Annotated in this window: 53 protein-coding genes (2 of these 53 running past the window's edge); 39 read left to right on the plus strand and 14 right to left on the minus strand. The window is 64.4% G+C overall.

The genetic code is table 11. The annotated features are described in order from the left end of the window. Positions 1-586: the 5' portion of a CoA ester lyase gene (locus PAN08_RS00780; protein ID WP_269789653.1), read on the minus strand. The gene continues 272 nt to the left of window position 1, outside the view; 586 of the gene's 858 nt are visible here — the first part of the coding sequence; it begins with the start codon at positions 584-586; its stop codon lies off the left edge, out of view. Between the two features lie 260 nt (positions 587-846). On the opposite strand from PAN08_RS00780, the gene xth reads away from it, so the two are divergent. Continuing rightward, positions 847-1,620, plus strand: coding sequence for an exodeoxyribonuclease III (xth, locus tag PAN08_RS00785; RefSeq protein WP_269789654.1), 774 nt, complete (start codon positions 847-849; stop codon positions 1,618-1,620). A gap of 54 nt (positions 1,621-1,674) precedes the next feature. Here xth and PAN08_RS00790 read toward each other — a convergent pair whose 3' ends face one another. After that, positions 1,675-1,929, minus strand: coding sequence for a GlsB/YeaQ/YmgE family stress response membrane protein (locus tag PAN08_RS00790; protein ID WP_269789655.1), 255 nt, complete (start codon positions 1,927-1,929; stop codon positions 1,675-1,677). 99 nt (positions 1,930-2,028) lie between these two features. Between PAN08_RS00790 and PAN08_RS00795 the strand changes: the two genes are divergently transcribed. The 6 genes from PAN08_RS00795 to PAN08_RS00820 all read left to right on the plus strand — a co-directional run bounded on the left by PAN08_RS00795 (position 2,029) and on the right by PAN08_RS00820 (position 7,022). Beyond that, a complete protein-coding gene (locus tag PAN08_RS00795) occupies positions 2,029-2,622 on the plus strand; it encodes a 4'-phosphopantetheinyl transferase superfamily protein (protein WP_269789656.1) in 594 nt (197 codons plus the stop codon). Positions 2,623-2,720: 98 nt separating this feature from the next. Then, entirely contained in the window at positions 2,721-3,362 is a 642-nt protein-coding gene (rsmG, locus tag PAN08_RS00800; protein WP_269789657.1) for a 16S rRNA (guanine(527)-N(7))-methyltransferase RsmG, read from the plus strand. A gap of 324 nt (positions 3,363-3,686) precedes the next feature. Next, a complete protein-coding gene (locus PAN08_RS00805) occupies positions 3,687-4,484 on the plus strand; it encodes a ParA family protein (protein ID WP_269789658.1) in 798 nt (265 codons plus the stop codon). After that, the gene (locus PAN08_RS00810; RefSeq protein WP_269789659.1) at positions 4,484-5,398 is read left to right on the plus strand and encodes a ParB/RepB/Spo0J family partition protein; all 915 of its coding nucleotides are present in this window, start codon (positions 4,484-4,486) and stop codon (positions 5,396-5,398) included. The genes PAN08_RS00805 and PAN08_RS00810 overlap by 1 nt, the downstream gene beginning before the upstream one ends. 32 nt (positions 5,399-5,430) lie before the next feature. After that, complete coding sequence (locus PAN08_RS00815; RefSeq protein ID WP_269789660.1) at positions 5,431-5,739, plus strand: helix-hairpin-helix domain-containing protein; 309 nt, start codon at positions 5,431-5,433, stop codon at positions 5,737-5,739. Positions 5,740-6,056: 317 nt separating this feature from the next. After that, positions 6,057-7,022: an SDR family NAD(P)-dependent oxidoreductase gene (locus tag PAN08_RS00820; RefSeq protein WP_269789661.1), complete on the plus strand. Its 966-nt coding sequence runs from the start codon at positions 6,057-6,059 to the stop codon at positions 7,020-7,022. Between the two features lie 113 nt (positions 7,023-7,135). Here the strand turns inward: PAN08_RS00820 and PAN08_RS00825 are convergent, their stop codons facing one another. Then, positions 7,136-9,079: an LTA synthase family protein gene (locus tag PAN08_RS00825; RefSeq protein WP_269789662.1), complete on the minus strand. Its 1,944-nt coding sequence runs from the start codon at positions 9,077-9,079 to the stop codon at positions 7,136-7,138. Between the two features lie 713 nt (positions 9,080-9,792). On the opposite strand from PAN08_RS00825, the gene PAN08_RS00830 reads away from it, so the two are divergent. The 17 genes from PAN08_RS00830 (at position 9,793) to PAN08_RS00910 (ending at position 27,499) form a co-directional block, all read left to right on the plus strand. Then, complete coding sequence (locus PAN08_RS00830) at positions 9,793-10,515, plus strand: glycosyltransferase family 2 protein (protein WP_269789663.1); 723 nt, start codon at positions 9,793-9,795, stop codon at positions 10,513-10,515. Positions 10,516-10,517: 2 nt separating this feature from the next. Then, complete coding sequence (locus PAN08_RS00835; RefSeq protein ID WP_269789664.1) at positions 10,518-10,853, plus strand: lipid-A-disaccharide synthase N-terminal domain-containing protein; 336 nt, start codon at positions 10,518-10,520, stop codon at positions 10,851-10,853. A 107-nt stretch (positions 10,854-10,960) separates the two neighbouring features. Beyond that, on the plus strand, positions 10,961-12,745 hold the full coding sequence (locus PAN08_RS00840; protein WP_269789665.1) for a DUF885 family protein: 1,785 nt from the start codon (positions 10,961-10,963) through the stop codon (positions 12,743-12,745). 396 nt (positions 12,746-13,141) lie between these two features. Further along, positions 13,142-13,525: a hypothetical protein gene (locus PAN08_RS00845; protein ID WP_269789666.1), complete on the plus strand. Its 384-nt coding sequence runs from the start codon at positions 13,142-13,144 to the stop codon at positions 13,523-13,525. A 55-nt stretch (positions 13,526-13,580) separates the two neighbouring features. Further along, the gene (locus PAN08_RS00850) at positions 13,581-14,861 is read left to right on the plus strand and encodes a TolC family protein (protein ID WP_269789667.1); all 1,281 of its coding nucleotides are present in this window, start codon (positions 13,581-13,583) and stop codon (positions 14,859-14,861) included. Beyond that, positions 14,858-15,832, plus strand: coding sequence for an efflux RND transporter periplasmic adaptor subunit (locus PAN08_RS00855; protein WP_269789668.1), 975 nt, complete (start codon positions 14,858-14,860; stop codon positions 15,830-15,832). Before PAN08_RS00850 ends, PAN08_RS00855 begins: the two co-directional genes overlap by 4 nt. 32 nt (positions 15,833-15,864) lie before the next feature. Further along, entirely contained in the window at positions 15,865-19,029 is a 3,165-nt protein-coding gene (locus tag PAN08_RS00860; RefSeq protein WP_269789669.1) for a CusA/CzcA family heavy metal efflux RND transporter, read from the plus strand. A gap of 157 nt (positions 19,030-19,186) precedes the next feature. Then, on the plus strand, positions 19,187-19,822 hold the full coding sequence (locus PAN08_RS00865; RefSeq protein ID WP_269789670.1) for a cation transporter: 636 nt from the start codon (positions 19,187-19,189) through the stop codon (positions 19,820-19,822). 70 nt (positions 19,823-19,892) lie between these two features. After that, the gene (locus PAN08_RS00870; RefSeq protein ID WP_269789671.1) at positions 19,893-20,585 is read left to right on the plus strand and encodes a hypothetical protein; all 693 of its coding nucleotides are present in this window, start codon (positions 19,893-19,895) and stop codon (positions 20,583-20,585) included. A 212-nt stretch (positions 20,586-20,797) separates the two neighbouring features. Further along, positions 20,798-21,034 (plus strand): 50S ribosomal protein L28, encoded by a 237-nt coding sequence (gene rpmB, locus PAN08_RS00875; RefSeq protein ID WP_057505668.1) that lies wholly within the window; start codon positions 20,798-20,800, stop codon positions 21,032-21,034. Positions 21,035-21,044: 10 nt separating this feature from the next. Further along, positions 21,045-21,212, plus strand: a complete 168-nt coding sequence (gene rpmG / locus PAN08_RS00880) for a 50S ribosomal protein L33 (RefSeq protein ID WP_211261969.1) — start codon at positions 21,045-21,047, stop codon at positions 21,210-21,212. Between the two features lie 155 nt (positions 21,213-21,367). Beyond that, positions 21,368-22,747 carry an FAD/NAD(P)-binding protein gene (locus PAN08_RS00885; RefSeq protein WP_269789672.1) on the plus strand — a complete coding sequence of 460 codons (1,380 nt, stop codon included), beginning with the start codon at positions 21,368-21,370 and terminating at the stop codon, positions 22,745-22,747. Positions 22,748-22,817: 70 nt separating this feature from the next. Beyond that, complete coding sequence (rhlP, locus tag PAN08_RS00890; RefSeq protein WP_269789673.1) at positions 22,818-23,711, plus strand: rhombotarget lipoprotein; 894 nt, start codon at positions 22,818-22,820, stop codon at positions 23,709-23,711. Further along, the gene (gene rrtA / locus PAN08_RS00895; RefSeq protein WP_269789674.1) at positions 23,657-24,253 is read left to right on the plus strand and encodes a rhombosortase; all 597 of its coding nucleotides are present in this window, start codon (positions 23,657-23,659) and stop codon (positions 24,251-24,253) included. The genes rhlP and rrtA overlap by 55 nt, the downstream gene beginning before the upstream one ends. Before the next feature lie 52 nt (positions 24,254-24,305). Then, on the plus strand, positions 24,306-26,498 hold the full coding sequence (gene uvrD / locus PAN08_RS00900) for a DNA helicase II (protein WP_269789675.1): 2,193 nt from the start codon (positions 24,306-24,308) through the stop codon (positions 26,496-26,498). An 8-nt stretch (positions 26,499-26,506) separates the two neighbouring features. Further along, positions 26,507-26,833, plus strand: a complete 327-nt coding sequence (locus PAN08_RS00905; protein WP_269789676.1) for a low molecular weight protein tyrosine phosphatase family protein — start codon at positions 26,507-26,509, stop codon at positions 26,831-26,833. A gap of 216 nt (positions 26,834-27,049) precedes the next feature. After that, positions 27,050-27,499, plus strand: a complete 450-nt coding sequence (locus tag PAN08_RS00910; RefSeq protein ID WP_269789677.1) for a universal stress protein — start codon at positions 27,050-27,052, stop codon at positions 27,497-27,499. Positions 27,500-27,820: 321 nt separating this feature from the next. Here PAN08_RS00910 and PAN08_RS00915 read toward each other — a convergent pair whose 3' ends face one another. Beyond that, positions 27,821-28,102, minus strand: coding sequence for a DUF2782 domain-containing protein (locus PAN08_RS00915; protein WP_057634733.1), 282 nt, complete (start codon positions 28,100-28,102; stop codon positions 27,821-27,823). 78 nt (positions 28,103-28,180) lie between these two features. On the opposite strand from PAN08_RS00915, the gene polA reads away from it, so the two are divergent. Both polA and PAN08_RS00925 read left to right on the plus strand, forming a co-directional pair. After that, positions 28,181-30,949, plus strand: coding sequence for a DNA polymerase I (polA, locus tag PAN08_RS00920; protein WP_269789678.1), 2,769 nt, complete (start codon positions 28,181-28,183; stop codon positions 30,947-30,949). Positions 30,950-31,332: 383 nt separating this feature from the next. After that, entirely contained in the window at positions 31,333-31,815 is a 483-nt protein-coding gene (locus tag PAN08_RS00925) for a YetF domain-containing protein (RefSeq protein ID WP_269789679.1), read from the plus strand. A gap of 192 nt (positions 31,816-32,007) precedes the next feature. On the opposite strand, the gene hemF is transcribed toward PAN08_RS00925, so the two are convergent. From hemF to PAN08_RS00950, 5 genes are all read right to left on the minus strand, one after another. Then, positions 32,008-32,910 carry an oxygen-dependent coproporphyrinogen oxidase gene (gene hemF / locus PAN08_RS00930; protein WP_269789680.1) on the minus strand — a complete coding sequence of 301 codons (903 nt, stop codon included), beginning with the start codon at positions 32,908-32,910 and terminating at the stop codon, positions 32,008-32,010. 30 nt (positions 32,911-32,940) lie between these two features. Beyond that, complete coding sequence (locus PAN08_RS00935; protein WP_269789681.1) at positions 32,941-34,530, minus strand: hypothetical protein; 1,590 nt, start codon at positions 34,528-34,530, stop codon at positions 32,941-32,943. Between the two features lie 25 nt (positions 34,531-34,555). Continuing rightward, positions 34,556-35,134: a hypothetical protein gene (locus PAN08_RS00940; protein WP_269789682.1), complete on the minus strand. Its 579-nt coding sequence runs from the start codon at positions 35,132-35,134 to the stop codon at positions 34,556-34,558. Positions 35,135-35,174: 40 nt separating this feature from the next. Beyond that, positions 35,175-35,579 (minus strand): NUDIX domain-containing protein, encoded by a 405-nt coding sequence (locus PAN08_RS00945; RefSeq protein ID WP_269791135.1) that lies wholly within the window; start codon positions 35,577-35,579, stop codon positions 35,175-35,177. A 108-nt stretch (positions 35,580-35,687) separates the two neighbouring features. Further along, a complete protein-coding gene (locus PAN08_RS00950) occupies positions 35,688-38,057 on the minus strand; it encodes a S9 family peptidase (protein ID WP_269789683.1) in 2,370 nt (789 codons plus the stop codon). 294 nt (positions 38,058-38,351) lie between these two features. On the opposite strand from PAN08_RS00950, the gene PAN08_RS00955 reads away from it, so the two are divergent. The 3 genes from PAN08_RS00955 to PAN08_RS00965 all read left to right on the plus strand — a co-directional run bounded on the left by PAN08_RS00955 (position 38,352) and on the right by PAN08_RS00965 (position 42,324). Then, on the plus strand, positions 38,352-39,743 hold the full coding sequence (locus PAN08_RS00955; RefSeq protein ID WP_269789684.1) for a cytochrome ubiquinol oxidase subunit I: 1,392 nt from the start codon (positions 38,352-38,354) through the stop codon (positions 39,741-39,743). 1 nt (position 39,744) lies between these two features. After that, entirely contained in the window at positions 39,745-40,758 is a 1,014-nt protein-coding gene (gene cydB / locus PAN08_RS00960) for a cytochrome d ubiquinol oxidase subunit II (RefSeq protein WP_269789685.1), read from the plus strand. Between the two features lie 219 nt (positions 40,759-40,977). Beyond that, positions 40,978-42,324 (plus strand): AMP-binding protein, encoded by a 1,347-nt coding sequence (locus tag PAN08_RS00965; protein ID WP_269789686.1) that lies wholly within the window; start codon positions 40,978-40,980, stop codon positions 42,322-42,324. A 75-nt stretch (positions 42,325-42,399) separates the two neighbouring features. Here PAN08_RS00965 and PAN08_RS00970 read toward each other — a convergent pair whose 3' ends face one another. Continuing rightward, on the minus strand, positions 42,400-43,410 hold the full coding sequence (locus tag PAN08_RS00970; RefSeq protein WP_269789687.1) for a pteridine-dependent deoxygenase: 1,011 nt from the start codon (positions 43,408-43,410) through the stop codon (positions 42,400-42,402). A gap of 201 nt (positions 43,411-43,611) precedes the next feature. Here PAN08_RS00970 and PAN08_RS00975 point away from each other — a divergent pair, with 201 nt between their 5' ends. Genes PAN08_RS00975 through fabG form a run of 8 tightly spaced genes read left to right on the plus strand, consistent with a single transcriptional unit; the run spans position 43,612 to position 50,023 of the window. Then, entirely contained in the window at positions 43,612-43,881 is a 270-nt protein-coding gene (locus tag PAN08_RS00975) for a phosphopantetheine-binding protein (protein ID WP_269789688.1), read from the plus strand. A gap of 5 nt (positions 43,882-43,886) precedes the next feature. Continuing rightward, complete coding sequence (locus tag PAN08_RS00980) at positions 43,887-44,609, plus strand: ketosynthase (protein ID WP_269789689.1); 723 nt, start codon at positions 43,887-43,889, stop codon at positions 44,607-44,609. Positions 44,610-44,659: 50 nt separating this feature from the next. Continuing rightward, positions 44,660-44,959 carry a hypothetical protein gene (locus PAN08_RS00985; protein ID WP_269789690.1) on the plus strand — a complete coding sequence of 100 codons (300 nt, stop codon included), beginning with the start codon at positions 44,660-44,662 and terminating at the stop codon, positions 44,957-44,959. After that, a complete protein-coding gene (locus PAN08_RS00990) occupies positions 44,956-45,942 on the plus strand; it encodes an acyltransferase (RefSeq protein ID WP_269789691.1) in 987 nt (328 codons plus the stop codon). The genes PAN08_RS00985 and PAN08_RS00990 overlap by 4 nt, the downstream gene beginning before the upstream one ends. Next, the gene (locus PAN08_RS00995) at positions 45,911-46,507 is read left to right on the plus strand and encodes a LolA-related protein (RefSeq protein WP_269789692.1); all 597 of its coding nucleotides are present in this window, start codon (positions 45,911-45,913) and stop codon (positions 46,505-46,507) included. The genes PAN08_RS00990 and PAN08_RS00995 overlap by 32 nt, the downstream gene beginning before the upstream one ends. Next, on the plus strand, positions 46,483-48,843 hold the full coding sequence (locus PAN08_RS01000; RefSeq protein ID WP_269789693.1) for an MMPL family transporter: 2,361 nt from the start codon (positions 46,483-46,485) through the stop codon (positions 48,841-48,843). The genes PAN08_RS00995 and PAN08_RS01000 overlap by 25 nt, the downstream gene beginning before the upstream one ends. Continuing rightward, the gene (locus PAN08_RS01005) at positions 48,830-49,261 is read left to right on the plus strand and encodes a phosphotransferase (protein ID WP_269789694.1); all 432 of its coding nucleotides are present in this window, start codon (positions 48,830-48,832) and stop codon (positions 49,259-49,261) included. The genes PAN08_RS01000 and PAN08_RS01005 overlap by 14 nt, the downstream gene beginning before the upstream one ends. Before the next feature lie 33 nt (positions 49,262-49,294). Beyond that, the gene (fabG, locus tag PAN08_RS01010; protein ID WP_269789695.1) at positions 49,295-50,023 is read left to right on the plus strand and encodes a 3-oxoacyl-ACP reductase FabG; all 729 of its coding nucleotides are present in this window, start codon (positions 49,295-49,297) and stop codon (positions 50,021-50,023) included. A 15-nt stretch (positions 50,024-50,038) separates the two neighbouring features. Here fabG and PAN08_RS01015 read toward each other — a convergent pair whose 3' ends face one another. The 3 genes from PAN08_RS01015 to PAN08_RS01025 are packed head-to-tail and all read right to left on the minus strand — an operon-like array spanning position 50,039 to position 52,834. Further along, positions 50,039-50,842 carry a glycosyltransferase family 2 protein gene (locus PAN08_RS01015; RefSeq protein WP_269789696.1) on the minus strand — a complete coding sequence of 268 codons (804 nt, stop codon included), beginning with the start codon at positions 50,840-50,842 and terminating at the stop codon, positions 50,039-50,041. Then, the gene (locus PAN08_RS01020) at positions 50,835-51,629 is read right to left on the minus strand and encodes a beta-ketoacyl synthase chain length factor (RefSeq protein WP_269789697.1); all 795 of its coding nucleotides are present in this window, start codon (positions 51,627-51,629) and stop codon (positions 50,835-50,837) included. Before PAN08_RS01020 ends, PAN08_RS01015 begins: the two co-directional genes overlap by 8 nt. A 5-nt stretch (positions 51,630-51,634) precedes the next feature. Continuing rightward, a complete protein-coding gene (locus PAN08_RS01025; protein ID WP_269791136.1) occupies positions 51,635-52,834 on the minus strand; it encodes a beta-ketoacyl-[acyl-carrier-protein] synthase family protein in 1,200 nt (399 codons plus the stop codon). Positions 52,835-53,074: 240 nt separating this feature from the next. Between PAN08_RS01025 and PAN08_RS01030 the strand changes: the two genes are divergently transcribed. Next, entirely contained in the window at positions 53,075-53,350 is a 276-nt protein-coding gene (locus PAN08_RS01030; protein ID WP_269789698.1) for a YcgL domain-containing protein, read from the plus strand. Beyond that, a complete protein-coding gene (locus PAN08_RS01035) occupies positions 53,343-56,681 on the plus strand; it encodes an ankyrin repeat domain-containing protein (RefSeq protein ID WP_269789699.1) in 3,339 nt (1,112 codons plus the stop codon). The genes PAN08_RS01030 and PAN08_RS01035 overlap by 8 nt, the downstream gene beginning before the upstream one ends. A 165-nt stretch (positions 56,682-56,846) precedes the next feature. Here the strand turns inward: PAN08_RS01035 and PAN08_RS01040 are convergent, their stop codons facing one another. Then, positions 56,847-56,999 carry the end of a monovalent cation:proton antiporter-2 (CPA2) family protein gene (locus tag PAN08_RS01040; RefSeq protein ID WP_269789700.1) on the minus strand. Its footprint extends 1,644 nt past the window's final position, so only the last 153 of its 1,797 coding nucleotides appear in the window; its start codon lies beyond the right edge, outside the window; the stop codon is at positions 56,847-56,849.

Raw genomic sequence — 56,999 nt, forward strand, 5'->3', positions numbered from 1 at the left:
TGGCCACATCGGGCCAGGCGCCATCGCAGGCAAACACACCGGCTTCGGCGGCGGCCATTTTCACCGTGAGCAAGGTGGCGTGCACGTTTGCCGGGTCGCGGGCGATGCCATTGGGGGCGAAAAGGTCGCCCAGTCCCAGCTGCAGGCCGGCCACGCGTGGATGCGCGCCGGCCAGTTCGGCCGCCAGGCGCAGCCCACGCGGGGTTTCGATATTGATCAGCAGGCCGATCGGGCGGCTGACGCCATTGGCCGCTTCGGCCTGTTCCAGCGCGGCAACCACGTCGCGCACCTGCGCCACGGATTCGATCTTGGGAATGTTGAGCAGCCACACGCCCGACACGGCCATCGCGGCCAGGTCGGCGCTGAAATGCGGGCTGTCGGTGCCATTGGTGCGCACGATCACCAGCTTGCCGCTGGCGGTGATGTCGGTACGGGCAAGGAAGTCAGCCACCTGTTCGCGTGCGGCCTGCTTGCCGGACTCGGGTACCGAATCTTCCAGATCGAAAGACAAGGCATCAGCCGCACTGGCCATGGCCTTGTCGAACAGTTCCGGACGTGCGCCGGGCACAAACAGCTTGCTACGCATGGGGTTCCCTCTAAACCTTGCGAGGCAGTCTGCGCGGGAATCGGAACACTGTAAAAGTGTATTCCCCGACATTCACTAGATAGTTTTTGTTTCCAGTTCGCGGGTCCGCGTGAATCTCACTTTAATGAATAGGGAGTAGGGCCCGCGTGGCGGCAAATGCCTGCGGAGGTTGCCTCAGGCTCCCTTCCTTGAGCCGAATATGGAAGGAGGGTGGGGGAAGGGAGCGTTCGGCCCTCGTCCATCTCGCTAGAATCCCCTCCATGAAAATCGCATCGTGGAACGTCAATTCGCTCAACGTCCGCTTGCCGCACCTGGAACAGTGGCTGGCCGACTTTGCCCCCGACGTGGTCGGCATCCAGGAAACCAAGCTGGAGGACCACAAGTTCCCGGACACGCGGCTGCTCGAACTGGGCTACCGCAACGTGTTCGCCGGGCAGAAGACCTACAACGGCGTGGCGCTGCTGTCGCGCGACCCGATTGAAGACGTGCAGATCGGCATTCCCGGTTTCGAGGACGAGCAGAAGCGGGTGATCGCCGGCACCGTCAACGGTGTGCGCATCATCAATCTGTATGTGGTCAACGGCCAGGACGTGGGCACCGACAAGTACGCCTACAAGCTGCGCTGGCTGGCGGCGGTGCATGAGTGGATCGCCGCCGAGCTGCAGAAGCACCCGCAGCTGGTGGTGATGGGCGATTTCAACATCGCACCGGATGCGCGTGATGTGTACGACCCGGCGGTCTGGGACGAGAACCACATCCTGACCTCCACCGCTGAACGCGGCGCCTTGCAGAAGCTGCTGGATCTCGGCCTGCACGATGGCTTCCGCCTGCACAACCAGGACGGCGGCATCTTCAGCTGGTGGGATTACCGCGCCGCCGGTTTCCGCCGTGACCTGGGCCTGCGCATTGACCTGACCTTGGTGTCCGACGCGCTCAAGCCGCGCGCAATGGCGTCAGGCATCGACCGGGAGCCACGCACCTGGGAACGCCCCAGTGATCATGCCCCGGCGTGGGTGCAACTGGCCCAAGTCTGAAACGAACGTGCCCGGCCATTGCTGGCCGGGCACGGGTGTTCACCGCAATCACTATCAGCGAATGCTTTTACGGGTGAACAGATTGACGATGGCGAGCAGGATCACCGCGCCCAGCAGCGACAGCAGGAACGAGCGCAGGGTGATGGCGCCATTGATGCTGCCGCCACCGAAAATGAAGCCGGCAAGCATGGCACCCACGATGCCGACGACGACGTTCAGGATGATGCCCTGCTGCGCATCGCGGCGCATGATGAGGCTGGCCAGCCAGCCTACGACGCCCCCGACGATCAACCAGATGATGATGCCCATGCGTAAATCTCCCTGCCTGAAAGCACCTCGGGCGGTGCGGTGGCTACAGTCAACGCGCTTGGCTGTGAAAGTAGTGTTGATCCCGCAGCAGGTCTGCGCATGACGGAGGCCGAGCAGCCCCGCTGGTGGTTCGATCCGGTGCGGGTCTGGCTGTTGCCGCATACCCCGGGCACTCGCGGCGAGCCACAAGCCCGCGAGCTGCTGGCCCGGCAACTGGGCCATGCCCCGCAGTCGCTGCCGCTGACCCGCGATGAACGCAGCCGGCCGTGGCTGATTGGCGAGCTGTCCCATTACGGCACCGGCTGGAGTCATAGCGGTGGTCATCTGTTGGTCGCATTGGGCGAGGGTGCCCGCCTGGGCGTGGACCTGGAGCGGCAGCGCCCGCGCAAGCAGATGCGGGAAGTGATCCGCCGCTTCTTTCATCCCGAGGAAATCGCGTGGCTGGATGGCCTGGACGAAGCGGGCTGCGAGCATTGGTTCTTCCGGGTGTGGTGTGCCAAGGAAGCGTTGCTGAAGGCACACGGGCACGGGATTTCATTCGGTCTGGAAAAACTGCGTTTCGCACCAGACGACGCCGGTGCATTGCGCCTGGTGTGGTGCGACCCGGGCTTGGGCGACGCGACACGTTGGCATCTACATGAGTGGCAGGCCACACCGGAGTTCCGCGCGGCACTGGCGTGGTACCCGTTGTGAAGGGTTGACCGCGAGGCGGCCGGCGGGAAAGGGCAACGGCACGAACCAGCCCAGCCTTTAGCGCAGAGCAATCGCCGACTCCTGCGATAATCCCCGCCATGAACGACACCACCCTTCCGCCTGAAGTCGCCACCGACCTGCACAACGGCCTGCAGGCCATGGGCCTGGACACCGCGCTGGCCAAGCCACTGCTGGCCTACCTCACGCTGCTGGCGCGCTGGAACCGCACCTACAACCTCACCGCCATCCGCGACCCGCGCGAAATGGTCACCCGCCACCTGCTCGACTCGCTGGCGATGGTCCCGCACGTCGAATCCGGCACGCTGGCCGACCTCGGTACCGGCCCCGGATTGCCCGGCATTCCGCTGGCTATTGCCCATCCCCAGCTGCACGTCACGCTGGTGGAAAGCAACGGCAAGAAAGCCCGTTTCCTGCGTGAAGCGGTGCGCCATCTCGGCCTGGGCAATGCCCGCGTGGCCGAATCGCGCGCCGAAGCGTTGGACGAACCCGGTGCTTTCGACAATCTCACCGCCCGCGCCATGGACACCCTGGCTGGCATCATCGAAGTCGGTGGTCACCTGCTGCGCCCTGGCGGCCAGCTACTGGCGATGAAGGGCGTCTACCCGCACGAGGAGATCGCCCAGCTGCCGGCCGACTGGCAGGTGCTGGACGTGCGCCCGCTGCAGGTACCCGGCCTGGTTGGTGACCGTCATCTGGTCGTGGTCGAGCGCAAAGCCTGACCCCAGGTGGGCCTCAAGCCAGCGTTCAAACTCAGCAGTAGTGCCGAGCCACGTTCGGCAAGGGCTTTCCCGGCCAATCCCGGCGGAAGGCTCCCCAGCGCTGCTCCCTCTCTTTGGCGGCAGGCCAGGAGAGGCTGGGGAAGCGTGCTTTCCCGCACGCAAACAGCACGCAACCGGGCAAACACCCCACGACGGGGCCACACGACCGGCCAGCAATAAGGGTTTTCCCGACCGCCGGGCGGCACCCGCGCGGACGCCGATTTCCGCCTTGGCGCTGGTACCCGCATAATGAACAGTCCAACTCCGCCTACGAGGCTCTCCTGCATGGCTCGCATCATCGCCATCGCCAACCAGAAAGGCGGCGTCGGCAAGACCACCACGGCCGTCAATCTGGCTGCTTCCCTTGCCGCCGCACCCAAGCGTGTGCTGCTGGTCGACCTGGATTCGCAGGGCAACGCGACCATGGGCAGTGGCGTGGACAAGCGTGAAGTCGCTGCCTCCACCTGCGACCTTCTGCTGGGCGAGAACACCGCCGTCGAAGTGCGTGTGCAGACCGCCGAGGGCTACGACCTGTTGCCCGGCAATATCGACCTGACCGCCGCCGAGATCCAGCTCATGGACCAGGGCGAGCGCGAGCAGCGGCTCAAGCGCGCGCTGGCGCCCATCCGCGACGAATACGACTACATCCTCATCGACTGCCCGCCGGCGCTGTCGCTGCTGACGCTCAATGCGCTGGCCGCCGCCGACTCGGTGATCGTGCCAATGCAGTGCGAGTACTACGCGCTGGAAGGCCTGAGCGCGCTGGTACAGACCATCGATGCGCTGAAGATCAACCTGAACCCGGCGTTGGAAATCGAAGGCGTGCTGCGCACCATGTTCGACGTGCGCAACAACCTGGCCAACGCCGTGTCGGCGCAGCTCACCGAGTACTTCGGTGACCGCGTGTTCCGCACCATCGTGCCGCGCAACGTGCGCCTGGCCGAGGCGCCCAGCCATGGCCAGAGCATCGTCGGTTATGACCGCACCTCGCGTGGCGGCGTGGCCTACCTGGGCCTGGCCGGCGAGATCATCCGCCGTCACAACGAACGCAATCAGCCCTCCCGGGCCGTGGAGGCTGTCTGATGAGTAGCGCCAAGAAGCGCGGCCTGGGCCGTGGCCTGGATGCCTTGCTGGGCCCGAAGGGCTCGATGACACAGGTGTCGGTGGCCGCTGTGGCAGAGCCGCAGCCGGGCGAGGTGCTACGCAAGCTGCCCGTGGACCAGCTGCAGCCGGGCAAGTACCAGCCGCGTCGCGACATGGACGAAGGCAAGCTGGCTGAGCTGGCCGAGTCGATCAAGGCGCAGGGCATCATCCAGCCGATCCTGGTGCGCCAGATCGAGGGTGGCAAATACGAAATCATTGCCGGCGAACGCCGCTGGCGCGCTTCGCGCCTGGCCGGGCTGGACGTCGTTCCGGCCGTGGTGCGCGAGCTGGAAGACCGCACCGTCATCGCGATGGCGCTGATCGAAAACATCCAGCGTGAAGACCTCAACCCGCTGGAAGAAGCCGAAGCGCTGGCGCGGCTGGTCAGCGAGTTCACCCTGACCCACGCCGAAGCGGCGCAGGCCGTGGGCCGTTCGCGCGCATCGGTGTCCAACCTGCTGCGTTTGATCGACCTGCCCATCGGCGTGCGCGTGCTGCTGGAAACCCGGCGCCTGGAAATGGGCCACGCCCGCGCGCTGCTGACATTGGCGCCGGAGTTGGCCACCAAGCTGGCCGAAGAGGCCGCCGACGAGGGTTGGTCGGTGCGTGAAGTCGAACACCGCGCCCAGCAGTTTGCTGCCGGCAAGGTGCCCGGCGCACGCAAGGCCAAGCCGTCGCCGACCGCGCCGCAGGCCGATATCGCCTCGCTGGAAACCGAACTGTCCGAATCGCTGGGTACCAAGGTGGCCATCAGCCACGGCCGTGGCGGCAAGGGCAAGCTGGTCATTCACTACACCGATCTGGACACGCTGGAAGGCGTGCTGGAGCGGCTCCGCACTCGTCAGCAAGGCTGACGTTTCATTCCCCCTGAGGTGCCTGCAAGTCAATGAACCCCACCAAGGTCGACCGCAACCATCTGTTGCGTCTGACCGACCTGCCGAATGTCGGGCCGGCCTGTGAGAAAGATCTCCGTCTGATTGGAATCCGTGTCCCGGCGCATCTGCGTGGGCGCGATCCATACGACATGTACGCCCAGCTGTGTCTGAAGACCGGCGTGGTGCACGACCTCTGCGTGATCGATGTGTTTCTGTCCATCGTCCGCTTCATGGGTGGCGAGGCGCCGCAGCCGTGGTGGGCGTTCAGCAAGGAACGCAAAGACACCTTGGCCAAGGAAAAGCCGCTCACCATGTGGTGAGGCATCGAGGTAGGTATTGGGCGGTCGCGCGTTGTGGGTGCGGCCGTTCAATCAAGGCGCCTGCGGACAGCCCGCTTTTGGCTTGAATCAGCGAGTGATCGGCACGCGGTGGCCCCGTGTTGCCGCGGCATCTGCGGCTAGGCGTATGGAACGGCACTGGGCAAGGTTGAAGTCCCTTGCCATGCTGGTCGCCGTGGCGTTGTATCGGTGGTGGATGAAGCAGAAGCTTGGCATCGGAACACACCGCCGCCCGCATTTTGGCAACATCTCCAGCCCGGCGCAGAATCCGGGCGAGGCGCACGACAGGAAATGTTTAGATGACCCTTCTCGTCACCGGCGCCGCCGGTTTCATTGGCGCCTACACCTGCAAAGCGCTGGCCGCACGCGGTGAGCATGTGGTCGGGCTGGACAACTACAACGATTATTACGACCCACAGCTCAAGCGCGACCGCGTGGCTGCGCTGTGCCCGCAGGTGGATATCCGCGCGCTGGACCTCACCGACCGCGACGGCCTGGCCGCGTTGTTCGACGAGGTCCAGCCGACGCGGGTGATCCACCTGGCCGCGCAGGCAGGCGTGCGGTATTCACTGGAGAATCCGCACGCTTACGTCGAAAGCAATCTGGTCGGCTTCGTCAACATGCTGGAGTTGTGTCGCCACCGAGGGGTGCAGCACCTGGTGTATGCCTCCAGCAGTTCGGTCTATGGCGATTCGGCCACACCACCATTTTCCGAAGACCAGCGTGTGGACCAGCCGCGCTCGTTGTATGCCGCCACCAAGGCCGCCAATGAGTTGATGGCTCACACCTACGCGCAGTTGTACGGCTTGCGTGCCACTGGCCTGCGCTTCTTCACCGTGTACGGCCCGTGGGGTCGGCCGGATATGGCGCCGTTGCTGTTCTCGCGTGCGGTGCTGGCCGGGCGCAGCATTGATGTGTTCAATGACGGCCACATGCGCCGCGATTTCACGCATGTTTCTGACATCGTGGCCGGCATTCTCGGCGCGCTGTCGCATCCCAGCACCGAGGCCACGCCGCATCAGCTGTTCAACCTCGGCAATCACACGCCGGTGGAGCTGGAGCACTTCATCGACGTCATCGCCACGGCGGCTGGGCGCCCTGCGCAGAAGGTCTACAAGCCGATGCAGCCGGGCGACATGGTGCAGACCATGGCTGATACCGCCCGCGCCAAGGCCGCGTTCGGCTACGAACCGCTTACGCCCATCGAGGCCGGCCTGCCACCGGTGGTGGCGTGGTGCCGTGAATACTTTGGCGCGGATGCCTGATCGGTTTAGGTTTGGCTTTATTCGTTCATCATTCCCGCCAGCGCGGGAGTGATGAGCAAACCGGCGCCAGCTCATCCGTCTGAGCCACGCATTTGCTTTTGACGTTGTGCCGACTAGTTCCCCGCCGGTGCTGTGTCCCCAGGAACGACCGCCGCTGCTGGCTGCAGACTGCGGGACGGCAGCGTATAGCGCTGTTGGGTGTAAGCCCAACTGGGCCATAACGCATGGGCCAAGGCCAGTTTGGCCAGTGTCGGGTCCACGCTGGTTGACGTCAGCGTCTCGCTGTCACGCTGATAGCGGAATTGTTCGGCGGGCTGTTGTGGCTGCAGCACCAGCAACTGATCACCCTGCAGATAACCGTGGTTGTCGCCGTACTGCATGACCGCGCGGTCGGGGTGGCGCTGGGTGAGGTCAACGCCCAGCATCGGGTGCGCGCTGCTGATACCGATCAACGACAGCAGCGTGGGCGGCAGGTCGATCTGGCTCACGATGTGCTCGTCGCGTTGTACCGGCACGCCCGGCCCAAGAATCAGGGCAGGAATATGGAAGTGCCTCACGGGAACGAGGCTGGCACCGAACACGCGCGAATCATGGTCGGCCACGACCAGGAAAATGGTGTTTTCCCAATAGGGGGATTGTTTGGCGCGGGCGAAGAACTGCCCAAGCGACCAATCCGCATAGCGCGCGGTGTTTTCGACGCTGGCGGCCGGCTGGCTGGGCTGGATGCGTCCAGCCGGGTACTCCCACGGCGAATGATTGGAGACGCTGAAAGCCATGGTGAAGCGAGGTTTGCCATCGTCCTGCATCAAACGGTGATGCAGCTCGTTGAACATGTCTTCGTCTGACGCACCCCACGAGCCGACGAAGCCCGGCTTCACTTCAAAGCGGGGCCGGTCGATCACTTCGTCAAAACCATTGCCGAGGAAGAACGACTTCATGTTGTCGAAGTGCGCCTCGCCACCGTAGAGAAAGCGGGAGCGGTAACCAAACTCACCGAGCAGGTCGGCAAGCGTGAAAAAGCCGCTCTGGCTGCGCGGAAGTTTCAGTACCGCCTCTGCCGGCGTGGGCAGAAAGCCCGTGCTCAATGCTTCCAACCCGCGCACCGAACGGGTGCCGGTGGCATAGGCGCGGGCCAGCAGCCAGCCATCCTTGGCAAGCGCATCAAATTGCGGTGACAGCGGCTGCCCGCCCAAGGTGCCGATGTACTGCGCGCCCAGGCTTTCCTCCACGATGACCACCAGGTTCAGCGGTTTGGTCGGCGTTGCCGTGGCCTGTTGCAGGTGCACGCTGGGATGCGTGGGGTCCAGCATTGGACCTTCCATTCCGGCAGCGCTGCGCACGAGCTGATGCATGTCCGCTTCCGGCATCGTGCCGTAGACATCGGTGGCTGAGCGCTCGTTGGTCATGCCACGGATGGCGTGGATGACGTTGTAGAGAGAGTTCAGTGGCAGCGCGTTGACCATCGCATCGTCGCTGAACGCCACTTTCGAGGCATTCAATGGACGGTGCTCCAGCGTGCCGCGCGCGGCCAGGAACAACACCACGAATGCCACCGCCGTGACGACCACACGGAGCCAGGGCTTCAGCGAGATGGCATCGCGTTGCGCACGCAGCCAGCGGAACCCGGCCCAGCCCAACAATGCCATCGCCAGCGTGGCCAGCAGTAGCACGCCCTTGTAGCCGTGCCACAGCATCGCCGAGACCTCCTGCGGACTGTTGAGGTACTCCACATAAAGCCGGTTCGGGCGGGTGTCGTATTCCAGAAGAAACTGCGGCGTGGACACTTCCAGCAGCACGAACAGCAACCACCACAGCCGGTACCACCATCCGGTGATGCGCGTGGGCCAGTGCCGATGGCCCAGCCACGGCGACAGCAGCGCCGGCACGGCGCAGACCATGGCCAACAGGCTCAGGTCGATGCGCCATCCGCCAAGCAGAATCGGCCACAGCCCGCCGGCCGGTTGCACCCGCGACCATAACCACAGGGACAGCGCCACGCGGCACACGGTCAGGAAAATCAGGGTGAGCAACAGGAAACGCCAGGTGAGCTTGCGCAAGGTTGAAAGTCCGTTTTGGGTGGCAGAGCACGCCGGGTGGCCTGCCATCGTCCCTGCGAGTGAAACAGCGGGGGAGACCGTCATGGGCGTCACATGACGCGAAAATCTTATCCTGAATGCTTGCCTCGATGGCAAGGTCTACGACGAAGTGGCGGAGAAAGCTCCTCTCCTGCCTGCGGGAGAGGGGTTGGGGTGAGGGCGTCCAGATCAGAAGAAGTGGATAAGCCATCGGCTGATCCGAAGCAGAGCGCCAAGCTTAAAAAAGCAAAAGCGCCGCTCATCCGCCCCCACGGGGCACCTTCTCCCGCATACGGGAGAAGGGATGAAATCAGGCATCTCTGTTTCTCCCGCATCCGCGTGGATGCATCAACCAAGCCGCTACGCCACCGCTTTTGCACATGTTTCTGACATCGCGGCCGGTAGCCTTGCAGGGCTGTTGTACCCAGCGTCGAGGCCAGCATCTGCCCCGATCTCCATACCCCCCGTGGAGCTGGACACTTCATCGACGCGATCACCGCCGCTGCGGAGTGACATGGCGCAAGCCATCATTGCTTTCAGCGCGGCACTGGCCCCGTCGATCGAAGCGAACCTGTCACCGGGGATATGGCATGGCGCCGCAGCTTTTTTTGATCACGCGCCTGAAATCACGTTCCGCTACGTTGTGCCCAGGAATTGCGTGGTTCTTTTTCCCTGCACTGCAAACGGATCCAGCGATGAACCAACCCCTCCTTTCGGTGGTTGTCCCCGTCTTCAACGAGCGCGATAACGTCGCGCCCCTGGTCAATGAAATCACCGCCGTGCTGCGTGGGCGGCTGCCGTTCGAGATCGTCTATGTGGACGACAATTCCCGCGACGACACCCTGCAGGTGCTGCAGGCGCTGAAGCTGGCCAATCCCGAGCTGCGGGTGCTGCACCATGTGCAGCAGAGCGGCCAGAGCACGGCAGTGCGTACGGGTGTGAAAGCCGCGCGTGCAGCGTGGATCGCCACGCTCGACGGCGATGGGCAGAACGACCCGGCCGACCTTCCCAAGCTGCTGGCCGCGCGTGATGCCGCCGAAGATCAGGTCAAGCTGTTTGCTGGCTGGCGCGTCAACCGCCAGGACAGTGGCTCCAAGCGCTGGGCCAGCAAATGGGCCAACGCCATCCGCGCGCGCATGCTGCGCGATGACACGCCGGACACCGGTTGCGGCATCAAGCTGTTCGAGCGCGAGGCGTTCGTCGACCTGCCGTACTTCGACCATATGCACCGCTATCTGCCAGCGCTGATGCAGCGTGCCGGCTGGAAAACAGTGAGCGTGCCGGTCAACCATCGTCATCGCACTGCGGGCGTGTCCAAGTACAACAACCTGGGCCGCGCACTGGTCGGTATTCGCGATCTGCGTGGTGTGGCGTGGCTGATCGTCCGCAGCAAGCGCACGGCGGTGGAGGAAATCTGAGCATGGATTTCATGAACCAACCCTTGGCGTGGCTGGAGTGGACCGGCGTGCACATGTCGCCGTGGAAGCTGATTGGCCTGACCGGTGCGCTGATGTTTGGCGGCCGCTGGCTGGTGCAATTCGTTGCCTCGCGCCGCGCCGGCAAGCCAGTGATCCCTCGGCTGTTCTGGTACATGAGCGTGCTGGGAAGCCTGATGACGCTGAGTTACTTCGTGTTTTCGGCCAAACAGGATGCGGTGGGTGTGATCCAGAACCTGTTCCCGGCGTTCACCGCCTTGTACAGCCTGCGCCTGGACATCAAGCACCGTGGCTGGAAGCGCGACAGGGCCGAGTACTGAAACCGGGCGCGTTTCCGGCAGATTTGCCGCCCGATTCGGTCTAGGTCGGCCAATGGGTTCAATGCGATGATCGGGATGAATCGTTGTTCATCCGGGGAATCCTGATCGTGAAATCGTCGTTGACCGCTGCATTACTGCTCGCCCTTGGCCTGAGTGCCACTCCCGCTTTTGCCGCCAAGCCGGCAGCCCCGGCCACATTGGCCGTGCAGAACACCGATGCGCAGTTCAAGGCGATTTACGAAAAGGAATGGGCCTGGCGCCAGACCGGCGGCGGTGAAGCCAGCGAGGACAGCGACGCCCCGGCCAACGCGAGCACGCTGCCGGATGTGAGTGCACAGGCGCATCAGGCGCGCTTGAAGGTATGGGACGACGTACTCGCGCAGCTCGAGGCCATCGACCCGACGACCTTGTCAGCTGAGAACCAGATCAACTACGCCATCTACCTGTATCAGGTCGAGAACCTGGCTGACGAAGTGCGCCAGCGCACCTACGAAATGCCGTTCAACTCGGATTCCTCGTTCTGGTCGAACTTGAGTTTCATGGCACGGCGCGAGATGAAGACCGCGGGCGACTACCGCAACTACATCGCACGTTTGAATGATGTGCCGCGCTATTTCGACCAGCAGATGGTCAACATGCGCGCGGGCCTTGAGCGTGGTTTCAGCGTGCCGCGCGCGGTGCTGGAAGGCCGCGACGTTTCCATTTCGACCGTGGCCGGACTCAAGGATCCAACCGAATCACCGCTGTACGAGCCGCTGAAGAAGCTGCCGTCCAGCATTCCGGCGGCAGAACAGCAGAAGCTGCAGGCCGACGCCCGTCAGGCCATCAGCGGCAGCGTGGTGCCAGCCTTCGGCAAGCTGCTGACGTTCTACCGCGAAGAATATGTGCCGAAGTCGCGCACTACCCTGGCCGCCGAGAAGATGCCGGGCGGCAAGGAGTTCTACAGCCAGCAGATCCGCGAATACACCACGCTGGATCTGAGCCCGCAGGAGATCCACGCCATTGGCCTGAGTGAGGTCAACCGCATCCAGCGGGAAATGAACACCATCATCGACAAAGTGGGTTTCACCGGGAAAAGCCCGCAGACCCGCTTTGCCGATTTCCTCGAATTCCTGCGCACCGACCCGCAGTTCTACGCCAAGACCCCGGACGAACTGCTGTGGCGCGCTGCGTGGATTTCCAAGCGCGTGGATGGCGTGATCGGCAAGTACATGACGTTGCCGCGCGCCCGCTTCACCATCGTACCGGTGCCGCCGGACATCGCCCCGTTCTGGACCGCGGGCCGTGGTGGCATGGGCACGTATTGGCTCAACACTTACAACCTGCCGGCACGACCGCTGTACAACCTGCCGGCACTCACCCTGCATGAATCCGACCCGGGTCATGCGCTGCAGGGTGCGCTCGCTGCTGAGCAGGGCGAGCAGCCGGAGTTCCGCCGCTACAACTACATTTCCGCCTATGGCGAAGGCTGGGGCCTGTACACCGAAAAGCTGGGCGTGGAGATGGGCATCTACCAGACGCCCTACGAAGACTTCGGCCGGCTGACCTACGAAATGTGGCGTGCCGCGCGTCTGGTCATCGACACCGGCGTGCACCACTACGGCTGGGACCGCGAGCAAGCCATCGCCTATCTGCGTGACCACACCGCGTTGAGCGAACACGAAGTCACCACCGAAGTGGATCGCTACATTTCGTGGCCGGCCCAGGCACTGAGCTACAAGTTGGGCGAGATCACCATCGTCAAACTGCGTGCACAGGCCGAGAAGGAACTGGGTGACAAGTTCGACATCAAGGGTTTCCACGACACCGTGCTCAAGCTCGGCTCGGTACCGCTGCCGGTGCTGGAGCAGCAGGTCAAGGCGTATATCGAACAGCGCAAGCGCGCGAAGTAAACGGGATAGGCAGAAGCGCCCTCATCCGCCCTACGGGCACCTTCTCCCGCACGCGGGAGAAGGGACGGCGCGATCTGCTCGCAGGTGCCAGCGCTGTTGCAGAAGCCAGCGCTGCTACAGAGGTCATTGATGTTGCAGAAGTTAGTGCTGCTATAGAAGCCAGCGCTGTTGCAGAAACCAGTGCTGCTGCAGAAACTAGTGCTGCTGCAGAAATCAGTGCTGCTACAGAAGCCGGCAACTCTCCCTTCTCCCGTGTACGGGAGAAGGTGCCCGCAGGGCGGATGAGGGGAGTCTTTCCTGTGCGCTGGCAATTGCATAGCCAATAAGGCCTCAGCATTCAGCTTTGCCGTTCCTTGCGATTGTGTAACCCCTGCCGCACCCGCTAGTCTGCGCACCATGCCGCGTTCCCTGCGCCACCGCCGTCTATACCTGCTGCGCCTGCTGATGCTGGCGTTGGTTGGCTTGGGCGTGTTCGGTACGTCGCTGGCATCGGCATTGACCGATATCCACATGCTGTCGCACACCGATATCGGTGTTGGCGTGCATGATCACGACGACGCCGCATTGGCGGCCGCTCCAGACGCGGAAGATGCCGCCAACGCGTTGTTGCATGCGTTGGTGCATTGCGTGGATTGCCACGGTCACGGCGGCGTATTGCCGCTGTTCACACCAGCGTGGCAGCTGTCACCACCGCCGGTCCAGCATGCCCGCGTCGCTTTGACGTCGCAGTTGGCTTCGCAGCCCGCCGAGAGTCTGTTCCGCCCCCCGATAGCCGCCTGACGTCCCGGCCACTGGCCGGCTGCCCACGTCTATAACTGTTATCTGGAGATTCCCCATGTGGATGCGTCTGGTGGCGATTGCCGCCTTTGCGCTGGCTCCGCGCGTGTACGCGCAGGAACCTGTGCCCGCTGTACCGTTGACCCTTGATGCGGCCATCGCCCGCGTCGCCCTTGATCATCCCGACCTGCGTCTGGTCGATGCACAGCGCCCGGTGCTGGACGCACGCCGCGACGCGGCTTCGCTGCGGCCGCCGATGGAAGTGGGTGTCGAACTGGAAAATCTGCTCGGTAGCGGTGATGTCCGTGGCGTGCAGGGCGCCGAAGCCACCGTGAGCCTGTCCGGCGTGCTCGAACGCGGCGGCAAGCTGGACGCACGCCGCCTGCTTGCGCAGGCCGGCATTGATGCACTGGCGCCGCAGCGTGCCACGGCGCGACTGGACCTGCTGGCAGAAGCGGCACGACGGTATCTGGACGTTGCTCGCGCGCAGGGCGCACTGGATATCGCCCGGGTCGATATCGAACAACGGCGTCGCGCCGTGGATGCCGCCCGTGTCCGCCTGCAGGCCGGTGCTTCGCCCGAGTCGGTGCTGTTCACTGCACAGGCGATGCTGGCCCAGGCCGAACTGGACCGCGACCGCGCCACTCAGGAAGCTGCTTCGGCACGCTTGTCGCTGGCCGCATTGTGGGGCGCGCGGCAGGCCGGTTTCACCGCTGTCACCGGCAATGCATTGCAACTTCCGGCGCTGCGTCCGTTCGATGTACTGGCTGATGAACTGCAGCGCGCACCGGAGTTGGCCGAACTGCTCGGCGAACAACGCATCCGGCAGGCACAGTTGCAATTGGCGCGTACCGCATCCAAGCCCGATTGGAACTGGCAGGTCGGTATGCGCAACAACCGCGCCGACAGCGCTACATCGATGGTCGCTGGCTTCAGCATTCCGCTGGGCAGTGCCCGCCGCGCCGCGCCGGGAATCCGCGAGGCCGAGGCCAATCTCGCGCTTCTGCCATACGAGCGCCAGGCACGGCAGCAGCAGCTTTACGCCACGTTGGCCGAAGCGCATGGCCGCTATGCCGGCGCGCGACTGGAAGTGGAACGCATGAACCGCGACGTGCTGCCGCAACTGCAGAAGGCTGAGCGTGCCGCCGAACGCGCCTGGCGCGCTGGTGCCGCCAGTTACATGGAATGGGCCCAGTTGCAGGCCATGCGTGTCGAGGCGCGCCAGCGGCAGCTGGATTCGGCCACCGCCGCACACACCGCCCTGATTGAAATCCAGCGTCTCACCGGCCAGTCGATGGTCACCGAAGACGTCACCGTTGCTGTGGAGAACGCACGATGAACCGCACTATTTTCACCGCCACCCTCGCCCTGCTGCTGACCTTGACGCTGAGTGCATGCGGTACCGACAAGCCGGGTGACGCAGCAACACCGCAGAAAGAAGACGCTGGCCACGACGAAACGGGCCACGGCCATGAGGAAGGCGAGAGCGAGACGGACGGGACGACCATCAAGGCAGCGTTGGCCGAGCAATCCGGCATCATCAGCGCGCCCGTACAGGCCGGCACCATCGCCGACGAACACGAAGTACAGGGCTTGCTGACGCCGGTGGATGGCCGCGTGGCCCAGGTGATGGCGCGGTTTCCGGGGCCGATCCGGACGTTGCGCGCCAACGTGGGTGATCGCGTGCGTGCGGGCCAGCCGTTGGCCAGCATCGACAGTAATCTCAGCCTCACTACGTACAGCATCAACGCGCCCATTAGTGGTGTGGTGCTGGCACGGCAGGCTCAGGTTGGCGCGGTGGCAGGCGAAGGCACGCCGCTGTTCGAGATCGGGGATCTGTCCGAGTTATGGGTGGACCTGCATATCTTCGGCGCTGACACGCAGCACATCACTGCCGGCGTGCCGGTCACTGTTACCCGCATGACCGATGGCGTCAGCCAGGGCACCACGTTGGAACGCGTGTTGCCGGGTACCGCCACGGCCAGCCAGAGCACGGTGGCGCGTGCCACCGTGCGCAACGACGACGGTTCGTGGCGGCCGGGTGCAGCGGTCACCGCACGCATCGTGGTGGCAATGCAGCCGGCTGAGAAAGTAGTGCCGTTGTCGGCACTGCAGACCATGGAAGGCCGCGATGTGGTGTTCGTGCGCGACGGCGAAACCTACACCGCGCGCCCGGTGATTCTGGGTGCGCGTGATGCCTCCAAGGTCGAAGTGAAAAGTGGCTTGGAAATTGGCGAGCAGGTTGTGGTCGAGCAGAGCTACGTGGTCAAGGCCGATATCGGCAAGGCGGGGGCCTCGCATGAACATTGATCGCAATGCCGCCATGAAGGGAGGGCCGGGTCATGCTTGAGCGCATCATTCGCGCGGCCATCGCGCATCGTTGGTTGATGATGGTGTTGACACTGGCGCTGGTGGCGTTGGGCAGCTGGAGTTTCACTCGCCTGTCCATCGATGCAACGCCTGACATCACCAACGTACAGGTGCAGATCAACACCGCCGCCGATGGCTACTCGCCGTTGGAAACCGAACAGCGCATCACCTATCCGGTGGAAACGGTGATGGCCGGTTTGCCGAAGCTCGAACAGGTACGTTCGCTGTCGCGCTACGGCTTGTCGCAGGTGACCGTGGTGTTCAAGGACGGCACGGATCTGTACTTCGCCCGTCAGCAGGTGGCCGAACGCCTGCAACAGGTGAAGTCGCAGATGCCGGAAGGGCTCGACCCGCAATTGGGGCCGATCGCCACCGGCCTGGGCGAAATCTTCATGTACACCATCGACGCCGATCCCAAGGCGCGCAAACCCGATGGCACGGCCTATACCGCCACCGATCTGCGCACGCTGCAGGACTGGGTGGTGCGGCCGCAGCTGCGCAACGTGCCCGGTGTCACCGAGGTCAACACCATTGGCGGCTACCAGCGGCAGATCCACATCACCCCGGATCCGGCCAAATTGCGCGCTCTGGGCTTCACCCTGGACGACGTGGCCGAAGCGGTGGAAGGCAACAACCAGAACGTCGGCGCCGGTTATATCGAACGCAATGGACAACAGTTCCTGGTGCGTGTGCCGGGGCAGGTGGCGGGGTTGACGGAAATTGGCAACATCGTCTTGGCGCGGCGCGAAGGTGTGCCGATCCATGTGCATGACGTTGCAGCGGTCGCCGAAGGCCCGGAACTGCGCAGCGGTGCTGCCACCCAGAACGGCCATGAAGTGGTGATGGGCACGGTGGTGATGCTGGTCGGTGCCAACAGCCGCGACGTGGCGCAGGCCGCTGCCGCCAAGCTGGAACAGGCGCAACGCAGCCTGCCTGAAGGCGTCACCGTCACCGCCAGCTATGACCGCACCGCGCTGGTGGACCGCACCATCCAGACCGTTGCCAAGAACCTGCTGGAAGGCGCGTTGCTGGTGATCGTGGTGTTGTTCCTGCTGCTGGGCAACTTCCGCGCGGCCCTGATTACCGCCGCGGTGATTCCGTTGGCCATGTTGTTCACCCTCACCGGTATGGCGCGCGGTGGTGTGTCGGCCAACCTGATGAGCCTGGGCGCGTTGGACTTTGGTCTGATCGTCGATGGCGCGGTGATCATCATCGAAAACTGCCTGCGTCGCTTCGGCGAACGCACACATGCGTTGGGTCGGGCAATGACGCGCGAGGAGCGCTTCACTGAAACCGCCAGCGCCACTGCCGAAGTAATTCGCCCCAGCCTGTTTGGCCTGGGCATCATCACCGCTGTGTACCTGCCGATCTTCGCGCTTACCGGCGTGGAAGGAAAAATGTTCCACCCGATGGCGATCACCGTGGTGCTGGCTTTGACCGGTGCGATGCTGCTTGCGTTGACGTTTGTGCCGGCCGCGATTGCATTGTTCCTCGGTGGCCGGGTGGAGGAGAAAGAGAACCGGCTGATGGCGTGGCTGCGTGCGCGCTACGAGCCATTGTTGGATCGCGTGCTGCGACACGGGCGCTGGGCCGTGGCCGCTGCAGCGCTGCTGGTGGTGGTCTGTGGTGTGCTTGCCACACGGCTGGGCAGCGAGTTCGTGCCCAACCTGGATGAAGGCGACATCGCCATGCACGCGATGCGCATCCCCGGCACCAGTCTGACCCAGTCGGTGGCGATGCAGAAGCAAGTGGAATCACGGCTGCTGCAGTTCGCCGAGGTGGACAAAGTGTTCTCCAAGATCGGCACGCCGGAGGTCGCTTCCGATCCGATGCCGCCGTCGGTGGCTGACACTTTCATCATGACGAAGCCGCGCAAACAGTGGCCTGACCCACGCAAGCCACGCGTGCAGTTGCTGGCCGAACTGGAAGCTGCGGTGGAAGAACTGCCGGGCAACAACTACGAGTTCACCCAGCCAATCCAGATGCGCATGAACGAGTTGATCTCCGGCGTGCGTGCAGACGTGGCGGTAATGCTGTTCGGCGATGACATGGAGACGTTGGCGCAGGTGGGTCAGCGCATTGCGAGCGTTGCATCGGCGGTGCCGGGAGCGGCCGACGTACGGCTGGAGGAAACCAGCGGTTTGCCGCTGTTGACCGTCACGCCGGACCGTGCCGCGCTGGCCGGTTACGGCCTCAACCCGGGGCAATTGCAGTCCACCGTTTCAACCGCCGTGGGTGGGCGTGTGGCGGGACAGCTGTTTGAAGGTGACCGACGCTTCGACATCGTCGTGCGCCTGCCGGAAGCAATCCGCCAGGACCCGGCGGCATTGGCGGACCTGCCGGTGTCGTTGGAGCCTGCATTGGCGCAGGACAGTGCCGATGAATCCAGCCGCGCGGGTGGTTGGCGCAGTGGTGATGCGCGTACCGTGCCATTGCGCGAACTGGCCCGCATCGAAAGCAGTGAAGGGCCGAACCAGATCAACCGCGACAACGGCAAGCGTCGCATCGTGGTCACGGCCAACGTGCGTGATCGTGACCTGGGTGGTTTCGTCGCCGATCTGCAACGCGCGGTGGACGAACAGGTGAAAGTGCCACCGGGTTACTGGGTGGAATATGGCGGCAGCTTCGAGCAGCTCATCTCAGCCAGCCAGCGCTTGGCGGTGGTGGTGCCGGTGACCTTGTTGTTGATCTTCGCGCTGCTGTTCTGGGCGTTTGGCTCGATGCGTGATGCGGCCATCGTGTTCAGCGGCGTGCCGTTGGCGTTGACCGGCGGCGTACTGGCGTTGGCCGCACGTGGCATTCCCTTGTCGATTTCGGCAGGCGTGGGCTTCATTGCGTTGTCCGGTGTGGCAGTGCTCAACGGATTGGTGATGATCAGTTTCGTGCGCCACCTGCGTGAGATCGGGCGGCCGTTGGATGTCGCCGTGCGCGAAGGCGCATTGGGCCGCCTGCGACCGGTGTTGATGACGGCGCTGGTGGCATCGCTGGGCTTTGTACCGATGGCGTTCAATGTCGGTGCCGGTTCGGAAGTGCAGCGGCCACTGGCGACCGTGGTGATTGGCGGCATTGTCTCCTCGACGTTGTTGACCTTGCTGCTGCTGCCGGTGCTGTACCGCTGGCTGCATCGCAAGGCTTAACAGCCAGCGAGGCCGCCGGCTGTTAGCCCCTCTCCCGCATGCGGGAGAGGGGTTGGGGTGAGGGCAAGCTTCAGCTCCGAAAATTTAGTCTTCGCACCTGCTGCACCCCACCCATTCCAGCGCGACAATACCCCGGCCAACAGAGATCGGACCCACCATGAGCGAGTGTTGCGGCTGCGGCAAAACCCTGGAAGTCGAGCGTATGCAGGCGCGGCAACGGCGTGTGCTGTACCAGGTGTTGGCGATTAATCTGGTCACGTTCGTGATGATGATGTTCGCCGCCTGGCACAGTGGCTCGGCCTCGTTGTTGTCCGGCAGCCTGGATAACCTCGGCGACGTGCTGACCTATGCACTCAGCATCGCGGTGGTGGGCGCCAGCCTTGCCGCCAAGGCACGCGTGGCGATGCTCAAAGCCTTGTTCATCCTGTGCGCGGCCATCGCCGTGGCGGTGGGCATCGGCTGGAAGCTGGCTCACCCGCATCTGCCGCTGTTCGAGAGCATGGGCGCTGCCGCGTTGCTGAATCTGGCCGCCAACCTGCTGTGCCTGCGCTTGCTCTGGCCGTACCGGCAGGGTGATATCAATCTCGCCTCGGCGTGGGCGTGCTCACTGAATGACGTATACGAGGGCGGTGCGGTGATCCTCGCCGCAGCGGCGGTCTGGGCATTCGGCGCCGGCTGGCCGGACCTGCTGATCGGCGTGGTCTTGCTGCTGTTGTTCCTGCGCTCGGCCTGGCGCGTGGCCCGTGCTGCATGGCGCGAGCTGCAGCTGAACAAGGTTGCCCACGCCTCGTAGTCGCTCATGACTTGATGCTTGCTGTCCCCAGCTTTTAGAGTTTGGAGCGGCACATTCAGGGAGAGCGGCCATGAAGGCACGGCAGGTTGTTCTGGCAGCGGGGCTGATGGCGGTGTTCAGTGGCAATGTTGCGGCCGAAGACACCGACATCTACATCGAGTTCCTGTGGTCCAAGCCATCGGCTGATTCGCTCGCCCGGCAGCAGACCCGGCAGTTCGTCACCGAGGGCGGACATGACCATCAAATCTGCGTCGCCGCCAATGCCAAACCCACCGAGGTAGGCGGGTTGCAGCTTGAGCTGCTCGACGCGCAGGGCAAGCGTGTATCGCTGCAGCAACATGCCGATTACCAAGGTACCAAGCGCTGCTATCCCGCTGATCTGGGCAAGGATGGCGCGCCGGGTGAATGGACGGTGCGCGCCGTGCTCGGCGATGGCCGTGAACACTCGGCGCAGATCCGGGTCGATCACCGCATCGAGGATTCGCCGCAGTATCGGGAGCTGTCGGCCCCTTATGTGGCCGGGCGCCCCAACTACGACGCCTCGATCCCGGCGGAGCAGTGGGTTGGCCGGTTGGTCTGGGCGATGGACGTGGACCCGCAGGGCAAGGTCACCCATGTGGACGTCGAAGTGGCCGAGGGTGTGGGTGAACGGCTGCGTGAACGGGCCATCGCCGCCGGTTACATGAGCCTGTTCCCGCCCGACCCGGCCCGCGCCACTACCCCGCTGCGCTGGCGCCGGACCCTGTCATTCGCCCCTGAATGAGCCCTCCGAGGGGCGGGATTTGCACTGAGGGCCGCTCGCTTGCATAATTGCCGGCTCGCTGTGTCCGGAAACCTCCGGATCGGTGGCCGGGAACACGTCATTCGGCCCACCCTCGACAGCGTAACCCTTTGATTCCCATGACGCGTGGCGGGTAACCGCCGGGGCCGCCGTCTTCCTGGCTAAGGAAGTCATCAACATTACCGAGGTGCGCAATGTCCCGCGTATGCCAAGTTTCCGGCAAGGGAGTGCAGACGGGTAACAACGTCTCGCACGCCAACAACAAGACCCGTCGTCGTTTCCTGCCCAACCTGCACGAGCGCCGTTTCTGGGTTGCCAGCGAGAACCGCTGGGTCAAGCTTCGTGTTTCCGCGCATGCACTGCGCACCATCGACAAGAACGGCATTGATTCCGTTCTGGCTGAGCTGCGTGCGCGCGGCGAAAAGGTCTGAGGAGTAGACAATCATGGCAGGCAAGCGCGATAAGGTCCGTATGATTTCGACCGCTGGTACCGGTCACTTCTACACGACCGACAAGAACAAGAAGAACACCCCGGGGAAGATGGAATTCTCCAAGTACGATCCGGTTGTGCGTAAGCACGTCCTCTACAAGGAAGGCAAGATCAAGTAATCCGCCTGCGGATTGTTTGGCTTACCGTGTCGCACAAAACCCGCCGAAAGGCGGGTTTTGTGTTTCAGCGGTGTGAAAAAGCAGCGGCGCATCGCCCATGAGCTCATGCGCCAGGGGCATCAGGTAATTACGTGGCATCGCCTACAATCGGGCCAATGAGCGTGATTGATAACTCCGGGCCGTGTGATGTGGCCATCATCGGCGGCGGTGCCGCCGGCGTCCTTACTGCCATTGGCGTGCTGCGCGGTGCGCAACAACCGCTGCGTGTGCTGATCCTGGAGCCGTCGCTGCCACTGGGGCGTGGCGTGGCGTATGCCACCACCTACCCCGAACACCTGCTCAACGTGCCGGCCGGCAAGATGGGCGGCTTCCCTGACAAGGTCGAGGATTTTCTCGATTACCTGCTGGAAGTGCAGGCCTTCCCGGGCGTTGATCGCGACATTCTGGCAACGCACTTCGTGCCGCGCAGTCACTTTGCCGACTACCTGCGCCTTCGTCTGCAGCAGGCGGTGGAGGCCAGCCGCGCACAATTGGAGATCCGTGCCGAGCGTGTGCAGGCATTGGACCGCGACACGGCCGGTTTCCAACTGACGCTGGCCTCTGGCCAGCCGTTGCAGGCGCGCCGCGTGGTGTTGGCCTCGGGCAATGCGCTGCGCCCGCTGCCCGCGCGCGGCGCTGGCACGCTGCCGGACGGCAAGCGTGTGGAAGCCTGGGATTTCGACGCAGTGCATGGCATCGCCGCCAATGCCGATGTGGCCATTGTCGGTTCCGGCCTGAGCATGGCCGACACCGTGGTGTCGCTGGTGGCGACCGGCCATCGCGGGCGTATCCATGTGTTGTCGCGTCATGCGCTGCTGCCGCTGCCGCATGCCAAGGGGCCGGCGGCTGACTACGACACCGAGCCGCTGTTGAAAATGGATCTGCGCCAGCGCCTGCACGCGTTGCGTCAGCACGCGGCACAGGCCGCCGAGCGTGGCATTCCGTGGCAGAACGTGATGGAGCGCATTCGTCCGATGGGGCAGACGCTGTGGCAGACGTTGAGCTTCGATGATCAGCGTCGTTTCCTGCGGCATGTGGTGCGCTATTGGGACGTGCACCGTCACCGGATTGCCGCCTCAGTGCACGCGCAGCTGATGGAACTGCAACAACAAGGGCAACTGCAGCTGCACCGTGGCCGCCTGGAAACCGCTTTTGCTGATGGCGCCTGCGTGCAACTCACCGCGTTCGACAAACGCCGTCATCCATTCCAGTTGGACGTGCAGTACGTCATCAACGCCACCGGCGTGGAGATGCGTGCGCAGGCCATGCGCAATGTGTTGCTGCAGCAGTTGCTGGGCAGTGGTATCGCACGTCCGGGCCCGCACGGCATGGGCATCGACAGCGCCGCCGATGGCAGCCTGCTCGATGCTGATGGCGTCGTTGAGCCGCGCGTGCAGGTGCTTGGCAGCCTGCGTATTGGCCGGTTGTGGGAGAGCCTGGCCATTCCCGAATTGCGTGCGCAGGCCGCGCAGGCGGCAACCGCGCTGCTGGGGTAAGGCACTCCAGCCATTGCGGCAGGGGTATGTATAGTGCCGGCATCGAGCCACACAGGGAGACAGGCGACATATGGAATTGAAGAAGCAGGTGGCGAGCAGCGCAAAACGTGCGCGTCCTGTCAGGCCCGTGGCCTGGATCGTAGCGGCTGCAGTGACGCTGCTGCTGGGCGGTTGCGCCACCTTGTTCGGGGAAGGTAGCCAGCGCCGTGGTGTTTCCAGCAGTGTGGTGGATTACTTGTATCCGACTGGCGAGACGTTCGAACCGGCCACCGAAGGTGGGGTGCCGCAGGTGCGGTTGCCGGCGCGCGTGGGCCTGGTATTCGTGCCTTCGCACAACGACCCGGTAGGCGTCAGCGCCGCTGATCGCAGCGCGTTGCTGGAGAAGGTGCGGCAGGCATTCCGTGCGCAGCCGTTCATTGAACGCATCGAAGTCATCCCGGACGGCTACCTGCGCCCCAAGGGTGGCTTTGACAACCTTGAGCAGGTCGCGCGCATGTATGGCGTGGATCTGGTCGCATTGGTGTCCTACGACCAGATCGTCCGTACCGACCAGAACGCGGCATCGCTGCTGTACTGGACGCTGGTCGGCGCCTATACCATCCACGGCAACAGCAACCAGGTCAGCACCTTTGTGGACACCTCGGTGTTCGACGTGAAGACCCGCACGCTGTTGTTCCGTGCGCCTGGCACCGACCAGCGCGACGCCGGTTCCACCGCCGTGCGCGTGGATCAAATCCAGGCGCGTCTGGCTGGTGAGAGTTTCAGCGTGGCGATGAACGCCATGACCAGTAATCTGGATAAATCCATTGCGGATTTCGCGGTGCGCGCACGCGAGGAAGGCCAAGTGAAGCTGGTGGATCGTCGTTCTGGTGGCGAGTGGCGCCGAGGTGGTGGCGGGAGTACGCAGTGGTGGGAACTGGCCTTGTTGCTGGCCGGCGCCGCGCTGCTGTTGCGTCGTCGCTGATCCTGTTGCCGGCGGTTCTGGCCAGTGCGGTAGCCCTGCGCTGGCCGGCGGCTGCGGCAGCACTTGTGCTAGACCGTGCTGCGCTGGCGCAAGGGCAATGGTGGCGGCTGTGGAGTGGCCACCTGATGCACCTGGACACGACCCATGCAGTGGTGAACCTGGCGGCGCTGGCGGTTACCGTGGCGCTGGCCTGGCGCCAGCGGATGCTCGTCAGCATTGCCGCAGCCGCGCTGATCGGCATGCCGCTGCTGTCGCTGACCTTGCTCCAGCTCGACCTCACCTTGCAGTGGTACGCCGGCCTGTCCGGGCTGCTACATGGCTTGCTGGTCATGGTGCTGCTGCGGCGTGGCGGGGTCATCGCGTGGGCGTTGCTGCTGTTGGTGGCGCTCAAACTGGCCTATGAATGGCGTTACGGCAGCCGCTGGGATGGCTTTGCCGTCGTCACTCTGGCGCACCGCCTGGGTGCTGCGTGGGGGCTGATCGGGGCCGTTGCGGCATGGGCCCCGGGCCGTGTCCGCTACGCGCGTGCGCAGCGGGGCTGAGTCTGCAGCCTGCATTCGGGGAAGGACGCGCGCGGTGTCGTAAAATGCGCGCATGGATGTCTCCCACCTTCTCGACGGGCTGAACGCAGCCCAGCGCGAGGCCGTTTCCGCGCCTCCTGGTCACCACCTGATTCTTGCCGGCGCCGGTTCCGGCAAGACGCGCGTGCTCATTCACCGTATTGCCTGGCTCAACGAAGTCTTCGAGGTGCCGACGCACGGCATTTTCGCGGTGACGTTCACCAACAAGGCGGCGGGTGAGATGCGCCACCGCATCGACGCGCAGTTGCCCAAGGGCAGCCGCGGCATGTGGATCGGCACGTTCCATGGTCTGGCACACCGCCTGCTGCGTTTGCATTGGCCCGAGGCGAAGTTGCCCGAAGCCTTCCAGGTGATGGATTCCGACGACCAGCTGCGCCTGATCAAGCGCGTGGTGCAGCAGCTGGAACTGGACGACGCCAAGTACCCGCCAAAGCAGGTGATGTGGTGGATCAATTCGCAGAAGGATGAGGGCCGCCGGCCACAGCACATCCAGCCCGAGCCGCACGACCAGTGGGGCGAAACCATGCGCCAGGCGTACATCGCCTACCAGGAGCGCTGCGACCGCGCCGGGTTGGTGGATTTCGCCGAGCTGCTGCTGCGTGCGCACGAGCTGTTGCGCGACAACCCCGGCCTGCTCGCACATTACCGTTCGCGTTTCCGCGAGATTCTGGTTGACGAATTCCAGGACACCAATGCCATCCAGTACGCCTTCGTGCGCGTGCTGGCCGGCGACAGTGGCCATGTGTTCGTGGTCGGCGACGATGACCAGGCCATCTATGGCTGGCGCGGTGCGAAGGTCGAGAACGTTCAGCGTTTCCTGAAGGATTTCCCGGGCGCGGAAACCGTGCGCCTGGAGCAGAACTACCGTTCCACCGCCAACATCCTGGGCGCGGCAAATGCGGTCATCGCGCATAACCCGGACCGCATCGGTAAAGAGCTGTGGACCGACAGTGGCGATGGCGACCCCATCGATCTGTACGCGGCCTACAACGAAATGGACGAGGCGCGTTACCTGGTGGAGCGTGCGCGCCAATGGGTGCGCGATGGCGGCAGCTACGGCGACGTCGCGGTGCTTTACCGCAGCAATGCGCAATCGCGCGCGTTCGAAGAAGTGCTACTCAGCGAACAGGTGCCGTACCGCGTATATGGCGGCATGCGCTTCTTCGAGCGTGCCGAAATCAAGGATGCGCTGGCCTACCTGCGTTTGATGACCAACCGCAACGATGACGCAGCGTTCGAGCGCGCGGTGAACACGCCGACGCGCGGCATCGGTGATCGCACGCTGGATGAAGTGCGGCGTATTGCGCGGCAGCAGGCGCTGCCATTGTGGGAGGCCGCAATGCTGGCCACGCAGGGCAACGACCTCACCTCGCGTGCCAAGAATGCGCTGGCCGGCTTCATCAATCTGGTCCAGCAGGCCACTTCCGAGACGGCTGAGATGGACCTGGCCGAGCGCATCGAGCATGTGCTCACGCGTTCGGCATTGCGTGAGCATTGGAGCAAGGAAAGCCGCAACGCGCTGGATTCGGAATCGCGTACCGACAACCTGGACGAACTGATCTCGGTGGCCTCGCGCTTCGTGCGTCGCGATGACGATATCGAAGAAGGCGCCGAGGACATGAGCGAGCTGGTGGCATTCCTGTCCTACGCCTCGCTGGAAGCCGGCGAAGGCCAGGCGCAGGCGGGCGAAGAGGGCGTGCAGTTGATGACGCTGCATTCGGCTAAGGGCCTGGAGTTTCCGCTGGTGTTCCTGGCGGGTATGGAAGAAGGGCTGTTCCCCAGCGCCCGTTCGTTGGAAGAGAGCGGACGCCTGGAAGAAGAGCGTCGCCTCGCCTACGTCGGCATTACCCGTGCGCGGCAGAAGCTGGTGCTGAGTTACGCCGAATCGCGCCGCATTCATGGGCAGGACAACTACAGCCTGCCATCGCGTTTCCTGCGCGAAATTCCGCGTGAACTGCTGCATGAAGTACGGCCCAAGGTGCAGGTCTCGCGCCCGGCATCACTGGGTGCCAGCCGCGTGATGGGCCACGCGTCCATCGAAGCGCCGCCAATCAAGCTGGGCGTGTTGGTGAACCACCCCAAGTTCGGCGAAGGCATGGTCACCGACTACGAAGGCAACGGTACGCATGCGCGCGTGCAGGTCGAGTTCGCCGATGCCGGCAGCAAGTGGCTGGTGATGGCGTATGCCAATTTGACGGTGCTGTAAGGCGCCGCATGGCCCGCAATGTCCTGTTCGTTTGCAGCCAGAACCGGCTACGCAGCCCCACGGCCGAGCAGGTGTTTGCCGATTGGCCCGGCATCGAGACCGCTTCGGCCGGACTGAAGCCGGACGCGGACAACCCAGTGACGCCAGAGCTGCTGCAATGGGCTGATCTGATCGTTGTGATGGAGCCGGTGCACAAGCGCCGGCTCGGCGAACGGTTCCGGCGCTGGCTGTCTGACAAGCGCATCGTTTGCCTGGGCATTCCCGATGACTATGACTTCATGGCGCCGGAGCTGGTGCGTCTTCTGCAGCAGAAGGTGCCGCCGCTGTTGCGGTGAGTGGGCGGATGTAAGCGCCCCTGTTTTGCAGATCAGCGATCAGCTGTGCAGCAATGCGCGGCTGATAGAGATGTTCCTGCCGGTGGAGTTCGAGTGGCAGCAGGGGTTTGGGTGAGCCGTTGAGCCGGATGCCGTTGATTTGATCCGGCTCAATGCATCGCCTCAACATCGGGTGTGCAATGGTTACTGTCACCCCCCGTAGCTAGGAGAACTGCCATGTACACGCGCATCCTGATCGCCACCGACGGTTCCGATCTCTCGGCCAAGGGCCTGCAGAAGGGGCTGGAGCTGGCAGCCCAGCTTGGCGCGCATGTCGACATCGTCACTGTGTCCGAGCCGTGGGCGGTGGGCATGTATGACGCCATGGGCTGGAGCGCCGGCTACGAAGCCAGCCCGGAGTACCAGAAGGACCGCGAGGCGGCCGCACAGAAGATCCTGCAGCCGGCCGCCGAGGCCGCGCGTGCCGCGGGCGTGAGCCAGGTGCTCACGCATCACGTACTGGACCGCTACGCCGCCGACGGCATCATCGATACCGCCACCACCTGTGGCAGCGACCTGGTGGTAATGACCTCGCATGGCCGCCGTGGCGTGACTCGCGTGCTGTTGGGCAGCCAGACCGCTGAAGTGCTGGCCCGCAGCATCGTACCGGTGCTGGTGATCCGCTGAGGCGGGAGGTTCCGGCTCTGCTTGAGCCCTTCTCCCGAGTACGGGGGAAGGGTTGAGAGGCCCTCGGAATCCGTTTAAATGGGTGAACCGCAGGCGAGCCGAATGTACGCACGCCAGGTTCCCAGAAACATCGAAAGCGCGCCCTCATCCGCCCCTTCGGGGCACCTTCTCCCGCGTGCGGGAGAAGGGGTGCGTCTGGGCCTCTTCAGCGCTGCCGAGCTTGTCGCAGCACCACTCACTCGTCGCACCCTTCGCCCTCGGCGCAAGAGAAGGGGCGCGAAGCATCAGCAGTCATCGCGAAGCATCACCCGCCATGAAGCATCACCAGCTGTAAAGCTTCCAATACACGGGCTTGGTGCCGTCGTTGTCGCTGTCCATGCGGCCGTCGCCATCGCGGTCGTACATGTAGAACGGGGCGCCGCGAGCCGGGGTCACCTTGACCATGCGCAGCTGGCCGCCGACACGGAATTCCTCGATGGTGTCGCCGTTGTCCATTGCCTTGCGGGTGACATCGGCGCCCCTGACATCTACCGGCGCTGCACCGTCACCGGTGGTGGCGCAGCCGGCCAGGGCCAGCAACGGAATAAGCAGCAACTGCTTCATGGCGGTTTTCCTTGTATCGACGTGGGTTTGATTATGCCTGTGCAGGTAGGCCGGCGGCCCGCCGCGTAGAATCGGCGCATGAGCAGATTAGTCCTGATTGACGGTTCCAGTTACCTGTACCGCGCATTCCATGCGCTCCCGCCGCTGACCAATGCCGCTGGCGAGCCAACCGGTGCGTTGTTCGGCGTGGTCAACATGCTGCGCGCCACGTTGAAGGAAAAGCCCGAGTACGTCGCCTTTGTGGTCGATGCGCCGGGCAAGACCTTCCGTGATGACCTGTACGCCGAGTACAAGGCCAACCGTCCGCCGATGCCCGATGATCTGCGCTCGCAGGTGCAGCCGATGTGCGACATCGTCCACGCATTGGGCATCGATATCCTGCGTGTGGACGGCGTGGAAGCCGACGACGTGATCGGCACGCTGGCGCTTGCCGCCGCCGCCGATGGGCTGGAAGTGACCATCTCCACCGGCGACAAGGATTTCGCCCAGCTGGTGCGTCCCGGCGTGGTCCTGGTCAATACGATGACCGGCAGCCGCACCGATTCCGATGCCGCCGTGATCGACAAGTTCGGCGTGCGCGCCGACCAGATCGTCGATTACCTGGCGCTGATGGGCGACACCGTGGACAACGTACCCGGGGTGGACAAGTGCGGCCCCAAGACTGCGGCCAAATGGCTGGCCGAATACAACGACCTGGATGGCGTCATCGCCTCCGCGCCGGCCATGAAAGGCAAGATCGGCGAGAACCTGCGCGCCGCCCTGCCGCGTCTGCCGCTCAACCGCGAATTGGTCACTATCCGCACCGACGTGGCGTTGGACCAGGGCCCGCGCGATCTGCAGCTCCGTGAGCAGGACGCTGACGCCCTGCGTGGCCTGTACGCCCGCTATGGTTTCACCCAGGCGCTGCGTGAGCTGGGCGGCGGCGCAGCGCCGACAACGGTGGATGACAGCAAGATCAGCCTGCGCGGTACCGCTGCCGGCTATGCCAAGGCTGCCGACAGCGCGCCCGCCGTCGAGACCGACCCGGCCCTGGCGGCCAAGGGCGAGTACGAAACCGTGCTCACCGACGAACAACTGCAGGCCTGGGTAAAGCGCCTGCACGACGCCGACGAATTCGCCTTCGATACCGAAACCGATGCGCTGGATGCCATGCGCGCCAACCTGGTCGGCGTGAGTTTGTCGGTCGAACCGGGCAAGGCTGCCTATATTCCGGTGGGCCACAATTATCCGGGCGCACCGGCACAGCTGCCGATGGCGCAGGTGCTGGACGCGCTGAAGCCACTGCTGGAAAACGTCGACAAAAAGAAACTCGGTCAACACGGCAAGTACGACATCCATGTGCTGCGCCGCCACGGCATCGACGTGCGTGGTTATCACGACGACACCATGCTTGAGAGCTTCGTGCTCAACTCCACCGCCACTCGCCATGACATGGATTCACTGGCGCAGCGCTACCTGGGCTACACCACGACCAAGTTCGAGGAAGTGGCCGGCAAGGGTGTCAAGCAGATTTCGTTCTCGCAGGTGGGCATCGACGAGGCGAGTGCTTACGCTGCCGAGGACGCCGACATTACCCTGCGCCTGCATCGCGTGTTGTCCGCGCAGCTGGCGGCGGAGCCGTCGCTGGAAAAGGTGTATCGCGAGATCGAAATGCCGCTGGTGCCGGTGTTGGCGCGTATCGAAGCCAATGGCGTGTCCATCGACAGTGTCGAGCTGAGGCGGCAGAGCGGCGATCTATCCGCGCGCATGCTCGCCGCGCAGCAGAAGGCCACCGAAATGGCCGGCCACACCTTCAACCTGGATTCGCCCAAACAGCTGCAAGCGGTGTTGTTCGACGAACTCGGCCTGCCGGCATTGGTGAAGACACCCAAGGGCCAGCCCAGTACCAACGAAGAAGCGCTGGAGGCCATTGCCGAGCAGCACGAGCTGCCGCGCGTGATCCTGGAATACCGCGGCCTGGCCAAGCTGCGCAGCACCTACACCGACAAGCTGCCGGAGATGGTCAACCCGGACACCGGCCGTGTGCACACCAGCTATCACCAGTCCGGTGCCGCTACCGGGCGGTTGTCCTCGTCCGATCCCAACCTGCAGAACATTCCGATCCGCACCGAGGATGGTCGCCGCATCCGCAAGGCCTTCGTGGCACCGCCGGGGCGCAGGCTGATGGCCTGCGACTACTCGCAGATCGAACTGCGGATCATGGCGCATATGTCAGAAGACCCGGGCCTGATCAGCGCCTTCGAGCAGGGCGCCGACGTGCACCGTGCCACTGCGGCGGAGGTGTTCGGGCGCACGCTGGAAGAAGTGACGCCGAACGAGCGCCGCGCTGCGAAGGCGATCAACTTCGGCCTGATGTACGGCATGAGCGCGTTTGGCCTGGCCAAGAACTTGGGCATCGACCGTGGTCAGGCGCAGGACTATGTGGCGCTGTATTTCAGCCGTTACCCGGCCGTGCGCGATTTCATGGAACGCATGCGCGTTCAGGCACGTGAAAACGGCTATGTGGAAACGCTGTTTGGCCGCCGCCTGTATCTGAACGACATTCACGCGCGTAACCAGGGCCTGCGTGCAGGCGCCGAGCGCGCGGCGATCAATGCGCCGATGCAGGGCACGGCGGCCGACATCATCAAGCGTGCAATGGTCAGCGTGGATGGCTGGCTGGCTGGACACGCCGAGCAGGCGAAAATGATCCTGCAGGTGCACGATGAATTGGTGTTTGAAGCCGATGCGGACTTCATCGACACGCTGCGTGGGGAGGTGGAGTCGCGCATGGCCGCTGCGGCGACCCTGCGTGTCCCCTTGGTGGTGGATACAGGCGTGGGTGAAAATTGGGACCAAGCGCACTGAGGAATGTGACCCGATTCACCCTGAATAGGGGTGGTCGCGTATTCATTGCCAGCGATGCTTTGCAGGGATGAATCCCTCCTTAATTCTTGGGGAAAGCAAGCGGATTCTTCACGAACCATCAATGTTGGGGGTGGTGTTATAGACCCCGACAGGCGCAATACCTGTCGCGGATCTCTCCCATCCCCTGGAGCAGATCTCGGAGCGGGGATTCCTCCCCAAAGACCCGCTCCCCGGCCCCGTCGACCCCCCCCTGGTCGGCGGGGCTTTTTATTGGGTCAAATAAAGCCGGCCGGGCCTGCGCGGCTGGTCGCCAAACCGCCGCCCGTCGCGCGGCATTGATGGCGGTTGTTTGAACATGGCCGGGTGAGTAATGGGAGACACCGATGTCGGACCTGTTCGCCCTGTCGATGCCGTGGTGGGAGTTTGTCCTGCGTGCGGTGATTGTTTACGTGGTGGTGTTGGCGATGGTGCGGGTGGCGGGCAAACGCGCGCTGGGCCAGTTCACCGCTTTCGACATGCTGTTGCTGGTGTTGCTGGGCAACGCGGTGCAGAACGCGTTGCTGGGGAGTGATACGTCACTGGGTGGTGGGCTGTTGCTGGCGGCTACGCTGATTGTGCTGAACTACTTCGTCGGCTGGATCACCACACGCAGCCCCATCATCGAACGTGCAATTGAAGGCGAGCCGGTGGTGCTGGCCCGGCACGGCCATGTGCTGCAGAAAGTGCTGCGTCGTGAGTTGGTGAGCAAGGCGGATTTCGCCACGGCGATGCGCGATGCCGGCAGCGATGATGTGGATGATGTGGAGCTGGCGTTGCTGGAGACCAATGGCCACATCACCGTCATCCTCAAGCGGGATGCGAGGTGAGTGTTGCCGAGTCAGAAGCGCTCCGTCCACACGCCTTCTTCTGCTTTTGCAAAAGGGAAGGAATTGCAGTGAACGGAAAGATGGCATGGCCTGCGTCCCCCTTCCGTGCAGCGAAGGAGAGGGGGCGCTTGGCAGCAAGGCGAAACGTGTTGCCGCAGGGATCGCGCTTTGCCCCATCACTGACTACAGCGGTTACTCCGTCAACCAGTCGCGGGGGACCAGATAGGCAGCCAGACGCGCTTCATCACTGCCGGTTTCCGGCTGGAACCCGTACTCCCAGCGCACGCGTGGCGGCAGACTCATCAGGATGCTTTCGCTGCGGCCACCGCTCTGCAGGCCGAACAGCGTGCCGCGGTCATAGACCAGGTTGAACTCGACGTAGCGGCCGCGCCGGTACAGCTGGAATTCGCGCTCGCGCTCGCCATATGGCGTGTCTTTGCGGCGCGCTACCAGCGGCAGATAGGCATCCAGGAAGCCATCGCCCACCGCACGCAGGTAAGCGAAGTCGGTGTCGAAATCGCCATGGAGATCGTCGAAGAACAAACCGCCGACACCGCGCGTTTCGTTGCGGTGCTTGAGGACGAAATAGTCATCGCACCAGCGCTTGTGTTCGGCGTAGCGGTTGTCGCCAAACGGTGCGCACAAGTCGCGCGCCACATTGTGCCAATGCTGCACATCTTCATCGAAGGGATAGAACGGGGTGAGGTCGAAACCGCCGCCGAACCAGGCGGCGACTTTTTCGCCGTCACGCTCGGCCTGGAAGTAGCGCACGTTGGCGTGGGTGGTGGGCAGGTAAGGATTGCGCGGGTGGAACACCAGCGATACGCCGCAGGCGCGCCACGAGGCACCCGCCAGTTCCGGACGGTTGGCCGAGGCCGAAGGTGGCAGACGGGTGCCGGCCACGTCGGAGAAACCGATGCCGGCCTGCTCGAACACAGCACCGTCGCGCAGGATGCGGGTGCGGCCACCACCACCCTCGGCACGCTGCCATTGGTCTTCGATGAAGTGGGCTTGGCCGTCGGCGTGTTCGATGGCGCCGCAGATGCGGTCCTGCAGCCCGGTGAGGTAATCGCGTACGCGGTCGAATTCGTTCATGCGGATACTCTAGCGCAGGCTTTGCCAGCCTTACTTGTGGGTGGATTTGCGGGGGTGGGCGGGCGCCTTCACCGGTGGGGTGTCGGCTGCGTCTCCGGCTTCGATTTCGTCAGATGCTCGCTGCAACTGCATGCCCAGGCCCAGCAGCGCCCAGTTGGTGGTGGCATAGACATCGCAGGCCACATGCGTGCGCTTACCATCGCGGTTGCACAGAGACAGCAGTTTGCCGGGAAGGTCTTCGTCACCGGTGTTTTCATAAACCGAACGCAGGTTCTCGCAACCGGCCCGCACGCCGGCTTGGCACAGTTTCAGGTAATACGGCGCGGCGGCTTGCCAGTCGCCGGCCAACGCGTTGCGGTGGCCCATGGCATTGCAGCCGGCCAGTTTGCCGCTGTCGCAGCAGGCCTGGGCATCACTGCCGATGGGGCAATCCTGCGGCAGCGGTAGTTCCACGTAGACGGTCGGTGCGCTGCAGGTGGCGGCGCCACCGGTGCGCTGGTAGAGGGCGTAGCGGTTCCATTGGTCAACGCCCAACAGGCCGCCGTTGCGCTGGGGCTTCAGCACGAAATCCCCGCCCTTGTCATGGCGGATATGGACGGCGCCATTCTCCAGGCGGGCACGCAACGCGCTGCCCATGCCGATGGAAACCAGGCCCTGGTCGCCGAAGGAGAGTTCGCTCATCAAGCCCATGCTGGCTTGGTAGTCGCCGCAGGGCAGCGTGGTGGCCGCTACGGTGGCAAGGTCGGCTGCGGGTGCTGCGGCCACCCCTTGGGCGCGGCGGCAGGTGTAGTCGTCGCCACCGGCCTTGCAGGCCAGCTGCAGCGCTTCGCCTGCTGACGCGTAGTGGCCGGCGTCCCAATGTGTTTCTGCCACCTTGTTGCAGAAGCTGGCGTCGGGATGTGTGCGGCATAGCTGCAGCAGCTCGCTCAGCGGGGCGCCGGCAAGCGGAACGGCGGCGCCTTCCGTCAGGCCACCCAGCAGGGCCTTGGCCATGGCAATCCCAAGGGCTTCGCGCGCAGCGACGTCGCAGGCGGCTTCATCGAATTGTGGCGAGGCCGGTTTGCAGACGTCTGGTTCTTCCAGTTCCGGATCGGGTGTTGCCGGTTGCTGCGCCCGCGCCTGGCTCTGGTACGCGGAGATCAACCGCTCGCAGGCGAACGGCAGGTCTTCGCGGCACCATTGCGCCAGCTGTTGCGTGGATGCATTGCCGGCCGAGGTGATGCAGTGATCAATATCTGCACGGCAGCTGCCCGCGGCAGGTGTGGGTGCGGTCGTGCAGCGGGCCGGTGTGTCGAGCACGTAATCGGCGAACTTGCTGCCAATGCGCTTGCCGTCGGCGCTGACGGTGTAGTCATCGCTGAAGCCGTTGGACAGATCGGCAACGTGCAGCACCTGCGCTTGCTGGCGGATCTGGTACCGGACCGGTGGCTGGCCTTCATACGTGCGAATTGCGTGGCTGGGGCTTTCAATGACGAAGCGTGCCGAACCATCGACCTCCGTGTAGCTGCCGCAGGCCAGTGGTGTTGCAGCCATCGTCGGCAAGGCGATCAATGGCAATAACGCGATGAAGCTGCACAGCACCAAGCGGCCGCGACGGAGGTTGGAAGCAAGGAAGAACATTGCAGGTACCGGGTAAGTCATGCGTTCAGTGGAACAGGGCGCGGACGTCGGGCCGCTGCAGCTTGATCACCAACCAGCCATGCAGGCCGGCGAAGGCGATAGCGGTGATGGCGCCGGTAAATAGCGACATCCACAAACCGCTGTTGAGTTGTGCGCGCAGCTCCATGCCCTCTGCCGACTGCAGAAATTCGGCCGGGAACATGCTCCGCATGCTGTCGAACAGGGAATGGATAAATGGCAGGCTGGCGAAGTTGAGCAGTGCCACCAGCACCAGGAACACGATAAAGCCAAGACGGCCCCATTCGCGCCGTTTGAACATGGCCCAGGACACGAGAAAGAAGGCTATCGACACCCCCAGCATCAGCGCGGTAAGCGACAACGCATGCCGCCCGATCCATTGGAATGCCTCGGGTAACGGCAGGCCCTGGCTCTGCATGACGTCGAGCATGTCGAGGCGACTCAGTGCGAGGACCAACACCAGTTGGATCAAACCCCAGAGGATGGCCAGCGCCGCCATTACCATCGACAGTTTTGCGGTGACGTCGACAAAGGTTTCGGCCGATGAGCGTTTTGTGTTTGCGGGCGGAAGTTCAGGTGCTTTCACGGAGAGGGCGCTGCGACAAGTGCGCGCACTATCGCCGGATTCAGTCCGCTTTCCCAGTCTTGACCACGACGGCGCATGCTGCCGGCAGCGTGTGCTGTGCGCTGAGCGGGGCCAGCTTCACGCCGTGCGGTGGCTCCAGCGAAATCCACGCCAGCTCGGCAATCTCAGCCTGCACGCGCGCGGTGCCGCTGGCCTGCACCAGAAACGACTCGCCCTGCACGCGGCGGCCGGGTTCGTTGACGGCGACATCCTCGAAGATGCCCAGCGGCACTGCGCTGGTTGGGTCCATCACGATGCCAAGTTCTTCGTGCAGTTCACGGGCCAGTGTCTGCAGCGCATCTTCGCCCGGTTCGCGCTTGCCACCGGGCTGGATGAAGGTGTCCGAGCCATGCTTGCGCACCACCAGCACGCGTTGCTGTGCGTCGAGGATGACGGCGGTGACGATGCGGAGGGGGCGTGTGCGGTCGGCATGCGTGGCTCTTGAGGATGTCTTCCGTGCATGACAGCAAAACAGGAAGGGCGCCTCGCGGCGCCCTTCCTGTTTGCGTCGTGCTTACTTCAGTTCCTGCTCGAACAACCTCAGGATGCGCTTGTACTGGTCCAGCCAGGAATCGGCACGGGTGTAGCCGTGGCGCTCCAGCGGGTACGGGGCGATCGACCAGTTGTCTTTGTGCAGTTCAATCAGCTTCTGGCTCATGTTGACCGAGTCCTGGAAGAACACGTTGTCGTCCATCATGCCGTGCGCGATCAGCAGGGTGTCCTGCAGGCCTTCGGCGTATTCGATGGGCGAGGAGACGCGGTAGGCCTCCGGGTCGATGTCCGGCGTGTTGAGGATGTTGGCGGTATAGGCGTGGTTGTACTGGTGCCAGTCACCCACCGGGCGCAGTGCCGCGCCAGCCTTGAACGTGCCCGGTGAACGGAACAGCGCCATGTAGGTCATGAAGCCGCCGTAGGAACCGCCGTAGATGCCGGCATGCGCGCGGTCACCTTGCTTGGTGGTGACCAGCCAGTCCAGGCCGTCCTTGTAATCCTCCAGCTCCGGGTGGCCCATGTTGCGGTAGATGGCCGTGCGCCAGTCGCGGCCGTAGCCGGCGCTGCCGCGGTAGTCCATGTCCAGCACGATGTAGCCCTTCTGCACCAGCAGGTTGTGGAACATCTGCTCGCGGAAGTAGTTGGAATAGCGTGCATGCACGTTCTGCAGGTAGCCGGCGCCGTGCACGAACATGGCGATCGGGTACTGCTTGCCCGGCTCCAGCGTCTGCGGGCCGTAGTACTTGGCCCAGACCGGCGCTGCACCGTGCTGCGAAGGTACCTGCACCATCTGCGGCTGCACCCACTGGCGTGCCTTGAACTCAGCGCTGCGGGTGTCGGTGAGCGTGCGGGCTTGGCCACCGCTGACCGGCACCACCGCAACCTGCGCGGGCAGGTACGGGGCCGAGTAACGCACCAGCACCTGCTGGCCGTCCGGCGACAGGCTGAAATCTTCCACGCCGTCGAGCGCAGTTACTTCACGCACGGCACCGCCGTTGGCGTCGACGTTGCAGACTTCGTAATCGCCCGGCCATTTCTGGTTGCACAGGAAGTAGAAGCTGCGGCCATCGGCGCTGACTTCCGGTGCCGAGGTTTCCCAGTTGCCGGAGGTCAGGGCCTTGGGCTTGCTGCTGCCGCTTTGCGTGTACAGATGCGAGTAGCCCGATTCCTCGGACAGCAGCCACAGCGTGCGGCCATCGGGCATCCAACCAAAATCGTTGAAGCTCCAGTTGATCCAGCCGCCATCGGTGAGGCGGTGGCGGGTTTCCAGCTTTGCTGTGGTGGCGCTGGTGGTTGCGATCCAGCGGTCCTTGTTGTCGTTGGCACGCAGCATGATCGCGGCCTGGCTGCCATCGGCGTTCCAGCGGATGCCGCCGCCCATGAACTCGCTCATCACTTCCAACGGGCGGTTGCCCTTGAGCGCGTCCTTGCCGGCCTTGCGGCGCAGTTCGGCCAGCGGGTCGGTGGTGATGCCGGGCAGGGTGTCCAGCGACAAGGCTTCGACCTTGCCGGTCAACGCGTCGGCCAACCAGAACGTGTGTGGCTCGGGATTGTTGCGGCCCACGCGGGTGCGGGTGTCCTCGGCTTCTTCGTAACCGGATTCGGTGACATACAGCGGCATCTTGCCGCCCCGGCCTTCTTCGTAGCCCTTGGGCTTGGTCACGACGACCAGATGGCGTGCATCCGGTGAAAGCACGCTGTCGACGATCTCGACATCGGCGCCAAGGAAAATGGGTGCCGGCGCGCGGGTCGGGTCGGCCTGACGCCAGCGCTCACCCTGATCACGCAGTTCGTCACGCTGGGCGCGGTCGTTGCGCAGGGTGGCCAGGGTGCGCATCTGCTGATCGCGCAGTACATCGGCCTTGGGCGCCTCGGCCGGGTTCTTGTCGGCCTTGAGCTGGGCGACCTGGCTGGTGATGCCACTGCGGGCATTCCAGTGGAACCAGTTATTGCCCACTTCCCAGATCACGCCGCCATCGGTGGCGAAGTTCACGCCGGTAGCGCGCTCGTTGCTGCGGGTCAGCTGGGTAAGCGCGCCGCTACGCAGGTCGCGCACGAACACGTCGCCATTGCGCACAAAGGCCATGCGCTGGCGGCTGTTGTCATAGACCCGGCTGGCCGAATCCAGCGTGCCACGCTGGTCGTCGGCCACCTGCTGCGCCACGCCGCCGGCGACCGGCATGCGGAAGCTGTCGCGCACCGCGCTGCCCTGGCGCTTGAGCGTGTATTCCACCTGCTGGCCATTCCACGACCACCAGGCCGACTCGACCGGTGGACCGATCCAATCCGGGTCGGCCATTGCCTGTTCGATGGTGATCGGCGTGGGCGTGGCGGCATGGGCACTGCCGAAAGCGGTCAACAACAGCAGGGACAAGGGCAGAAATCTGGGCATTGCGGGCACCGGTGAAGAGAACCGGGCAAGCGTAGCAGCCCGGACTTTGCCGGGGCTGGGCCACAGGTCATGGGCGGCGGTATCGGCGGACCAGCTGCCGGAATCGGCAAGGTTTTGACCTTTTTTGCCGATGGTTCTGAGGCGTTTGCCGCAAGCCAGGAACCGCCGCTTCCCTTCCGTTGGGAGAAGCGCAGTGCTGCGACCTTTTGCCGCACTGCGACATCCGGTCACATCCGGTCTTCACCAATACCGGACCAGAATGAGCCCGTTTCCAGATAGTGCAGTGAGGCAGGCGTGGACGCGCTTCTGTTGTCGCGAATCCAGTTCGGGTTCGTCGTGAGTTTCCATGTGCTGTTTCCCGCCTTCACCATCGGCACGGCCAGTTGGCTGGCCTTCGTCGAATGGCGTTGGTTGCGCACGCGCAATACGGTGTGGCGTGAGCTGTTCTTTTTCTGGCAGAAAATCTTTGCCGTGTCCTTCGGCATGGGCGTGGTCAGCGGCATCGTCATGGCCTTCCAGTTCGGCACCAACTGGCCGCGTTTGAGCGAAGTGGCCGGTACCGTGATCGGGCCGCTGCTGACGTATGAAGTCCTCACCGCGTTCTTCCTGGAGGCCAGCTTCCTCGGTGTGATGTTGTTCGGCTGGGGGCGGGTGTCGCCGCGTCTGCACTTCTTCGCCACCAGCATGGTCGCGCTGGGCACGTTGTTCTCCACGTTCTGGATCCTGGCGTCCAACAGTTGGTTGCATACCCCGGCCGGCTACACGTTGGTCGATGGCATCGTGCATCCACAGGACTGGTGGCAGGTGGTGTTCAACCCCTCGTTCCCCTATCGCTTGGCGCATATGGCGCTGGGTTCGTTCATCACCACCTGTTTCGTGATTGGTGGTGTTGGCGCGTGGTACCTGCGACGCGGTGTGCACGTGGAGGCCGGCCGCAAGATGCTGATCGCCGCCGTGGCATTTGCGGCGTTGACGGTGCCGGTGCAGGTACTCGTCGGCGACATGCATGGCTTGAATACGCTCAAGCACCAGCCAATGAAGATCGCAGCGGTGGAAGCGCATTGGCACGAAGGTGAGGCCGGCGAGGGCGTGCCGCTGGTGGTGTTTGCCGTGCCCAATGAAAAAGAAGAGCGCAACGATTACGAGGTGGCCATTCCCAAGCTGGGCAGCCTGATCCTGACCCACCGCATGGACGGCAGTTTCGCACCGTTGACCTCGGTGCCGGCCAGCGAGCGGCCACCCGTGGTGCCGGTGTTCTACGCGTTCCGCATCATGGTGGGGCTGGGCACGCTGATGCTGATCCTTGCCTGGATATCCGCGCTGCAGTTGTGGCGTGGGCGCCTGCTCCAGTCGAAGTGGCTGCTGCGCGGCTGGAACTGGATGTTGCCGAGCGGTTTCATCGCACTGGTGGCCGGTTGGTTCGTCACCGAGATGGGGCGCCAGCCGTGGGTGGTCTACGGTTTGCTGCGTACTGCCGATGCGGTGGGACCGCACAGTGCATGGATGACCGCGTTGTCGTTGGCGGTCTACGTGGTCGGCTACGTGTTCGTGTTTGGCTGGGGCATCTGGTACCTGGTCAAGATCATGCGTACCGGGCCGGGGTCGCACGAACAGCTGCACGACGATGGCATGCATACCCCGGCGCGGCCGCTGTCCGGCGCCGACGAACCGCTGGAGGGCCGCTGAAATGGACATGACAACCGTGTTGACGGTGGCGTGGTTCGCGGTGATTGGTTTCGGCGTGCTGATGTACGTGGTGCTGGACGGCTTCGTGCTCGGTATCGGGATCCTGGCGCCGTTCGCCGAGGACGAAGAACAGCTGGACGTGATGATGAATACCGCCGCGCCCATCTGGGACGGCAACGAAACCTGGCTGGTGCTGGGCGGCGCCGGATTGATGACCGCCTTCCCCAAGGCGTATGCAGCGCTGTTGTCGGCGTTGTACCTGCCGGTGCTGCTGCTGGTAATGGCGCTGGTGTTCCGTGGTGTGGCGTTTGAGTTCCGCTTCAAGGCGCAGCGCTCGCGCCGGCTGTGGAGCGTGTCGTTCGCACTTGGCTCACTGCTGGCCGCGTTCGCGCAGGGCGTGATTCTGGGCGCGCTGGTGGAAGGCTTGAAGATGCAGGACGGGCATTACGTTGGCGGCGCGTTTGGCTGGTTCAGCCCGTTCTCGATGTTGACCGGTGTGGCCGTGGTCACCGGTTATGCACTGCTGGGCAGTACCTGGTTGATCCTCAAGACCGAAGGCCGCGACCAGGCGCTGGCGCGCTCGCTGACACGGCCGTTGATGGTGGCGGTGATCGTGTTCATGGGCCTGGTCAGCACTTGGCTGCCGTTCCTGCAGTCGCGGGTGATGGAGCGCTGGTTCAGTGACGGCAATTTCTGGTGGCTGTCGCCGGTGCCGTTGCTTACGCTGGCCGTCGCCGTGGCGCTGTGGCGCAGCGCCATGCACCCGCGTCGCGACCTGCCGCCGTTCCTGTTGACCCTGGCCCTGTTCGTACTGGGCTTCATCGGCTTGCTGCTGGGCATGTGGCCGTACCTGCTGCCGCCGTCGATGACGCTGTGGCAGGCCGCCGCGCCGGCTTCATCGCTGGGCTTCAGCATGGTCGGCCTGGTGATACTGCTGCCGGTGATCCTGGGCTACACCGTGTGGTCGTACCGGGTGTTCCGCGGCAAGGTCACCGCGGATATGGGGTATCACTGAGTCCATTCAGCGAAATGTCGGGATGTCCGGCACTACCCTGTAGCGACGCAAATGCGGGCATTCCAGCGGTTTCGGCGAGCCGCCGGCAACTGCGGGAGGTTGGTTCCGAGCACAGGCAAACCCCACCCGGCTTGCCAGCGGGTCTGCGGGACGACACTCTGGCCGCCCGCCCGGTGCCGCGTATGTCGGGCGCTGCCATCCAGAGGTCGTTGTCGTCGCATGTCGGTTGTCCCTGAAGCATCGCCAGTTTCCCCTCGCCATCGGTTGGCCATCGGTGACAGCAAACGTCTGCTCGCTATGGTTGCGGGTCGACGGATTGAGCTGGGCACATTTTTTGGGCACGTCCGTGGCGTGGCCGCGCAGCTTCCCGCTGGCCTGCATGCGATCAACCTGTGCGAAGACCGCTACCGGTTCCTGGTGGCGTTTTGTGCTGTTGCGCTGCGTGGGCAGGTGAACCTGTTGCCGTCATCACGCGCACCTGCGGTGGTGTCCGATGTGCAGCAGCGCTATCGGCAGACGTATTGCCTTGGCGATGCGCTGTTGGACGCGTTGCCAGAAGGCAGTTTCCTGCTGCCCTCGGAATTGCCTTGTCTGGCCGGAGACGTGCCGCAACTTGCGGGCGAACAGCTGGTAGCCATCGGCTTCACCTCGGGCAGTACCGGCGTGCCCAGCGCCAATCTCAAGACCTGGGGCGCATTCCTGACCAGCACAGCGCAGAACCTGCAGGCGCTGCGGGATCTGTGGGCAGATGAGCAGCCATCGCTGGTCGCCACCGTGCCGCCGCAGCACATGTACGGCATGGAAATGTCGGTGTTGTTGCCATTGCTGGCACCGGCCACGTTGCAGACGGGCAAGCCGTTCTTTCCGCAGGATGTTGCTCAGGCATTGGCTGAAGTTGCTGCGCCGCGTCTGCTGATCACTACCCCGGTTCACCTGAAAGTATTGGTGGAATCGGGAATTGAGCTGCCGTCGCTGGCAGCCATCGTCACTGCCACTGCGCCCTTGTCGCAGGCACTGGCGGCCGAAGCCGAGCGACGTTTCCGTACCGAAGTGCGGGAGATGTTTGGCTCTACGGAAACCTGCATTTTTGCCCGCCGGCGCACCGCGCTGGAGCAAGCGTGGAGTTTGTTGCCGGGCGTGCAACTGGTGCCGCAACCGGACGGCACCCGGGTGCACGCGCCGCACCTGGCCACGCCAGTGATGCTGGCGGATCTCGTCGAACTGCTGCCGGACAACCGCTTCCTGTTGCGCGGCCGGCGTGCGGATCTGCTGGAAATCGCCGGGAAACGTGCATCGCTGGGCGACCTGACCCGCAAGCTGCAGGCGGTGGACGGGGTGGTTGATGCGGTGGTGGTGCAGCTTGAGTCCGAGCCGGGCCATGCAGTGGGCCGTATCGCGGCATTGGTGGTCGCGCCGGAACGCGACGAGGCTGACATCCTGCGCGATCTGCGCATGCTCGTGGATCCGGTGTTTTTACCGCGCCCGCTGCGCAAGGTGGCGGTGCTGCCGCGCAACGAAACCGGAAAGTTGCCCCGCGATGCAGTGCTGGCTCTGTTGCGGCACTGAGCGCTGTCTTCAAGCAGCCGTAGCGTGATGGGAACCCCCGAAGCATGGTTGCTTTCGGGGGCCAAACCTGCCGACTCAGGCGCCGTGGACGCCGTCGATTTCCACCCGCAGGTCGTGCCTGCATACCGTCGCATGCAGCACGATATACGGCACATCCGCGTGCAGATGCGTAGCCAGTGCCTGGCGCACCGCCGCTATTTCTGCAGCGTCATCCACGTAGACCTTCAAGCGGCTGCCGGCACCGAAATGTTGCGGCAGTGCCGGCCAGTGCACGCGCGCGGCGTTGATCAGTGCCTCGAAATTGGCGAAGGTTTCCTGCAGCTGCCGATGGGTTGAATCGCCATGCAACGTGGCATGGCCGACCACGCTGGCGGTGCCGGAAAGCAGCAGCGGCAGTGCGCTGCCGGGTGCGCCGAGCATCGCCCGGGCGAAGCTGGGTGATTGCGGGCCGTATTGGCGGGGATAACGGTAGGCGCTCACCTGTCGCGGGTTTTCAAGCGGCGTTCCCGGCGTGCGCGCCGCCAGCCAATAGACCTGCAATACACGCACGCCATCGACGCGGCCGATGGCGGTGGCGGCAGGCAGGGTGCCGGTATTGATGGTGCCCAAGCCCCGCGCACGGCCCACGCAGAATCTGCGGTAGCGTTCATCGTCACCTTCACCTTCGGTGATCGCATCCATGTAGTTCCAGATGCGCAGCAGGTGCGGGTATCCGTGTGCCGCCGGCGCGGTCAGCACCTGCGCATAGGCGTGCTCGGATGCGCCGATGATGTCGCCCTGGCTGGCTTCGTCCACCTGCAGTGCGCCGAACATCAGGGCGCCGTCGCTGGCCCATGCCAAGCCATTGGCGTCGCGGCCGCTGCTGACCGGAGACGCACTGCGCCAGACTTCCAGCATGGCCGCGCCGTCAGCCTGCAGGCCAATCTGCAGATAACGCGGGTCATCGGTGGGCGGGGCATCGCTACCGGCCTGAAAGCCGAAGATCGCCAAGACATGATCGTCGGCCAGCAAAGCAGGCAGATGTGCTGGCTCGACGTAGTCCACACGCAGCGTTGCCGGCGCCGCATTGGCTGCCTGTGCATTCATTGCATGCTCCCGTTGCCATCGGCAGGGAGATAGTGAGAGCGCAACGGGGAGTGCGGGCTGGAATGGGGCGTAAACGTCATTGCGTGGCGTATTGGCATTGCTGAAGGCGCCAATGATACCGCGCGGGCCGGGTGCGCCATGGTTGCGCTGGGGGCGGTGATGCCGGATCGTTGCGGCTTTCTTTGCCCCGTGGATGTGTAAATGTCGCAACAAACCGATGCCGAGCGCGAACTGGCCGAGCTGCTGGTGGAAAGTCTGAACCTGGAAGACATTGAGCCGGCGCAGATCGACCCGGAAGCTGCGCTGTTCAACGAAGGCCTGGGCCTGGACTCGATCGATGCATTGGAGCTCGCGCTGGCCATCAGCAAGCGTTATGGCTTCCAGCTGCGTTCGGACAACGACGACAATCGACGCATCTTCGCTTCTCTGCGTGCGCTGTCGGCGCATATCCAGGCCAACAAGACGGCCTGAACGCAATGACGACTGCCGGCCACGAGCCCGGCCATGGGCCGGTGGCCCGGGCGCTGCGGGTGCTCCTGTTATTGGCCTACCCGGTGCTGTCGCACGTGGCCAGCCTGCGTGACGAAGGCATGTGGGTGGCCTTGGCGCTGATCGGGTTGGCGGTGTTGTGCCTGCTCGAACCGCTGTCGCGCCGCCGCCCCTTGGCCTGGGCGGGATTGCTGGCCGTGTCGCTGCTGCTGTTCTGGCTGGGTGGTTCGCGTTGGGCGTGGATGCTGCTGCTGGCACCGCCCGTGGTGTTTCCCCTCCTCGTGGCCTGGGGCTTTGCCCGCTCGTTGCTGCCGGGGAAGGTGCCGCTGATCACCCGGATCGTACAGGCGCTGTACGCGCGTGCTGGCATGCCGGTGACACCGGCGTTGCACCGCTATACCCGGCGGTTGACCGGCGCCTGGGCGGGCGTGCTGAGCTTGCTGGCCGCGATCAATCTGGGGTTGGCAATGAGCGCAGTGCCGGATGGCTTGCTGGCGGCGTTTGGAATGCAGCCATGGTGGCCGGTAAGCCACGAGCAATGGTCTTGGTGCGCCAATGTTGCCGATTGGGGCCTGATCGGGGGGTTCTTCGCACTGGAATACGCGGTGCGTTCACAGTTGTTCCCGCAGCGCCCTTACCGTAATGCGTTGGATTTCATGCGCCAGATGGGGCAGCTCGGCCCGGCATTCTGGCGTGATCTGTTGCGCTGAGCTGCAGAGCTGCCGCTATCCTGTCCGGCCCAAGCCTACCGGCGGACGCCATGCTGTTCTCCATCCCCGATGACCATGCGTGCTTGCCCGGACACTTCCCGGGGCGGCCGCTGGTGCCGGGCGTGGTGGTGTTGGAGCAGGTGCTGTGTGCGGTCCAAGCCCAGTCCGGCGTAGCTGCAAACCGGCTGCGGTTGCCGCAGGTGAAGTTCATGGCGCCGCTGTTGCCGGGCCAGACCGCGAGAGTGGAACTGGAAGGCCAGGCGCCGCGTTGGAAGTTCCGTGTGCTGCGTGATGCGGAACTGCTGGTGCGTGGCGAACTGGTGCTGGAAAGCGATGACGTGCCCGCATGAATGCCCCTGACTGGAAGCAGCGTCCCGAAGGTGGCGGACGTTTTGCCATTGGCCTGATTGCCGGCATCGCGCGCCACGGCGGACGTGGCATCGCCAGACTCTGCCTGTATCCGATCACCGTGTATTTCTTCTGTATACGGGGCAGTGAAAGGCGCGCCTCGCGCGACTACCTGGGCCGTGTTCTGGGGCGACGGGTGGGGGCGCTGGACGTGGCCCGCCATATCCATACGTTCGCCGTCACCATTCTTGACCGGGTGTTCCTGCTTGCAGGGAGGATGAACCTGTTCGACATCCACGCGCATGGCACCGAGCAGCTGCTGACGCTGTTGGACCAAGGCCGTGGTGTGCTGATATTCGGTTCACACCTGGGAAGTTTCGATGCGCTGCGTGCGTTGGCCCGGCAGCGCCCCGGTCTGAAACTGCGGGTGCTGCTGGACCGTTCGCACAATGCCGCCATCACCGACCTGTTGGCTGAGCTGGATCCCGCTCTGGCTGCCGGCATCATCGATGCGGGGCAGGATGGCCCATCGATTGTGTTGGCCATCCAGCAGGCACTGGAAGAGGGTGCGATGGTGGCCCTGCTGGTGGATCGCGAGCGGCCCGGCGACACAACCATGGCCGCTCCCCTGCTTGGTGCGGAGGTGCGGTTTCCGACAGCGCCGTGGTTGCTCGCGGGCATCTTGAAGGCGCCGGTGATGCTGGCCTTTGGCCTGTACCGGGGGCGCAATCGCTACGACCTGCTGTTCGAGCCGTTCGAGGAGACTGTGGACATTCCACGGGCGCGTCGGGCGGAGGTGCTGTCCGCGCTTATCCATCGTTATGCCAGCAGGCTGGAACATCACCTGCGCAGCGCTCCCTACAACTGGTTCAATTTCTATGATTTCTGGCATTCCGAAGACCTTGAATCCGCGCCGTCGACTGCTGTGCGCAGCGTTGATCGTGATCGGCAGCATGACGAACCCGGCGCTGGCCAGCGGCGTTGATGCGGCGTGGATTCTGCGCCAGCTGGCACAGCCTGCGCCCAGCCAGACCGGTTTCGTCGAGCTGCGCGGTTCAGCCCTGCTGAAGGAGCCATTGCGGGTGGAGGGGCAGTACCGCCGCCCGGACGCCAACACCCTGGTGCGTGAAGTGCGCAGCCCGTATGCCGAAACCACCACCATTGCAGCGGGCCAGGTCAGCATCATCCGCGCCGGCAAGCCGCCACGGGTGTTCTCGCTGCAGCGGGTGCCTGAGTTGGCGGACCTGCAGACGAGCTTCGGCGCCTTGCTGGCCGGTGACCAGGCCGCGTTGGAACAGGCCTATCGGCTGCAGCCATCCGGTACTGCCCAGCACTGGCAGCTGGTGCTGACGCCCAAGGCAGAGGCCCTGGCTCGCCGGGTGCGTGGCGTAACGCTGCATGGTCAAGGCGGCGAGCTGCGTTGCATCGAAACGCAGCCGGCCAAAGGCGAGGTACAACGCACGCTGCTCGGCGGCGCGGCCGCGGCGGCGGGCGGAATCCGTCAGGCCGACGTCCTGTTGGCGTTGTGTCATGCGGATGGCGCGCGTTGAAGCTCTCCTCCGGCCACCGGATAGGTCTGGCGATTGCCTGGTTGCTACTGCTCGGCCTGCTGACTGCATGGCTCAGTGCGCGCATGCAGGTCAGTGGGGATCTACGCAAATTCATGCCGGACGCGCGCACCCCGGCGCAGAAACTATTGCTGGATGAGCTGGGCGAAGGCCCGGGTGCCCGTTTGCTGCTGGTCGCGTTGTCCGGTGCTGCGCCTGAGCAATTGGCCGCGCAATCACATGGATTGCGTGAAACGCTGGCGGCCGATGCGCAGTTCGAGTTGGTCGCCAATGGCGAACAAGCCGGGCTGGAGGCATTTCCGGAACATCTGTTGCCGTATCGCTATCTGATTGATGCACTGCCGGCGGATGCGTTTTCCAGCGCCACGTTGCGCGAAGAACTCCAAGCGCGCGTGCAGGATCTCGGCTCGCCCGCAGGTGGATTGATCGAGCCACTGTTGGCGTCCGATCCCACCTTGCAGGTGTTGCGCGTGGCGGAATCACTGCAGCCGGCCACTGCGCCGCAGCGCATTGACGATGTCTGGTTCGACAGCACCGGAAAACAGGCACTGCTGCTGGTGCAGACACGCGCGGCGGGGTTTGATCCGGGAGCTCAGCAACAGGCGGTGGATGCGATCAACAGCGGTTTTCGCGCCATGGCGGGTGACAGCGGCAGCCGCATCGAGCTGAGTGGGCCGGGCGCATTTTCGGTGAAGATCGGCAATCGCACCGCCAGTGAGGCCAGCACCATTGGCCTGCTCGACACCATCGGCATGATCCTGCTGCTGTGGTTTGCCTACCGCAGCTGGAAGATGCCGATTCTCGGCTTCCTGCCGTTGGCCAGCGCCGGTCTGGCAGGCCTGGCGGCGGTCGTTGTCGGCTTTGACGGGGTGCATGGCATCACCATCGCTTTCGGGTTCACCTTGATCGGCGTGGTGCAGGATTACCCCATCCACTTCTTCAGCCATGAACGTCCCGGCCGCTCGCCGTGGGACAACGTGCGCGCGCTGTGGCCGACGTTGGGCACCGGCGTGATCGCCACCTGCATCGCCTATCTGACCTTCCTGTTCTCGGGCGTGGAAGGGCTCAAGCAGCTGTCGGTGTTCACCATCACCGCGCTCGCGACCGCCGCATTGGCGACGCGCTATCTGTTGCCTGCACTGGTGGACCCTGCCACGCGCGACCTCGCAGACTCATCGCGATTGGCATGGTTGTGGCGTCACACACAGCGCTTGCCACGGCCACGCGGATCGTTGCTGGTAGTGGCAGTTGCCGCGCTGGCGGTGCTGGTTTGGGCGCCGGGGCCGTTCTGGCAGAACGACCTGAGCCGGCTGACCCCGGTGGATCCGCAGGATCTGGCGCGCGACGCCGAACTGCGCAGTGAGCTGGGTGCGCCGGATGTGCGCTATGTCATCAGCGTGCAGGGCGCGGATGCACAGACGGTGCTGGCGGCGAGCGAGCGGCTGCGTCCGGCGCTGGATACGCTGGTGGCAAGCGGTGCGGTGGAGCGCTACGACATGGCCGCACGTTACCTTCCCAGCGCCGAGCTGCAGCGCAAGCGTCAACAGCAACTGCCCGACGAAGCCACGCTGCGCATCGCACTGGCGGACGCGGTCGCCGATACACCGTTCCGCAGTGATGCCTTCGAGCCCTTCATCGCGGATGTCGCGCGTGCACGCGCTGCACCTGCACTGCAGCCAGAAGACCTCCAGGGCACGCCATTGGCTACGGCGGTGGAAGGGTTGTTGCTGCAGGGGAAGGACCACAGCACGGCAGTGATATCGCTCAGTGGCCTGCATGACGTCGCGGCCGTGGCCGCCAGCGCACGCTCGCATGGCGCCGAATTGCTGGACCTGAAATATGCCTCCGAATCCCTGGTGGCGGACTACCGTGGACGTGTGCTGTCGGCGCTGCTGGTGGCGGTGTTGCTACTCTCGCTCACGGTCTGGGCGACGTTGCGCTCACCGCGACGCACGGTTCGGGTGTTGCTGCCGATGGCGCTGACCACCGTGCTGGTATTGGCAGTACTGCGCGGTGCAGGCGTGGAGTTGAACCTGTTCCATCTGATTGGTTTGATTCTCGCTGCCGGTTTGGGCCTGGACTACGGACTGTTCTTCGAGCATGCCGGTGACAACCAAGCCGATCAGCTGCGCACCCTGCACGGATTACTGGTCTGCAGCGTGATGACATTGCTGGTCTTCAGTTTGTTGGGGCTTTCGTCGATTCCTGTATTGCGCGCGATCGGCAGCACCGTGGCGTTGGGCGTGGTCTGCAACTTCATGCTGGCGTTGTTGATCTCGCGGCACCCCACGCAGGAAGTGCCCAATGCTGGGGCGTGAGGACATCCTGCAGCTGGTGCCGCATCAAGGCAGCATGTGCCTGTGGGATGACGTGCTGGCGTGGTCGGACACTGCCATTGAACTGCGTGCGTTCAATCATCGCGATCCGGCGCATCCTTTGCGTTGCGATGGGCAACTGCGTGCGATCCACCTGTGCGAGTACGGAGCGCAGGCAATGGCCGTGCATGGTGGCCTGCGTGGGCGGCAACGTGGCGCGGCGGTCGTACCCGGTGTACTGGTGGCGTTGCGGGACGTGCAGCTGCACGTCGCACGCATCGATGATCTGTGTGGACCGCTGGAAGCCACTGCGCAAGTGTTGGCAGAGGCCGATACCAGTCAGCAATATGCGTTCCGCATTCAGTGTGATGGCCGTTTGCTGGCCGAGGGCCGTGCCGCGGTGATGCTGCGGTTGCCCTGAACGCCAACTTTCTAGCAAGGACAGAATCAACGCATGAGCACGAAACGACGCGCTTTGGTAACCGGTGGGAGTGGCGACCTTGGTGGAGCAATCTGCCAGCGGCTGGCTGCAGAGGGTGTACATGTCATCGTCCACGCCAATGCCAATCTTGACCGCGCACAGTCGGTGGTGGATGCCATTCATGGCGCGGGCGGCAGTGCACAGGCGGTGTCATTCGACGTGGTTGATGCTGCTGCCACTGCGGCCGCGCTGGAAGCGCTGTTGGGCCAGGGGCCGATTCAGATCGTGGTCAACAACGCGGGCATCCATGATGACGCGCCAATGGCTGGCATGGATGTGGAACGCTGGCGCCGGGTGATTGATGTGTCCCTGCACGGTTTTTTCCATGTCACCCAGCCGCTGTTGCTGCCCATGGCACGCACGCGTTGGGGGCGCATCGTCAGCGTCTCTTCGGTGGCAGCGGTGCTGGGCAACCGTGGCCAGACCAACTACGCGGCGGCGAAAGCGGCGCTGCACGGTGCATCGAAATCGCTGGCTCGGGAAATGGCCAGCCGTGGCATCAGCGTCAACGTGGTTGCGCCGGGCGTGATCGAAGGGCAGATGGCGGCCGATGCGTTCCCACCGGAACTGATCAAGCAGACCGTGCCGGCTGCGCGTGCCGGCAAGCCGGAAGAAGTAGCGGCGCTTGTCGCCTTCCTGTGCAGTGACGCGGCGGGTTACATCAACGGTCAGGTGATCGGCATCAACGGCGGCATGGGTTGATTCGGCGCGTAGGGGTCAGTGCCCGTTTTTGTTGAACCCACCGCTGTTGTCATCGATCAAGGGGGGATTGGCACGAATGCGGCGGTGCACGTCGAGTACGTGGCCGTGGCGCAGTGCCAATCGCACGATATGGCTGGTGATGCGGTAAAGGTCACGCAGTGGCCGGAAGTGGCTGGGCCGGAACTGTTCGTCACTGTCGGCGCTACGGTAGCGTGACTCGATGGGTACCGAAACGCAGCGTGTGCCGAGCTGGCGTGCCGCAGAGATCACGATCTGTGCTTCGAACACGAAACCTTCGCCGGGAATGTCCTGCAGTGCGATCACGTCGGCAGGGTAGAAGCGTTGCCCGCTTTGGCTGTCGGTTACCTGGTAGTGCGTGCCCCAGGCAATGCCCCAATCACCGAATTCGTTTGCCAAGCGGCGGTACAGCGGCTGCGAGGCGCGTTTGCGCAGGCGTGCGCCGATGATGATGGAGCCCGGATGGCGGTTGGCGCTGTCCAACAACCGGGGCAGGTCCGATGCCGAGTGCTGGCCGTCGCCATCCATCGTCAGGACGCCTTGCAGGCCACGCTGCGTGGCTTCAGCAAAACCGCTGCGCAGTGCATGACCCTTGCCCATCCGCTGCGGGTGACGCAGCACGATCACCGGCAGGTCGGCGACGCACTGCGCCGTGCCGTCGTCGGAGCCATCGTCGACAAGAATCACGTGCGGGAAGTGCTCCAGCGCGCTCTGAATCACCTCGCGGATGCGCAGTGCCTCGTTGAGCGCGGGAATCACCACCGCGACGTTATCCGGCGACAGGCGGGCTGAGTCATTCATGATCGATACCGATTTCCATCCATTGATCGGGCCCTGCGGGCAGCCATAGTCGCCGGTATTGCAGCGCAATTGCTTCCAGCATGGGGAGTGCAGGTTGCATGGCATTGCCAGCCAGCCGTTGCGAGAGGGGGCCGTGCGCATTGGGCGGCGCTGTCAGGTCGTTCCGTTCGCTGTGCAGGTTCACCGTCAAGGTCGGCTGGCCCGCCCGCCCGACGCGCGAAAGTACCAGCGCCACGCCAAGCAATCCTTCACTGGGCGATACCTGTGCCAGCGGGCCGACGGTGGTGCCGTCATAGGCCACCAGCAGCACGGCATCCTCGCCGGCATGCAACTGCACCATCGCTTCAAGCAGGCCCTGTGCAAAGCTGTGGGGGCCTGCGCTGATTGCGGTGGCGGGGACATGCGCACCGGCACCGATGGTCCAGTAGCCGGCAGCGGCGTTGTGCACCGAGTTGTGGAATTTTGTTGGTGAAATTGCGCGCGGGTCTTCTGCCAAGGTCGCACACATGTAGTCGGTGATCGACAACTCGCCATAGGTGGACGTGAACACCGCCGGCAGGCTGGCGGGCGCCCGGTCTGCTGCCTTGCAGGCGGCAAGCGCGGCTTCCAACGCCACTGCGACGGTACCCGGTGCACGCCGCCGCTCGTTGGCGGCGAGCAATTGAGGAGAAGGACGGGCAGGGGGATTTTCCGGACGCAGGCCCTCGAGCACCCAGGCGCATGCACTGTCCCAGTCAGGCAGGCCGTTGCCCCAGAAGCCGATGCCCTCCAATGTTGCCGTGAGCATGTGCTTCACCCTGCCTTGCCGAATACGAGCGAGCAGTTGTTGCCGCCGAAGCCGAAGGAATTGTTCATCGCATGGCGGATATCGGCCTGCGCATTATCAAAACGGATCTGCGGCCCGCAGGCGGGGTCGGGCTGTTCACTGTTGAGTGTCCCTGGCAGCAGCCCATCGGACAACGCCAGCAGTGCGAACACCGATTCGACGATGCCCGCCGCACCCAGCGTGTGCCCGGTCCAGCCCTTGGTGGAGCTGGCATGCAGGCTTGGCGGAAAGAGGGCGGCCACAGCCCTGGCCTCAATGCTGTCATTGGCCGGTGTCGAGGTGCCATGCAGGTTCAGATAGCCAATGTGGTCGGCGCTGATGCCGGCACGTTGCCACGCGGCCTGCATCGCCATGCGCGCGCCGAGCCCTTCCGGATGGGGAGCGGACATGTGGTGGGCATCGCTGGATTCGCCATAACCCTGCAGCTGCAGGGCGGTGTCTGGACCGGCACCGTAACGCTCAAGCACGGCATAGCCGCCGGCTTCGCCCAGTGACAGCCCGACGCGACGTGCGTCAAAAGGCTGGCAAGGAGTGGGTGCGATCAACTGCAGCGAGTTGAAGCCATACAGGACGCTGCCGCATAGCGTGTCCACGCCGCCGACCAAGGCGGCATCGGCCAGGCCAGCGTGGATCAGGCGCGCGGCCTGCGCAAATACCTTGGCGCTGGATGAACAGGCGGTGGCAACGGTGACGCACGGCCCGAGCAGGCCGGTGGCCACACGCACGAAATCACCGAGTGAATGCGGGCTGTGGATGCGTTCACCGCACAGATCCTGCGGGAAATGCGAAGTGCCGTGGCTGTCGGTTTCGAGCCGGGTATAGGCAAGTTCGGTAGCGCCGATGCTGGAGGTGGACGTGCCCATCACGACCGCTACCCGCTTCGCGCCATGCCGCGCGATCACCTGCGCAATCGCTTCGGTGATGCCGTCCTGCTGCAGTGCCAGCCAGGCTAGCGCGTTGTTGCGGCAATGGTGAGAGAGCAGGTGCGCGGGGAGAACAACGTCTTCCACGCCGTTCACCCGGCCGATCCAGCATTCCAGCGGATCAAGACCAAAGTCATTCCGGCGCAGTCCGCTGCGCCGCTCACGCAAGGCGCTGCGCTGTGCTTCCAGCCCCGCACCCAGCGCGGTGGTCGCGCTGTGGGCGACGATGTTCAGGGGAACCAGTGGCGGTGGTGATGCAGGTGTCACGCAAACCTCCGCAGTGTTGACGGGGCGGGAGTATATAGACGCAGGCGTATGAACGGCCCGCAAGCGAGGCATACGCTGGCATCGTGCAGACACCCTTTTGATGAAAATGAACGCAGCGGGTCGGGGAAAAGCCTACTGTGACGGGGTTGGCGCCTTTCACCAGCGCCAGATTTCCGACACAATCTCTTTTCATCATGAAGGGTCAAGCACGCTGGCATGCAAGCCTACGTTTATAAAAGCCAACGCAAGCAGGACACCTACCTCTACCTCGCCAAGCGCGATGACTTCGAAGCGATCCCGGCCACGCTGGACGCGACGCTGTCGCCATTCGTTTTTGTGTTGGAAGTAGCCCTGACCCCCGACCGTCGCCTGGCCCAGGTTGACGCCGCTTTGGTGCGCGCCAATCTGGTCGCCCACGGCTTCCATCTGCAGCTGCCACCGCAACCGTTGGCGCCGGTGAAGGTCCCACGCATCGACGGTCGCGATGACTGAAACCCTGCGTACCCGCAGCGTTGCCATCGCGCTGGCAATGGGTCTGCTGCTGACCCTGGCCACTGGCTTCGGCGGTCTGGTGGCGGCTGTGTGCGGCGTGCTGGCACAGCCAGCATTCGCGCTGGGCGTGTCGTGGCTGCGCCGCAGCCGCGCGCTTTCGGCACCGGCAACGGTGTTCAAGCATGCAGTGCCCGGTTTGCTGGGGCTGTGGGCGGGCGGTTCGGCAATGGTTGCACTGCTGGTGTCCTGGCCGCTGACGGCGTTGCATGACAGCGGCAGTCTGGCGGCGGTGCTGGCCTTGAGCGTGGCGGTCAGCGTGGCCTTGTTGGCGCTGTGGCGCACCTGGCCGTTGTGGCACGTGGTGGAGCGCGAAGGCGGCGCATTGCATGCGCAGTCACAGGCGATGGCCGGTCGCGGACTGGATTCCTGGCACGGCCTGGGCGCGGCAGCCATCCTGTTGCTGCTCTGTGCAGCCGTGGTCACCCCTGCTTGGCCGGGGCTGGTGAGCGAGAGCCTGCGTTGGCCGCTGGCCATCGCCACGGCGGTGTTGGCACCGTTGCTGCATCACCTGTTGCAGGGCATGCGTGCCGCACCAAGCGTCGCCGCAACGGCGCCTGCTGAAGCCGCCACTTTTGATCCTTTCGCCGAAGCACTCGCCGGCCCGGTGCCGCTGGAGCCGTTGGCGCAGCACGAGCTGGTCCCGCAGTTGTATGACGCCGCACGCGGCGGCCGTGTCGACCGTGCGCTGCAGCTGCTCGACGCCGGCGCCGATCCGCAGGCACAGCCGCCGCAGGAGTCGCGCGACCAGCGCAGCCTGGCGGTACTGGCGGCGGTGTTGCCGGACCTTCGCCTGCTGCGGTTGCTGATCAGCCGTGGCGTGGACGTGAACCAGTCGCACCGTGGCATGACCCCTTTGCTGGCCGCCACCCGCGACAGCTGGCACGGTCGCCCGGAAGCGGTGATGACACTGCTGGCCAATGGTGCCGATCCGCGTGCCACCGACGGCGATGGCAACACGCCCTTGCACCACGCCGCACGCAGCTCCGACCCGGGCGTGGCCGCCTTGTTGCGTGACGCGGCTGCCGAAGTGGATGCGTTGAACAACGAAGGCCACAGCCCGTTGGCGGTGGCTTGCCAGGCTGGCAACTGGCGTCTGGCCAAATTTCTGCTGGAGCGCGGCGCCAAGGTGGAACCGGCTGAAGGCGTGCCGGTATTGGTGCCGGCGGCTGCCACCGAGGACGATGACCCGGCGGGTGTGCAGTTGCTGCTCAAGCACAAGGCACGGCTGGACGCGCGTGACCGGCAGCGCCGCAGCGCGTTGCACGAGGCAGCCCTGGCCGGCCATGTCGATATCACCGAAATCCTGCTCAATGCTGGCGCCAACATCGAGCCGCGCGATGCCGCCGGGCGTACGCCGTGGCTGGATGCGGCGTCGCAGGGGCACGCCGGTGTGCTTGAGCGTCTGCTCGCGCACCAGCCCGATGTCAGCGCCGTTGATGGCGAAGGCAACAACGCGGTGCTGTTGGCCTGCCGCGCCGAACAGGTATCCGCCGCACTGATCCGGCGCCTGCTCGATCTGGGAATCTCTGCCGATTGCGTGGGGGCGGATGGCCGCCGCGCCATCGACCATGCTGCGTCTGCCGGGCGCTGGAGCATCGTGTCGCTGCTGGACCCGGCCTACCCGTTGCCAGCCGCGGTGAGTGATGCCGCCGGCGCATCGGCCGATGGCAACGACAACGGCGACGCGGCACCGGTACTCAACGACCGTGCACCGCTGGCGCTGCTGCGTGAGGCATTGGTGTTCGGCAACGTCGATGGCATGGCGCCGCTGGCCAAGCTGTGCGCCGCCGATGAACTGGGCGGCCTGTTGCACGATCCGGAACTTGCACTGCAGCCGCGCGTGGTTGATTGGCTGCTGGCGCATGGCGCCGCGCCGGAAGTACGCGATGCCTGCTGCGATACGCCGATGTTCGCGCTGCTGTCGCGCGGCGTGGATGCGATACCCACCTTGCAGGTGCTGCTCAAGCGCGGCGTTTCACCGGCCGGTCGCGGTGGCCTGACCCGTTTGCTGGCGGCCTGCGTGCAGCACGACCATGGCTCGCGCGGTACCGAGCAGTTCGCGCTGGAGCTGCTGGAACGGGGCGCCGATCCCTATGCGCCTTCGCCCGCAGGTGACCCGGCACTGTCGTTGGCCGTGCGCCTGGGCTGGCTGAAATTGCAGCAGGGCTTGCTGCTCAACGGTGTCGACCGCGAAGCGCGTGACAGCCACGGCATGACCGCCTTGCATCTGGCGACCGCGCTCGCGCGCGAAGCCTCGGTGAAACTGTTGTTGTTGCAGGGCGCATCGCCCGACGCACGCGCTGCCGATGGGCAGACGCCGTTGGGGGTTGCGTTGTCCAGCGGCCGTCGTGATCTGGCCGACTGGCTGGACTGGCGTGGCTGGTCGCTGCCGCTACGCGCGCTGCGCGAGGCCGACGTGCCTGCCGCGGCAATGGCCGGCGATGCCGATGCGGTGCGCCGTTTGATCAACCTGGGCTTTGCCGTGGACGCGGTGGACGCACAGGGCTGCACCGGCCTGCTGCGCGCTGCCGGTGGCGGCCATGCCGCCGTCGTTGACCTCTTGCTGTCACGCGGTGCGGATCCGCAGCACGCGGCTGCCAGCGGCGCCACGCCGTTGTCGGCGGCAGTCAGCATGCGTCAGACCGACATCGTCGCCGCCTTGCTCACTGCCGGCGCGCAGCTTGAACATCGCCTGCCGGGCGGCGTCACCGTGTTGATGCTGGCCGCTGCGCTGGGTATGGCCGACATCGTCGCGCGCTTGCTCGCCGCCGGTGCCGACGTGCATGCCGGTGATGACCAGCAGCTGGCGCCGCTGCATTGCGCCGCGTTGTACGGCTTCACCTCGCGGGATCGCACCCGTCTGCTGGCCCTGCTGGATACCTTGCTGCTGGCCGGCGCCGAGCCGGACCAGGCTTCGGCAGGCACGGTCACGCCGCTGTTGTTGCTGTTGGGCGCACGCGCCGAGCCGGGCACCGCCTGCGACGAACATGTGGTGTTGGCCGCCGTCGAGCGCTTGCTGGATGAAGACGTGTCGCTGGATGTACGCGACCCGCGCGGGTTCGGCCCGTTGCATCTGGCCGCACTGCATGGCCTGCCGCTGCTGGTGCAGCGCCTGCTGCGTGCCGGCGCTGATCCGGACATGCGCGATGCCATCAACCGCAGCCCCCGCGACATCGCCATCATGCGCGGCTTCATCGACGTGGCCGGCGAATTCGAGCCCGCAGTGCCGGGCGTATCGTCGATGGCGCGGTTCCTGCGCGATCGCAATTGAACAGCACCGCCGCCAATTGATCTTGTAATGCCGGGCCACGCTCGGCGGAGACTCTATCTGGTTCGCGCTAAGTGGCGTCCTCAGCGTGCGGTCTCAACGGGCACTGCCGCGCAGCGGTAGAAGCAAGGCGGCGCTCCGCCGCGTGCTGCGGCGTTTCCTGCCCGCTCACCTCTCGCTAGGCTTGGTGTCGCTGGCGTCGGCTTCGAACAGATGCATCAGATCGGCACGTGCGTCGCGTGAGGTCTGCATCACCGCAGCTTCATCGTCGTAGACCAGGTGCTGGGCCTTGAGCAATTGCTCGTCATGCTCGCGGAAGCG

Origin of the sequence: Stenotrophomonas sp. Iso1 (assembly GCF_027497995.1) — a bacterium.
Classification (GTDB): domain Bacteria; phylum Pseudomonadota; class Gammaproteobacteria; order Xanthomonadales; family Xanthomonadaceae; genus Stenotrophomonas.

What these genes read in the sequence shown, in the direction of transcription:
- uvrD (WP_269789675.1), top strand. Translation starts at nt 24,306, where the DNA reads ATGGATGTCTCCCACCTTCTCGACGGGCTGAACGCAGCCCAGCGCGAG.
- PAN08_RS00810 (WP_269789659.1), top strand. Translation starts at nt 4,484, where the DNA reads ATGAGTAGCGCCAAGAAGCGCGGCCTGGGCCGTGGCCTGGATGCCTTG.
- rsmG (WP_269789657.1), top strand. Translation starts at nt 2,721, where the DNA reads ATGAACGACACCACCCTTCCGCCTGAAGTCGCCACCGACCTGCACAAC.
- PAN08_RS00885 (WP_269789672.1), top strand. Translation starts at nt 21,368, where the DNA reads ATGAGCGTGATTGATAACTCCGGGCCGTGTGATGTGGCCATCATCGGC.
- rpmB (WP_057505668.1), top strand. Translation starts at nt 20,798, where the DNA reads ATGTCCCGCGTATGCCAAGTTTCCGGCAAGGGAGTGCAGACGGGTAAC.
- rhlP (WP_269789673.1), top strand. Translation starts at nt 22,818, where the DNA reads ATGGAATTGAAGAAGCAGGTGGCGAGCAGCGCAAAACGTGCGCGTCCT.
- PAN08_RS00995 (WP_269789692.1), top strand. Translation starts at nt 45,911, where the DNA reads ATGACGAACCCGGCGCTGGCCAGCGGCGTTGATGCGGCGTGGATTCTG.
- PAN08_RS00830 (WP_269789663.1), top strand. Translation starts at nt 9,793, where the DNA reads ATGAACCAACCCCTCCTTTCGGTGGTTGTCCCCGTCTTCAACGAGCGC.
- PAN08_RS00965 (WP_269789686.1), top strand. Translation starts at nt 40,978, where the DNA reads ATGTCGGTTGTCCCTGAAGCATCGCCAGTTTCCCCTCGCCATCGGTTG.
- PAN08_RS01005 (WP_269789694.1), top strand. Translation starts at nt 48,830, where the DNA reads ATGCTGGGGCGTGAGGACATCCTGCAGCTGGTGCCGCATCAAGGCAGC.
- PAN08_RS00795 (WP_269789656.1), top strand. Translation starts at nt 2,029, where the DNA reads ATGACGGAGGCCGAGCAGCCCCGCTGGTGGTTCGATCCGGTGCGGGTC.
- PAN08_RS00865 (WP_269789670.1), top strand. Translation starts at nt 19,187, where the DNA reads ATGAGCGAGTGTTGCGGCTGCGGCAAAACCCTGGAAGTCGAGCGTATG.
- PAN08_RS00815 (WP_269789660.1), top strand. Translation starts at nt 5,431, where the DNA reads ATGAACCCCACCAAGGTCGACCGCAACCATCTGTTGCGTCTGACCGAC.
- PAN08_RS00975 (WP_269789688.1), top strand. Translation starts at nt 43,612, where the DNA reads ATGTCGCAACAAACCGATGCCGAGCGCGAACTGGCCGAGCTGCTGGTG.
- PAN08_RS00805 (WP_269789658.1), top strand. Translation starts at nt 3,687, where the DNA reads ATGGCTCGCATCATCGCCATCGCCAACCAGAAAGGCGGCGTCGGCAAG.
- PAN08_RS00915 (WP_057634733.1), bottom strand. Translation starts at nt 28,102, where the DNA reads ATGAAGCAGTTGCTGCTTATTCCGTTGCTGGCCCTGGCCGGCTGCGCC.
- PAN08_RS00990 (WP_269789691.1), top strand. Translation starts at nt 44,956, where the DNA reads ATGAATGCCCCTGACTGGAAGCAGCGTCCCGAAGGTGGCGGACGTTTT.
- fabG (WP_269789695.1), top strand. Translation starts at nt 49,295, where the DNA reads ATGAGCACGAAACGACGCGCTTTGGTAACCGGTGGGAGTGGCGACCTT.
- polA (WP_269789678.1), top strand. Translation starts at nt 28,181, where the DNA reads ATGAGCAGATTAGTCCTGATTGACGGTTCCAGTTACCTGTACCGCGCA.
- hemF (WP_269789680.1), bottom strand. Translation starts at nt 32,910, where the DNA reads ATGAACGAATTCGACCGCGTACGCGATTACCTCACCGGGCTGCAGGAC.
- PAN08_RS00905 (WP_269789676.1), top strand. Translation starts at nt 26,507, where the DNA reads ATGGCCCGCAATGTCCTGTTCGTTTGCAGCCAGAACCGGCTACGCAGC.
- PAN08_RS00850 (WP_269789667.1), top strand. Translation starts at nt 13,581, where the DNA reads ATGTGGATGCGTCTGGTGGCGATTGCCGCCTTTGCGCTGGCTCCGCGC.
- PAN08_RS00980 (WP_269789689.1), top strand. Translation starts at nt 43,887, where the DNA reads ATGACGACTGCCGGCCACGAGCCCGGCCATGGGCCGGTGGCCCGGGCG.
- PAN08_RS00790 (WP_269789655.1), bottom strand. Translation starts at nt 1,929, where the DNA reads ATGGGCATCATCATCTGGTTGATCGTCGGGGGCGTCGTAGGCTGGCTG.
- PAN08_RS00985 (WP_269789690.1), top strand. Translation starts at nt 44,660, where the DNA reads ATGCTGTTCTCCATCCCCGATGACCATGCGTGCTTGCCCGGACACTTC.
- PAN08_RS00835 (WP_269789664.1), top strand. Translation starts at nt 10,518, where the DNA reads ATGGATTTCATGAACCAACCCTTGGCGTGGCTGGAGTGGACCGGCGTG.
- PAN08_RS00910 (WP_269789677.1), top strand. Translation starts at nt 27,050, where the DNA reads ATGTACACGCGCATCCTGATCGCCACCGACGGTTCCGATCTCTCGGCC.
- PAN08_RS01030 (WP_269789698.1), top strand. Translation starts at nt 53,075, where the DNA reads ATGCAAGCCTACGTTTATAAAAGCCAACGCAAGCAGGACACCTACCTC.
- PAN08_RS00855 (WP_269789668.1), top strand. Translation starts at nt 14,858, where the DNA reads ATGAACCGCACTATTTTCACCGCCACCCTCGCCCTGCTGCTGACCTTG.
- PAN08_RS00860 (WP_269789669.1), top strand. Translation starts at nt 15,865, where the DNA reads ATGCTTGAGCGCATCATTCGCGCGGCCATCGCGCATCGTTGGTTGATG.
- PAN08_RS01015 (WP_269789696.1), bottom strand. Translation starts at nt 50,842, where the DNA reads ATGAATGACTCAGCCCGCCTGTCGCCGGATAACGTCGCGGTGGTGATT.
- PAN08_RS00935 (WP_269789681.1), bottom strand. Translation starts at nt 34,530, where the DNA reads ATGTTCTTCCTTGCTTCCAACCTCCGTCGCGGCCGCTTGGTGCTGTGC.
- PAN08_RS01020 (WP_269789697.1), bottom strand. Translation starts at nt 51,629, where the DNA reads ATGCTCACGGCAACATTGGAGGGCATCGGCTTCTGGGGCAACGGCCTG.
- PAN08_RS00950 (WP_269789683.1), bottom strand. Translation starts at nt 38,057, where the DNA reads ATGCCCAGATTTCTGCCCTTGTCCCTGCTGTTGTTGACCGCTTTCGGC.
- cydB (WP_269789685.1), top strand. Translation starts at nt 39,745, where the DNA reads ATGGACATGACAACCGTGTTGACGGTGGCGTGGTTCGCGGTGATTGGT.
- xth (WP_269789654.1), top strand. Translation starts at nt 847, where the DNA reads ATGAAAATCGCATCGTGGAACGTCAATTCGCTCAACGTCCGCTTGCCG.
- PAN08_RS00925 (WP_269789679.1), top strand. Translation starts at nt 31,333, where the DNA reads ATGTCGGACCTGTTCGCCCTGTCGATGCCGTGGTGGGAGTTTGTCCTG.
- PAN08_RS00970 (WP_269789687.1), bottom strand. Translation starts at nt 43,410, where the DNA reads ATGAATGCACAGGCAGCCAATGCGGCGCCGGCAACGCTGCGTGTGGAC.
- PAN08_RS00845 (WP_269789666.1), top strand. Translation starts at nt 13,142, where the DNA reads ATGCCGCGTTCCCTGCGCCACCGCCGTCTATACCTGCTGCGCCTGCTG.
- PAN08_RS00820 (WP_269789661.1), top strand. Translation starts at nt 6,057, where the DNA reads ATGACCCTTCTCGTCACCGGCGCCGCCGGTTTCATTGGCGCCTACACC.
- PAN08_RS01035 (WP_269789699.1), top strand. Translation starts at nt 53,343, where the DNA reads ATGACTGAAACCCTGCGTACCCGCAGCGTTGCCATCGCGCTGGCAATG.
- PAN08_RS00870 (WP_269789671.1), top strand. Translation starts at nt 19,893, where the DNA reads ATGAAGGCACGGCAGGTTGTTCTGGCAGCGGGGCTGATGGCGGTGTTC.